The organism is Acinetobacter sp. YH01011 (assembly GCF_013420785.1).
GTDB lineage: Bacteria > Pseudomonadota > Gammaproteobacteria > Pseudomonadales > Moraxellaceae > Acinetobacter > Acinetobacter towneri.
Map to the genome: position 1 here is coordinate 1 of NZ_VOYG01000017.1, position 57671 is coordinate 57671.

Genomic DNA, 57671 nt, shown 5'->3' on the forward strand with positions numbered 1-57671 from the left:
CTTATTGCCATTTTCTGATGAATTTCATCTACGACAACGTAAAAGAATTGAAACATTGATAGGATTATTGAAAGAAAAATATCACTTAGTTACGAGTAAACATCGTTCGATTGCTGGTTTTTTAGCAGGCGTATTTTCTTCACTATGTGCGTATCAACTTTGCCAAAAGAATAAGCCTAAAATTCATGTGATTAAATCTTTGGCTTATCCGTAACTGGGGTTAGTTAACACTTGTATAAAAACGAGTAGTTTTAAGTGCAAAAAAAGCCACCCCCGAAGGGTGGCTCTTTTGAAAAAAAATTGAATTAGAAGCGGTAACCGATTTTTAAACCGTATGCCCATGCATCGTTGTCTTCAAACTCTGCAACATAATCAGAACCGCCTGCTTGAGCACCTGTTTGGGCTTTAGCATCACCCAACATGAAGTATTTTACACCACCTGCAATAAAGTAGTTTGGTGCAGGTGAGTATTGAACCCCTAGACCCACGTTCCAATAACCTTCAGTAGGACCAAGAGTTGATACAGGGTTACCTGCGCCAGAATCCCAACCTACAGATACGTTGCCAGCCCATTGGTCATTTAATTTGCGACCAACACCTACAGTTGCAGAAATTTGGTCATCTTCATATTCAACTAGATTAAAGCCATTAGGACGTTGAACTAGAGGACCTACAGCCTCACTTACAAGACCAAATTTATGTGGACGGATAGAGAACTTAGACCACTCTACCCAACGTAAGTTTGCAAATGCCACAGTATTTGCCATGATTCCAGTTTGGAAATCTAAATTTACAGACTGTGGTGTGGTAATTGTAGTTTTACCTTCTGAAGTTGCGATAGCACCTGCTGCTGCCGCACCATTCGGCAGTAATGCTAATGCTTCAAGAGTTGGTAATGTTTCGCGCACATTAACGTCGTGATCAATTTCTGAACGATATGTCAAAGATGCTTTTAAGGCAATTTCAGGAATTTGGTATGAAACCCCAGCTAACCAGCCCATTGCACTATCTTCAGGGATTGATGCATCATAACCATTGAATAGGCTATATGCTTGACCACGAAGTGCTACATTACCTTTAATGGTTTGGTAAACGGCACCACCATAAATATTCCAATTTTCAGTAGGTTGGAAACCAGCAATAAAAGAAAGGTTTTGTGTATCAACTTCTACGCTAGTATTTCCTGTTCCTAATAGGTCATTTACGTTAGCCAAACCAGCATCAACTGCTTGAGTCACCGCATTTTGAACATTTTGAGTGATTGCAGCTGTAACGCCATTTTCAATCGTTGTCATCGCAGCAGTATTACTACGAATTACTGACTCTGCAATTGCTTGGGTAGGGGCTGCACCACTTGCAACAAGTCCAGCAGCTTGGGCTGAAACAGTACTATCTATGCCTGCTTGTAGATTTTGAGCTAATGCTCCAGGAAGATTTGCTGCAACTTGTGTATCAATGGTGGTTTGACGAATCCCAGCCAAAGCTTCAGGTGCTAGAATTGTATTGGTCGCATCTGAAACGAAAACATTGTTACCAGTATAAGCAGCATCAGCACCATATGGTTGATCGTATAAAATACCAAATGAGAAGTTTTTTGTTGGTTGAAGTTTTAGGGCTGCGCTAGGGAAATAATAATCGCCTGCCATATCTCCAATACTACGACGAGTATCACTTGTGCCTGCTTCTTTACCAGAAACATTTGGATCTAATACAGAAATACCTGCTTCAAAATAGTTACCCGGTTGTAAGAACGCAGCAATAGATTGACCAGAACGATCTAGAGCTGCAGCAAAAGCACCTGTCATTGGTACAGTTGCTAAAATCATTGCTGTGCTTAGTGCTTTTAATTTCATTATACATTTCCCTTGGGCTATAAAGTCTTTTATGACAGTTTTTGTTGATGCTTTAAGCTTTCATCTAGGATGATTTCGGCTTGTATTCACCGAGACCATTTGTTACTCCATGTGACAAAAATATCACAATTAAAATAAGAGTAAATGCTCTAGAAAAAACTATTCAGTATAAAAATTAAACCAAATAGAGTATTTGTTCTAATAAAGAGGTGTTTTTTATCTATTAGTATTTGATAAATAAGAAATAAAATTAATAAATTCGCATTTGGTAGGGTGTTTTTGATTGGTTAAAAAAAATACTATTTTTATTCTAAAACCCATTGTTGCTCTGCATATTTAGCAACAATGGGACAGATCAACGTGTGGTTTTTCCAAGCTTTGCCAATAAAATAACAGGAATAAGACCGACCAATACAATTAGCAAGGCAGCCACAGCACCATCTTCATAGGTTCCTCTAGAAGCTTCTGCATACAATTGGGTAGCGAGTGTTTCCATATTTAGAGGACGGAGCAATAAAGTTGCTGGCAGCTCTTTCATGCAGTCTACAAAAATTAATAAAGCTGCAGAAATAATGGCAGGACGCAATAATGGCAAGTGCACACGCCATAAAATCGCAAAGCTGTTTTGTCCTAAATTACGTGCAGCATCATCAAAAACACCATGAATACGGTTATAGCCTGACTCAATGCCACCTACTGAAATAGCTAAAAAACGCACAGCATAAGCATAAATAAGGGTAAAACTAGTACCGAGAAATAATAAACCTGTGTGTATCCCTAATTTAAACTCTAAAAAATCTGCAACGGCATGATCAATTTTGCCCAAAGCCAACATGAGACCAATGGCTAAAACAGTTCCTGGAATGGCATAACCTAAACTGGCAATACGGCTAAACCAGTTGTGTTTGCTAAAACGTGCCGCACTGACAATAAAGAAACCAATCAAAATAGTTACCACAGTTGCAAGACTGGCAAGGATTAGTGTGTTGATTGAGGCTTGTAATAGGAAATCTGAAAAGCCTGCATATTGAATGCGTTTATAGGATTCGACCAATAAATGACTGGTTGGAATTAAAAAGCCAATACAAACAGGAATTAAGCCCACGCCTAGTAACACAAGCGCTTTAAGCCCTTTGACCGATTGTGCAGGCATTAAACGGCTGCGTTGAGCCGAGTTCATATAGCGCTGTTTACGTCGTCCTAAACGCTCTACTAACACCAATAAGGTAATAATCATCAACATGAAAATGGCAATTTGTGCAGCACTGGCTAAATCGGACTGATTGGTCCAGGTTGAATAAATCGACAAAGTTAAGGTTTTAATGCCTAAAAATTCTGTTGCACCAATATCATTAATGGTTTCCATTAAAACCAGACTAGTACCCACAGCAATTGCAGGACGTGCCAGTGGAATTGCAACACGTAAAAACACTTGATCGGGTTTTAATCCTAATGTACGTGCAACCTCAATTAAACTGGCCGATTGCATCAGAAACATTGCACGGGTGCTTAAATACACATACGGATACAGTACAAAGCTAAGCAAGAAGATGCCGCCCCAAACTGTACGAATATTAGGAAACCAAAACTGTTGTAATTCTAAATTAAACCCATCCCGCAGGATACTTTGCACAGGGCCAATGGGGTGCAAAATGTCGATATAACTATACGCAATAATATAAGTTGGTACGGCTAAAGGCAGCAGTAAGGCCCAATCTAAAAATGCACGACCTCGGAATTGATATGCTGTTACAATCCATGCGCTGCCTGTACCAATCAGGATGGTGAGAATACCCACACCCAACAATAAAATCCCTGTTTCTGCCAACGTGTGTGGAATTACATAACGCAGCAGATGCCCCCAAATTTCGCTATCACCTTGTAATGCTGTCCAAATTAAAGCGAGCACAGGTAAACAGGCGAGTAGCGTCAATAACCCACTGAGCGAAAATAAAAAATTAAATTTATTTTTAAGCATTGCGATAGAGGTACTAAATAAGGGGGAGGGAGCAGCAGAGCATCTTACAGTGCAAAGCGCTGCACTGTAAGACAAAAGCAGGAAATTTTAGCGGTTAAACTGGACTTTATCGACCAATAAGTTGGCGGCTTTACGGTGACGTGCAATATCGCTTAAGCGAATCGAGTCGATATTGAGTTTACCGAAGCTGGCAATAATAGGGTCAATTTTTACCCCAGGTTTGACTGGGTATTCAAAGCCGTTTTGTGCGTAGATGGCTTGTGCATGATCTGAAGCTAGAAACTCAAGCAGTTGCACGGCTTCTTTGCGGTTTGGTGCATGTTTTGAAACCACTGCACCCGATACGTTGACATGCGTTCCACCATTTTTAAAACGCGGAAGTACCACGTTAATGGCATTGCCCCAACGTTGTTGTTCGGCATCGCCTGTACGCATCGTGCCGACATAGTAGGTATTGGCTACGCCAATATCACAAATTTTTCCTAAAATATCACGTGCCACATCACGGTCACCACCGCTGGCTGGACGGGCTAAATTGGCTTTTACGCCACGCAACCAAGTTTCGGCTTGTTTTTCGCCATGATGGGCAATATACGCTGCAATTAAAGCAGTGTTATATGGATGGTTGCCTGAACGAATACAGATTTTATTTTTCCATTTTGGATTGGCTAAATCTTCATAAGTAATCGCATTAAGCGGTGTACGGTCTTTAGAGGCGTAGACTGCACGTGCACGCATCGACAAGGCATACCAATGACCATTGGCAGCACGTAAATTGGCAGGAATTGCACTATTTAAGGTTTTAGAACTCACGCGCTGAGTTAGACCACTTTCAACCAAATCAACCAAATTCCCAAAATCTACAGTCAGCATCACGTCGGCAGGCGAGCGACGGCCTTCTGCTTTCACACGTTCTAATAAACCATCTTTAATAAAAACCGTATTCACTTTTACCCCAGTTTTTTGGGTAAATTCAGTCAATAAAGTTTGAATGAGCACAGGTTCACGTGTGGTGTATAAATTGACTTCCGCTGCTTGTGCGACACTTGCACCAAATGCAAGTAGACCTGTAACAAGCAATGATAGTTTCGACAATGGTTTCATACAGTATTCCTAATTAAAAAATTTAAATTGAAATCTAAACCTGAATCGCGGTCTGAGAAGAAGGCGGTGTGGTGGCTGATTGCTCATCAGAAGCCAAGTAATAACAGCTGTTTAAATCGACAGAAACATAGACCTGATCAGTAGGTTGAATATCTTGAAGGTGGTTCACTTGTGCTAAAAGCGTGAGATCATGATCGCGTAGTTTTAGATGCAGTTGTTGTGCATGACCCATAAAACTGGATGACACAACGCTTGCGGGCAACGCATTTTCACTTGGTGTTTGGCTGACACGCAAGTGATGCGGACGGAAGCAGCAGACCAGTGAATCTTGAGCGGTGGTATGTTCTGGCAAATCAATCTTGCCAAATACGGTATGAATTTCTTGGTGATCGATTTGCGCTGGGATTTCATTCAATGTGGAAAAATAGCGTGCAGCAAATAACGTTTTAGGCTGTAAATAAAGTTGTTTCGGTGAACCAATTTGAATAATTTGCCCTTGATGCATCAAAATAATTTGATCGGCAATTTGCAATGCTTCTTCTGGGTCATGTGTCACGATAACCGTAGTCGTTGCAGTTTGTTTGAGGAGTTGAATGGTATTTTGACGAATTTGATCACGCAGACGATGATCCAAATTTGAAAAAGGTTCATCCATCAACAAAACTTGCGGTTCTGGTGCTAAGGCACGTGCTAAGGCAACGCGTTGTTGTTCGCCGCCCGAAAGTGTATATGGATAGCTGTCTTGATGATGCAACATGGAAACATGCGCTAAAGCTTGTTTGGCAATGGTTTCCCGCTGCGCTTTGGGAAATTTCTTTAAGCCAAACATAACATTGTCTAACACACTTAAATGTGGGAAAAGTGCATAATCCTGAAACACTAAACCAATATTGCGTGCTTCCGCAGGAATCTGTGCTTGCTCACTCCACAAGGTATTTTGTTCCAGTTGGATTGTGCCGCTGCTTGGTGTTTCCAAGCCTGCAATCAGACGTAGCATTGTGGTTTTGCCGCAGCCTGAATGACCTAATAAACACACAATTTGTCCACTCATCGCTGACCATGTTGCTTGTTGCACTGCAAAACGCGAACCAAACTTTTTACTGAGCTGTTGGATCGTCAAGACATTGGCAGGTTGAGCAGCGTACGCATTCATAGTTTATTCACACGACAAATTTTGTGCTCAAATGATAACTAAGAACTCTTCTCATGTAGAGTCTTTTTATCATTTAGAATGTAAATGATGTAGTTTTTGCTACAAAAAGTTGAAATATCAACTGAAAACAATAGGTTGGAATTTAAATTATTTTAAGTGCAGCACTTTATTTATGGGCTATTAAAAGGGGGGGGCTTAAAAGCAAAAAGTTACTGCCGAAGCAATAACTTTTCAATTTTTAGAAATCTGTACTATGCGTACTATGCAAATTAAGGTTTTTTCGTATTAAGCACTCTAAATAAAATGTACATCAAGACCACCCATACAGGAATCATAATGACTGATTCTTTAAAGCCTTGAGTCCACATAATATAAAGTACCACTGCAATAAACGCTAAAACCAAATAGTTGCTAAATGGTGACCATAGCGCAGGGAACTTAGTTGGAATCGCTAATTTTTTCAGTGTGCTGGTAAATTTAAGGTGAGTCAAACTGATCATCGCCCAGTTTAAAACCAATGCACCCACAACAATATACATGAGGTGGCTTAAAGCTTCTTCAGGTACAAAGTAGTTCAACAATACACAGCCGAAAATTAATACCGCAGAGAATAATACTGCTGGAATTGGCACACCTTGTTTATTCACTTTTAGGAAAATTTTTGGTGCGTTACCTTGTTTGGCTAAACCAAACAGCATACGGCTGTTGGCATACATCCCACTGTTATACACAGAAAGTGCCGCAGTCAAAATCACGAAATTCAGTAAGTGCGCTGCCCATTCAATGCCCATTTGACTAAAAATCATTACGAATGGACTTTTATCTAAACCACCTAAATCTAACTGATTCCAAGGCACTAAAGACAATAGAATGGTGAGTGAACCGATATAGAAAATTAGAATACGGAACACCACTTGGTTAATGGCTTTAGGAATGGTTTTTTCAGGATCTTGCGCTTCTGCGGCAGCCATACCAATCAACTCAATGCCGCCAAAGGCAAACATGAGGAATGCAAGCATGAAGAACAGACCTTCAAAGCCATTCGGGAAGAACCCCCCATGCGCCCAAAGGTTGCTGAATGATGCGGTTGAATTGGCATCTGCAGAAAGTAAGAGATATAAACCAAACACAATCATCGAAACCACAGCAGCGACTTTAATGATTGCTAGCCAGAATTCTGACTCACCATAGAACTTTACATTGCCCAAGTTAATAATGGTAATCACAATGAAAAAGAACAGTGCCGAAGTCCAAGCAGGAATATGCGGCCACCAGTAGTTAATATATTTGGCAACTGCGGTGAGTTCTGCCATTGCCACCAAAATATACAAAATCCAGTAGTTCCAACCTGCTAAAAAGCCAGGGAATTTACCTGCATATTTATAGGCAAAGTGACTGAATGATCCTGCAACGGGCTCATGAACAATCATTTCCCCCAATTGGCGCATAATTAAAAATGCAATAAGACCACCAATGGCGTAACCCAAAATAATAGAAGGGCCAGCAGATTGGATGACCTGCGCGGAACCTAAGAATAAGCCTGTACCAATTGCGCCACCCATGGCAATCAATTGAATATGGCGGTTCTTTAAGCCACGCTGAAGTTGTGAAGACTCGTTGTTCAAAGTATTCAGCCCGACAAGGAAAAAGTGACAAGATTGTAATAGATCAAATTTCATTAGCCTAGTAGCTAGGCAATAATGAAATAAATTTATAATAAATATTAAAATATTTTATGGTTTTTATTTGTATAAAAGATAAGTGAATCAATATATTAATTTTATTTTTGCCTTATAAATCAAGATGACTGGTTAGGGTGAAATTTACCAAATGTTGTTTTTTTATACTTAAGTCAAGACCGCGATACCTTTTGAATAAAAACCGTTATGATGCAAAAGGGTCTTTTTATATGGCCATAACAATCAAAAAACAAGGGAATAAAATTCATGCGTTTTGCACCACAAGTTAAAATTCCAGCAACATATATGCGTGGCGGTACCAGTAAAGGTGTATTTTTTAAACTTGATGATTTACCTGCAGCAGCGCAGCTGCCAGGCAAAATTCGAGATCAAATTTTATTGCGTGTGATTGGCAGTCCAGACCCTTATGCCAAGCAAATTGATGGAATGGGCGGTGCAAGCTCAAGTACCAGTAAAACCGTAATTTTAGCCAAAAGCACTCAACCCGATCACGATGTCGATTATTTGTTTGGGCAAGTTTCGATTGATCAGCCATTTGTCGATTGGAGTGGCAACTGCGGTAACTTAACAGCTGCAGTCGGTGCATTTGCGATCAGCAATGGCTTGGTCGATGCCAGTAAAATTCCAGAAAATGGCATTTGTACTGTACGTATCTGGCAAAAAAATATTGAAAAAACCATTATTGCGCATGTGCCTATGGCGCATGGTCAGGTGCAGGAAACGGGTGATTTTGAGTTGGATGGCGTGACTTTTCCTGCCGCAGAAGTACAAATTGAATTCTTAGACCCTGCCGATGATGGCGAAGAAGGTGGGGCAATGTTCCCAACTGGAAATGTGGTGGATACTTTGCATGTGCCAGATATAGGAACATTCCAAGCGACCTTTATTAATGCGGGTATTCCAACAATTTTCCTAAATGCAGAAGAAATTGGTTATATAGGCACAGAACTGCAAGATGCAATCAATGGTGATGCACAAGCTTTGGCACGTTTTGAAACCATTCGCGCTTATGGTGCTAAACAAATGGGTTTGATTCAGGAAATTGCTGAAGCTGAAAAACGCCAACATACGCCAAAAATTGCCTTTGTTTCTGCGCCAAAAAGTTATGTATCTTCAAGTGGTAAACAAATTCAGGCTGAAGATACCGATTTATTGGTACGTGCATTGTCGATGGGTAAATTACACCATGCCATGATGGGTACAGCAGCAGTCGCGATTGGTACAGCTGCAGCCATTCCGGGAACATTGGTCAACTTGGCTGCGGGCGGGGGAGAGCGTGAAGCAGTGCGCTTTGGACATCCATCAGGTACGCTTCGTGTGGGTGCGCAAGCCGTGCAGGAAAATGGACAATGGCAAGTCAAAAAAGCTGTGATGAGCCGTAGTGCACGTGTATTAATGGAAGGTTGGGTGCGTGTACCTGCGGAAACATTAGAATAAGTTTTGTTTGCAGTGCAAGGCGCAGTGAAGGATAGGATAGACGAAGTGTCATAGACTCTAGTTAACTAAATACAGCCTCTATTTCGATAGGGGCTTTCTTATGGCTGAAATGTTATATCAGTTCAGTTAAGGCTTAAAAAACTTTGAATTACAGGTACAATGCTGCAACACAGGCAGCTTACTGCTTATTAGACATGAACCAACCACTCGAGGCGAATGTGTCATCACTTCACGATTTACAGGCGCATGCATTAACCGCAGCCCAACAACGTATTCAGCAAGACTTGCTTACCGCTTTAGAGGCTTTTGCATTGCCAGAACCGTTAAAGTCTGCCGTGCATCATGCCGTCATGTTGGGTGGAAAACGTGTTCGCCCTGCCTTGTGTTATGCCACCGCAGCATTAAGACCGAATCAAAACTCTGCTGCGGTACGCCGTGCTGCAGTTGCGATTGAGCTGATTCATTGCTATTCATTGGCACATGATGACTTGCCGTGTATGGACAATGACTTGTTGCGTCGTGGGCAACCGACGTGCCATGCAGCGTATGGTGAAGATACAGCATTGTTGGCAGGCGACATTTTACAGTCGATGGCATTTGAAATTTTAGGCAGTCGTTTGTTTGATCAGGCTGTTGCAGTAGATCAAGGCATTGTGCTCAAACAGATGCAAATTTTAGCCACCGCTTCTTCAAAAATGGTCTGTGGTCAGGTTTTAGACTTGCAGTCTGAAGGTAAACAGGTAGATCAGGCGACTTTGGAAAATATCCACCGTAATAAAACAGGGGCGTTAATTTCTGCAGCGGTGATGATGGCCGCTGTGACCGTGTTTGATGGACGAGATAAAGCGATTCCGCAATTGCGTGAATATGCGCAGGCGATTGGTTTAGCCTTTCAGGTACAAGACGATATTTTAGATATTATTTCGGATACTGAAGTACTAGGTAAAACTGCAGGGAAAGATGAACAAGTTGAAAAATCGACCTATCCTGCACTCATGGGCTTGGAAAAAGCACAAGCTTATGCACAAGAATTGCACGATCAAGCCTTTGCTGCGTTGGCATATTTTAAAACTGATACCGTCTTAGAGTTACAGCAAATTTCCGAGTTTTTATTGTCACGTAAAAGCTAAATTATTCTAGATGGAGGGCTTGTGGCTCTCAATACTCAAAAGCGAGCAGATGCTCGCTTTTTTGTGCTTTATGAAAGTGTTAGCTGTTTTAAGCGACACACTTTAATGCAGATTCTATACGGCTTTATTCTTGCAGCGTTGCATCAGGTGGCAAAATTACTTTGCCTTGTTTTAAGCTGTCTAAAGCCTCACGGTTAAAATCTACCAATAAAGAATTGTTTTGTGGATCAATCGCATAACGGCTAATTAATTTTTGATCGCCTTGTAAGGTTTCAAGGCGGTATTCATCTGCAATATTCATAATGCCGTCTAAATTAATGGTGGCAGATGCTTTGTCTTGGCGAAATAATTCGTAAATATCACGCAGGTCAAAAATTGCATTTTGTGCGTCAGGATGTTTTTCAAAATAATTTTGCAAATGACGAATAAATAATTGCGCAAACATAAAGTAATTTGGTTTGTGGGTATAGTCTAAGCTCATGTGTTTACTCCTTATTATTCAAATTTTTAATGCTTACTAGGAATAGCACACTCTGAGTGAAAAATTAAAGAAACTCAGGGCTTAAGTTGCAAAAACTACACAAACTTTTGTACGGCTTAAACTAAGCTGAAACCTGAAGTTGCGATGATCTCTCTATAAATTTAAAAACTTTGCAACGAACCGCTCAATTGGTGTTTTGGAAAAAATAATCACAACTGACTTATCTATTTGTTAAAGCGATTAAGAGCCCTACGGAGTAGTGGAATTCTAAAATATCAAGTATTTGAATAAAAAATCATCCGAAAGACTAAGACTTATGAACTAGCAAGTGAAATCATAAATCAGGTACAATTGGCGTGATTAATTTTGTGTTTGGTGTATTTGAAGGCCAATACATACATTCTTTGTTAATAAATAGGCCTGCCAGGAGTTATCCCCGCATGAGTGCCATTACTCCATACGAATGGGCAATTATTGCCTTCGTGATCGGCGTTACATTTTTATGCGTCTTTATGCTGACCGTTCCTTTACTCCTTGGGGGTAAATCATGGGGGCGTGCGAAGCAAGAGCAGTTTGAGTCGGGTGTTGTAGGTGCTGGTGGAGCACGTATCCGCTTATCTGCAAAGTTCTATTTGGTTGCAATTTTCTTCGTTGTTTTCGACTTAGAAGCACTTTATCTATACGCATGGGCAGCTTCTGTTCGTGAAGTAGGTTGGGTGGGCTTTGCAACGGCTGCTGTATTTATTTTAGTTTTACTCGTTGGCTTAATTTATGAATTATCAACTGGTGCGCTGAACTGGGCTCCATCTGATAAGCGTAAAGCAGCAGGGATTAAACCTAAAATTGGTTCGCCAAATATGGATCTTGCAGAAATCACACGCTTTAACTCAATTGAAGAATTGGTAACGGACCCTACCGGTCAAATTCCAGCTCAATCCTCTGGTCGTGTAAAAAAATCTGCGACTACCTCATCTGACAAGGAGTAACTCGGGATGAAATATACCTTAACCCGTGCGAATCCCGATGCTGATCAATATCCACTTCAAGAGCGTCAAATCGTAACCGATCCGCTTGAAGAAGAAGTGAATAAAAATGTGTTCATGACTCGTTTAGAAGACTTGGCACATACAGCAGTAAACTGGGGACGTAAGAACTCAGTTTGGCCGTTTAACTTTGGTACATCGTGCTGCTACGTAGAGTATGCAACTACCTTAACAGGTGTGCATGACTTGTCACGTTTTGGTGCAGAAGTTATTCGTGCTTCACCGCGTCAGGCAGACTTGATGATTGTTGCAGGTACGTGTTTTGTGAAAATGGCACCTGTAATTCAGCGTTTGTACGAGCAAATGCTTGAGCCTAAGTGGGTAATCTCAATGGGCGCATGTGCAAACTCAGGTGGTATGTACGACATTTATTCAGTTGTGCAAGGTGTGGATAAAATCATTCCTGTGGATGTGTACATTCCGGGTTGCCCACCACGTCCTGAAGCATTAATCCAAGCATTGATGTTATTACAAGACCAAATTCAATTAGAGCGTCGTCCGTTGTCAGCGGTGATTGGTGATGATCTTAAGCCAGTGTATAAGCCGAAGATGATGCCAGAACGTGACCGTAAGAATGCACAGCGTATTGCGGTGAAAAACTTACGCTCTATGGATGAAATTAAATAATTTAAACGTACAAATATTGATGCACCCGACGGGTGTAGTTGTCGTTTAGGTTGACTGAATTTGTATTAAATAGGAAGCCAAGCCAATGGCTGAAACTGACATTGCTATGCCAGAATCAACAGCAGTTGATTCACGCCCAGCATTTGCAATTGTAGAAGAGCTCAAAACCAAATTTGGTGAGAACTTCTATGTGCAAACGACTTTTGAAGATTTTCCAACAGTCTGGGTTGAGCGCGCACGTGTACAAGAAGTTTTAATGTTCTTGCGTACAGTGTCACGTCCATACGTGATGTTGTTCGACTTGTCTGCGGTAGATGAGCGTTTGCGTACTCACCGCGATGGTCTACCTGCGTCTGACTTTACTGTGTTCTATCACTTGTTATCGCTTGAGCGTAACACGGACATTCGTATTAAAGTTGCGTTGAATGAAAGCGATCTCAACATTCCAACAGCAACCAACATTTGGCCAAATGCCAACTGGTACGAGCGTGAAGCTTACGATATGTTTGGTATCAACTTCGAAGGGCATCCAATGCTTCGTCGTATCTTGTTGCCAACATACTGGGAAGGTCACCCGTTACGCAAAGAGTATTCTGCACGCGCAACGGAATATACACCGTATATGCAGAACCAAGCCAAACAAGACTTCGAGCAAGAACACCTTCGCTTTGTGCCTGAAGATTGGGGCTTAAAGCGCGGTAATAAAGACGAAGACTTCATGTTCCTGAACTTGGGTCCTAACCACCCATCTGCGCACGGTGCGTTCCGTGTAATTTTGCAGTTGGATGGTGAAGAAGTGAAAGACTGTGTGCCAGATATCGGCTATCACCACCGTGGTGTGGAAAAGATGGCTGAGCGTCAAACTTGGCATTCATTCATTCCTTATACAGACCGTGTGGACTACTTGGGTGGTTGTGCGCAAAACATGCCGTATGTCATGGGTGTGGAACAACTGGCAGGCATTACTGTGCCAGACCGCGCACAATGTATCCGTGTCATGATGTCGGAATTGTTCCGTATCAATAACCACTTATTGTTCATTGGTACTGCAATTCAGGATGCGGGCGGTATGACCCCTGTATTCTATATGTTCGCAGACCGTCAAAAAATCTACGATGCGATTGAAGCTATTACCGGTTACCGTATGCACCCAGCATGGTTCCGTATCGGTGGTACCGCACACGACTTACCAAACAATTGGCAACACCTGATTCGTGAAATCTTAGAGTGGATGCCAAAACGTATGAACGAATACTACACTGCGGCATTACGCAACTCGGTATTCATGGGTCGTACGCAAGGCGTAGCGCAGTATGATGCGAAATCTGCCTTGGCTTGGGGTGTGACAGGTACTGGTTTACGTGCAACAGGTATCGACTTTGACGTGCGTAAATACCGTCCATACAGTGGTTATGAAAACTATGACTTCGAAGTACCTGTAGAGTACGAAGGCGATGCTTACGCACGTGTACTGGTTCACTTCCGTGAAATCGAAGAGTCATTGAAAATCATCAAACAATGTCTAGATAACATGCCATCTGGTCCATATAAAGCAGACCATCCATTGGCTGTTCCACCACCAAAAGACAAGACATTACAAGATATTGAAACCCTGATTACGCACTTCTTAAGCGTGTCTTGGGGTCCTGTAATGCCTGCTGGTGAAGCATCTGTAATGGCAGAAGTGGTGAAAGGTGCATCGAACTACTACTTGACTTCAGATAAGTCAACGATGAGTTACCGTACCCGTATTCGTACACCAACTTTCACGCATTTACAGCAAATGCCTTCTGTGATTAACGGCAGTCTGGTATCTGACTTAATCATTTATTTAGCGACCATTGACGTCGTAATGGCAGACGTGGATCGCTAAGGGGTAAACGCATTATGATGATTTTGACTGATAAAAAGCCACGTGTGAATGTTGAAGGGATTTTGACTGCGGAAGAAATCCATGAAATTGAACATCACATTGGTCATTATCCGTACCCACGTGCAGCATCTTTAGATGCCTTGAAGTGTGTACAGCGCCGTAATGGCTGGGTAGATGATGCGCAGTTAAATGCGATTGCACAGCTTCTAACCATCAGCGTTGCTGATTTAGAAGGTGTCGCAACATTCTATAACCGTATTTATCGCCAGCCTGTAGGTCGTCACGTGATTTTATTGTGTGACTCGATTGCATGCTTTTTGATGGGTGCAGAAACACTTGCAGAAGCATTCCAGCGTGAATTAGGCATTCAGTTTGGTCAAACGACTGCAGATGGTCGTTTCACGTTATTGCCAATTTGCTGTTTAGGAAATTGCGATAAGGGTCCAACCTTGATGATTGATGAAGATACTCACGGTTTAGTTGAGGTGACATCGGTGCAACAGTTATTGGAGAAGTATGTATGAATACCGAACCAAGACCAATTTATGGTGACGGTAACCCAGAAACGCATCCATTAACTTGGCGTTTAAGCAAGCAAGAGCACGTGCGTAATGCAGATGATTACGAAGCACTAGAAGGCTATGCAGGCTTTAAGAAAGCGATTTCTATGCCGCCTAAAGATGTGCTTGAAGTCATTAAAGCTGCGACAGTGAAAGGTCGTGGTGGTGCAGGCTTCCCAGCAGGGATCAAATGGTCACTGATGGCGCCAAACGACAATTCAGGTCCACGTTACCTGATTTGTAATGCCGATGAGATGGAACCGGGTACTTTCAAAGACCGTTTGTTGATGGAAAAACTTCCACACCAACTGATTGAAGGTATGCTGATTGCTGCGTACACGCTTGAAGCTACCCACGGCTATATCTTTATTCGTGGCGAATACATCGAAGCTGCACAGTACTTAAATGAAGCGATTGAGCAAATTCGTGCCAAAGGTTATTTGGGCGAAAACATTTTAGGTACCAACTGGGGCTTTGAGCTATACGTGCATACAGGCGCAGGTCGTTATATCTGTGGTGAAGAAACCGCATTGATTAACTCGCTTGAAGGTCGCCGTGCTAACCCACGTACTAAACCACCATTCCCGCAAGTTGCAGGGGCATGGGGTCGTCCAACGATTGTCAACAACGTAGAAACCTATAACAACTTACCTGCAATCATGTTGCGTGGTGCAGAGTGGTATATCGGTTTATCTGCAGGTAAATCGAAAGACCCTGGCACAAAAATTTACGGTGCTTCTGGTAAGGTGAAATTCCCAGGTCTATGGGAGCTTCCATTTGGTACGACTGCACGTGAAGTAATTGAAGACTATGCGGGTGGCATGCGTGATGGCTTGAAGCTAAAAGCATGGTTACCGGGTGGTGCATCTACCGACTTCTTGGCAGCAGAACACATTGACTTGCCTATGGATGCAGAAAGCATCATGAAGGCAGGTTCACGTTTAGGCACGTGTTTGCTTATGGTGGTCGATGAAACCCAATGTATGGTTTCTGCAACCCGTAACTTAGAAGAATTCTTTGCGCGCGAATCATGTGGTTTCTGTACCCCATGTCGTGATGGTTTACCGTGGGCTGTAAAAGCACTCAAAGCAATTGAAAATGGCGAAGGGAAAGAAGAAGACATTCAACATCTTCAAGAACTCACCAAAAAATTGTGGATTGGTAAGACCTTCTGTGCTCACGCACCAGGTGCGATGGAGCCATTAATGGGCGCACTCAAATATTTCCGTGGCGAGTTTGAAGCAAAAGTGGCAAATAGCCGTCCTGCTGCTCAAGCTAGCAACGTAGAACAAGCTTAAGGAATTCGACTATGGCTACAATTCATGTCGATGGAAAATCGTACGAAGTCAATGGCTCGGAAAACTTGCTGCAAGCATGTTTGAGCCTTGGGATCGACATTCCGTACTTTTGTTGGCATCCATCCTTAGGTTCTGTCGGTTCTTGCCGTCAATGTGCCGTGACCCAATATGCGAACCCTGAAGATACTCGTGGTCGCTTGGTGATGTCATGTATGACACCTGCTGCTGACAATACCTATATCTCGATTGAAGACAAGGAAGCAACTGAGTTCCGTGCTTCAATTGTAGAGTTCTTGATGACCAACCACCCACACGACTGTCCAGTCTGTGAAGAAGGTGGTCACTGTCATTTACAAGATATGACTGTAATGACACAGCACGATCGTCGTCGTTACCGCTTTACTAAACGTACTCACTATAACCAAGAGCTTGGTTCGTTCATCGCGCATGAAATGAACCGTTGTATCGCGTGTTATCGTTGCGTGCGTTACTACAAAGACTATGCAGGCGGTACAGACTTTGGTGTCTATGCCAACGCATCACGTGTTTACTTTGGTCGTCCTGAATCGGGTACTTTGGAATCTGAATTCTCAGGTAACTTGACTGAAGTCTGTCCAACAGGTGTATTCACCGACAAAACTCACTCTGCGCGTTATAACCGTAAGTGGGACATGCAGTATGCGCCTAGCGTATGCCAAGGCTGTTCTTCAGGTTGTAACATCTCTCCGGGTGAGCGTTATGGCGAATTGCGTCGTGTAGAAAACCGCTTTAACGGTGAAGTCAACCAATACTTCCTATGCGATAAAGGTCGATTCGGTACAGGTTATGTGAACCGTGAAGATCGTCCACGTCAGCCTCAGTTCCGTAACGGTGCGAGCGTAGAAACCGTTTCTGTAGATGCTGCACTTGATACGATTATTGCCAAAGTTCAAGGCAAAAAAGTTTTGGGTATTGGTTCACCGCGTGCATCGCTTGAATCAAACTTTGCTTTGCGTGAGTTGGTTGGCCAAGACAACTACTCAACAGGTTTATCGCAAAAAGAGCAAAACTTGGTTGAACTTGCAGCTTCAATCATGCAAACCGAAGGGATTTACAACCCGGGTATGCGTGAAATTGAAGACTACGATGCTGTGTTAATTTTGGGTGAAGATTTAACCCAAACTGCACCACGTATGGCGTTGTCTGTTCGTCAAGCGGCGAAAAACAAAGCCAAAGAAATGGCGGCAGAGCGTCGTACGCCAGATTGGTTGGCTGAACCTGTGCAACGTATTGCGCAAGATGCAAAATCACCAATTTACATTTTGGCTGCAACGCAAACTCGTTTAGCTGATGTCGCAACAGGTGAAGTGGTTGCTTCTCCAAATGATATCGCACGTTTAGGTTTTGCCATTGCTGCTGCGGTTGCAGGTGACGTGATCACAGGTTTAGATGACGATGCGAAAGCATTTGCACAAACCATTGCTGACACGTTAAAAGCTGCGAAAAAACCATTGGTGATTTCAGGTACAAGCTTACTAGACGCTGCCATTATGGAAGCGGCTGCACAAGTGGCACAAAACTTGGGTGAAAACGCAGGTTTAAGCTTAACTGTGCCAGAAGTGAACTCAATGGGCTTGGCTATATTTGGTGGGCAAAGCTTAGAGCAAGCATTTGCACAAGATTATGATGCTGTGATTGTGGTTGAAAATGACTTATATCGTCGTTTACCTGCAGTACAAGTCGATGCAGCTTTAGCGAAAGCACAAGATGTCATCGTGCTAGATCATGCTGAAACCGCAACTGTGCAAAAAGCCAATATCGTACTTTCTGCAGCAAGCTTCGCGGAAGGTGATGGTACGGTGGTGAGTCAGGAAGGTCGTGCACAACGCTTCTTCCAAGTTTATGACCCAAGCTACTACAAACCTGAATTGGCGATTAAAGAATCTTGGCGCTGGTTACACGCACTTGAAACAGGCTTAAAAGGCAAAGCAATTGCTTGGACTGTTTTAGATGACGTGATTGAATCTGTAGTGAAGAATGTTCCAGCACTTGAAGCAATTCAAGATGTTGCACCAGATGCAGGTTTCCGTGTACATGGCTTAAAAGTTGCGCGTGAACCACGTCGTTACTCAGGTCGTACCGCTATGCGTGCACCGTTATCCATTCACGAACCAAAACAACCTGTCGATGTAGATTCAGCATTAACATTCTCTATGGAAGGTTATGTGGGTAATCAAACGCCAGCGGCACTTGTACCATTTGCTTGGTCTGCAGGTTGGAACTCGCCACAAGCTTGGAACAAATTCCAAGACAACGTGGGTGGTCACTTAAAAGGTGGTGACGCAGGTATTCGTTTATTCGACCGTTTGGCGAAACGTCCTGCACGTAGCTATGTTGCACCTGCACCAGTACTTGCAAATCCAGACAGCTTCCGTTTAATTCCAATGCATCACATTTTTGCATCGGGGGAATTTACGGTGAAAACTCCTGCAATGGAATCACGTATTCCTGAAGCAGTATTTGCTGTAGGTACGCAGGATGCGCAGCGTTTGAATCTACAAGATGGTCAAACAATTACTGTACAAGCAGGCGAAACATCTATCGTGTTGCCAGTACAAGTGATTGAATATTTACCTACAGGTTATATTGGCTACCCAATTGGTCTTGCACCAACGGTATCTCTTGCAGAGCCTGTTTCAGTCGCGGTAGGAGTGTAATTCATGCAACAAGAATTAATCCGTCAGACGCCGCTGTGGGCTGAGAACTGGCCAATTGCCTATTCAGTCATTCAAGCGATTGTCATCTTACTGGTTGTGGTATTGATTGCTGCACTCATGTCTTTTATTGAGCGTCGTTTACTGGGCTTATGGCAAGACCGTTATGGTCCTAACCGTGTAGGTCCAGGCGGTATGTTCCAGATTGTTGCCGACATGCTGAAAATCATGTTCAAAGAAGACTGGACACCAAAATTTGCCGACAAACTTACGTTCCGTATGGCACCAGCAGTTGCAATGGCAACTGCGGTACTGTCGTTCATGGTTATTCCTGTATCACCTTATTTAGGTGTGGCAGACATGAGCATTGGCCTGTTGTTCTTTATGGCAATGGCAGGTATCGCAGTGTATGCGGTGTTATTTGGTGGTTGGTCATCAAACAACAAATACGCATTGCTTGGTGGTTTACGTTCAGCCGCTCAAACCATTTCTTATGAAGTGTTCTTGGGTATTTCACTCATGGGTGTGGTTGCTATTGCAGGCTCATTCAACATGCGTGAAATTGTTGAAGCGCAACGTGATGTTTGGTTTGTGATTCCACAATTCTTAGGTTTCTTGATTTTCGTGGTTGCAGGCGTTGCGGTAACTCACCGTCACCCATTTGACCAACCAGAAGCAGAACAAGAATTGGCTGAAGGTTATCACGTCGAATATGGCGGTATGAAGTGGGGGATGTTCTTCGTTGCAGAATATGTCAACGTGGTACTGATCTCTGCGCTTATCGTGACTCTATTCTTCGGTGGATGGCTAGCGCCGTTTAACCTTGAAATTCCATTCATTCCAGCAGCTTTCTGGTTCATTATCAAAACAGCATTCTTTGTGATGATGTTTGTCTTGGCTCGTGGTTCTTTAATGCGTCCACGTTATGACCAAGTGATGAATTTTGGTTGGAAAATTTGCTTGCCATTGGCGCTTGTTAACCTTTTGGTAACTGGTGCTGTGATTCTTATGAATCATTCGGCCTAAGACAGCAGGGAGAACAATATGTTTAAGTTTCTAGCTGGGTTTGGGTCAATTGTACGTTCACTGTGGATGGTTTTCTCACACGTGACACGTAAACGTGACACCATTTTGTATCCGGAAGTGCCAGCCGAAGAAATTGTACCTCCACGCTTCCGTGGTCGTATTGTGTTAACACGCGATCCAGATGGCGAAGAGCGTTGTGTAGCATGTAACCTCTGTGCAGTTGCCTGTCCAGTTGGTTGTATTTCACTGCAAAAAGCAGAACAGGAAGATGGTCGTTGGTACCCAGAGTTTTTCCGTATCAACTTCTCACGCTGTATTTTCTGCGGTATGTGTGAAGAAGCATGCCCAACGACTGCAATTCAGTTAACACCTGACTTCGAGTTAGGTGAATATGTGCGTCAAGACTTGGTGTATGAGAAAGAACACTTACTCATTTCAGGTCCTGGTAAATATCCTGACTACAACTTCTACCGTGTAACGGGTATGGCTGTTACAGGTAAAGACAAAGGTCAAGCGCAACGTGAAAGCGCACCTATTGATGTACGGAGTCTATTACCATGATGTGGCCGTTTTACTTGATGGCACTCGTGGCCATTGTTTCTACGGTTCGTGTAGTGACTAACGCGAACCCAGTACATGCTTTATTAAGCTTGATCGTGTCATTACTTGCGGTTGCAGGCATGTTCATGATCGTGGGTGCACCATTTGCTGGTGCCTTGGAAATCATTGTTTATGCGGGTGCGATCATGGTCTTGTTCGTATTCGTGGTGATGATGCTCAACCTTGGTCAGCAAACTGTTGAGCAAGAGCGTAAATGGTTGACTTCATCAACTTGGGCATACCCAGCTTTGATGAGCTTCCTAATTGGTTTGGTTTTAGTGTGGTCATTAAGCTCAGACTACACTGCACCAAGCGCGCTTATGGGCACCGAAATGGTGGGTCCAAAAGCAGTGGGTCAAGCACTCTTTACTCAGTACTTATTGTTGGTTGAAGTTGCCGCAATGTTATTACTTGCAGCTTTGGTTGCAGGCTTCCACATCGGTAAACGTGAACCAAGTGCAGAAGAGGAAAAAGAATAATGGGCAACATCCCTTTAGAACATGGTTTGATTGTCGCGACCATTCTTTTTGCACTCGGTTTTTACGGTGTGATGGTGCGACGCAACCTACTATTTATTTTAATGGGCCTTGAAATCATGATGAACGCTGCGGCATTGGCGTTTGTCTTGGCTGGTAGTGCATGGGTACAACCAGATGGTCAGATCATGTTTATCCTGATCTTGACACTTGCTGCGGCAGAGGCGTGTATCGGTCTTGCGATCGTCCTTCAGTTCTATCATCGCTTCCATCATTTGGATGTGGATGCTGCTAGTGAGATGCGCGGATGAGTTATTTATATCTAACAGTATTGTTTCCGCTCATTGGTTTTATCCTTTTAGCGGCAGGGCGTAACAACTTACCTGAAAAAGTTGCTGCGATTATTGGCGTAGGTTCAGTGGGTCTGTCTGCATTATTTGCGCTAATTGCAGGCATGGACTTTGTGAACAACGGTTCGGTTGCAACGACTCAACATTTATGGACTTGGTTCAATGTGGGTGGTTTTGCACCTGCGTTTAGCTTGCACTTAGACGGTTTATCTTTGCTCATGCTGGGCATGATTACAGGCGTGGGTTTCTTAATTCACATCTTTGCATCATGGTATATGCGTGGTGAAGAAGACTTTGCACGTTTCTTCTCTTACTTCAACTTGTTCGTTGCGAGCATGTTGTTGTTGGTACTTGGCGATAACTTGGCGTTATTGTTCCTAGGTTGGGAAGGTGTAGGTTTGTGCTCTTACTTGCTGATTGGTTATTACTACCAAAACCCTGCAAACGGTTTTGCAGCAATCAAAGCATTTACCGTAACACGTGTGGGTGACGTTTTCCTACTGATCGCGTTGTTCTTGTTGTATCAACAATTTGGTACGTTGAACACACAATACATCGTAGAAAATGCAGCCAATGTAATGACTCAAAGCTCGTCGATCACCATTTGGACAGCGTTAATGTTGTTCTTGGGTGCTGCGGGTAAATCTGCACAAATTCCGTTGCAAACTTGGTTAGCCGATGCGATGGCAGGTCCTACACCTGTATCTGCATTAATCCACGCTGCAACCATGGTAACTGCGGGTGTTTACTTATGCTGCCGTATGTTCAGCGTATTTGAACTTGCACCTGAAGTGATGTTATTCATTTCAATTACAGGTGCTGTGACCTTGCTAGTTGCTGGTTTTGCAGCATTGGTTCAAACCGACATCAAACGTATTTTGGCTTACTCAACTATGAGTCAGCTGGGTTATATGTTTATGGCAGTTGGTGCAGAAGCATACCAAGCGGGTCTATTCCACATGTTAACTCACGCATTCTTCAAGGCATTATTATTCTTGTCTTCTGGTGCGGTGATTTTGGCTTACCATCACGAACAAAACATTTTCAAAATGGGTGGCTTGTTCTACAAGAACAAATTCCTATTTGCATGTTTCGCAATTGGTGGCGGTGCATTGGCAGCGATTCCATTCTTGACCATTGGTTTCTTCTCAAAAGACGCTATTTTGGCAGCAGTTTGGACGCAAAGTCATATCGCAGGTATTCCGCTATATAACACCTTATATTGGGTGGGTGTAGCAGGTGCATTCTTAACGTCAATTTATACATTCCGCTTAATTTGGGTTGTATTCTTTGGTAAAGAAAACACACCGTATCACGAGATCAAAGGCGCAACTTACTGGTTCCCATTGGCAGTGCTTGCAGTACTTTCAACTGGTTTAGCGATTGTATTAAAAGCGCCAGTGATGAGCATTCTTGATGCTGCAAAAATCCCAGCATTTGTGATTCCTGAAGCATTAGAAGCAGGTGCACATGGTGCAGAGTATGTTGCAATTGGCGTGGCTTTGGCTGGTTTAGCTGTAGGCGTGGTGTTATTTGCCTTTGCTTACAACGCTGTAAAAGGTTTCGCGCAAACTTCATTGGGTGCGGGTCTTGCCAATATTTGCCGTAATGCACTTGGTTTCGATGCGTTGTATGACATCGTATTTGTAAAACCATACTTGCTGATTGCCAAACTATTAGGTCGTGATCCAGTGGATGGTATGTGGTTAGTACTGCCTGCACTGGTGAAAGGTGGTCATAGCTTCACAAGTTCACGTCAAACTGGTTCATTACGTGAGTACGCATCGAGTATGGCACTTGGTGTGGTGGTCTTACTAATGATCTTGATCGTGATTCAGGTCGTGGGGAAATAAGATGGATACTCCAAACAATTTAATTCTACCCGCGCTGATCCTTGTTCCGTTCATTGCAGGTTTTATTTGCTGGTTGGTCGATAAACTCGACGATAAATTACCGCGTTACATTGCTTTAGTGGGCATGCTCGTTACTTTGGGCTTAACTGTCGCATTGTGGCAAGGTGCTAGCTATAACTATGAATTAGGCGCTCAAGTTCCAACTTGGTCGGCTGAATTTATGTTGCCTTGGATTCAAACCCTAGGCATCAACATTCACTTAGCGGTGGATGGCTTATCTTTACTCATGGTGGGTTTAACCGCATTACTGGGTATTTTAGCGGTAGGCTGTTCATTTGGTGAGATTCAAAAGAACGTCGGTTTCTTCCACCTTAACCTTTTATGGTCTTTGGGTGGGGTAATTGGTGTATTCCTTGCGATTGACTTGTTCCTGTTCTTCTTCTTCTGGGAGATGATGCTTGTACCAATCTACTTCCTGATTGCGTTATGGGGTCATAAAGGTTCAAATGGTCGTTCACGTGTTTACGCTGCAACCAAATTCTTTATCTATACGCAAGTTGCTGGTTTAATCATGTTGATTGGTATCTTAGGTCTAGTGATCTACGGATACATGATGTCAGGTACAATTTCATTCAACTACAACTATTTATTGGCTGTAGCGAATACACTTGACGCACAATTACCAGCAGTCGCTTATGCCTTCATGATCTGTTTATTCATCGGTTTTGCGGTAAAACTTCCAGTTTTCCCATTACACGGTTGGTTACCAGATGCACACGCACAAGCGCCTACAGCGGGTTCTGTCGACCTTGCAGGTATTTTGATTAAAACTGCGGCATACGGTTTATTACGTTTCGTGATTCCATTCTTCCCAGCGGCTTCTGCTCAGTTTGCAGACATCGCCATTATTTTGGGTTTAATTGGTGTGTTCTACGGCGCGTGGTGTGCTTTCCAGCAAACCGATATGAAGCGTTTACTTGCCTATACCTCAATTTCGCACATGGGCTTCGTATTACTTGCAATTTATGCAGGTAATATCCTGACTTACCAAGGCTTAATGATCATGATGTTGGCACATGGCTTGTCATCTGCTGCATTGTTCATTATGTGTGGTCAAATTTACGAGCGCGTACATACACGTGACATGCGTTTAATGGGCGGTATTCGTGGTCAATTCCAATACCTTTCATTCTTCCTCATGTTCTTTGTGGCTGCGTTAGTCGGTATTCCTGGTTTAGGTAACTTTATTGGTGAATTCCTGATTTTAATGGGTTCATTTGAACAGTTCCCAGCCTTCACAATTATTGCGGCAATCAGCTTAGTTTTTGCAGGTGTTTACGGTTTAATCCTGATTCACAAAGCTTTGTTTGGTGTACCAAATGAAGAGCAAAAACAGCACTATGCAAATCCGTTAAAAGATTTAAATGCACGTGAAGTTGTGATTCTTTCAATTTGTGCGCTGGGTCTAGTATGGCTTGGTCTGTATCCACAAACCTTCCTTGATATTTCAAATTCAAGTATGGCGTGGTTAGCAAATAGCTACATCCCAGTTCAAGAAGTAGTTGAAGTTACGCAAGAAGTAACAGCTCAACTCGAAAATGTGGAGATCCAATAAGCCATGAACTTCACAATGTCATTTTCTGAGCTTATGCCTTTAGCTCCTGTGATGATCGTGGCTTTAACTGCGATTGTCGTGATGATCCTTACTGCAATTAAGCGTAACCATAACTTAATTGCTACAGCATCAGTGGTGGGCTTGAACCTCGCTGCGGCTTACCTTTTACTCATGATGTTTGGTGGGAACTTTGCTCCTGCCAGCGTGATGGGCATGTTTATGATTGATCCGTTCACCTTGTTATATCAACTGGTGATTCTGATCGCAGCATTGGCATGTTCTACTTTGTCTCATGCTTATATTGAGACCTATAAAGACAACCGCGAAGAACTTTACATCTTGATGTTATGTTCTGTAGCGGGTGCTATGTTGATGGTGTCAAGTTCGCACTATGCATCGTTCTTCATTAGCCTTGAGTTAATGTCAATTCCTGTTTATGGCTTATTGGCATATACCCACCAGCGTTCTAAATCTTTAGAAGCGGGTGTGAAGTACTTAGTATTGTCTGCAACTGCATCAGCAATGTTGCTTATGGGTATGGCGTACATTTATGCGTACACAGGTTCATTGTCGTTCTATGACTCTGTTCAAGCATTAATGCAAAACATCCAGCAACCTTTGGTAATTTTAGGTTTAGGCTTAATTGTCTTTGCTGTGGCATTTAAACTGTCTTTGGCGCCATTCCACAAATGGACACCAGACGTTTATGACGGTGCGCCTGCACCAATCGCAACCTTCCTTGCGACTGCAGCGAAAGTAGCAACCATTGGTTTGTTCGTGCGTTACATTTTGGGTTCAGGGGCAATCCTGATCGACTCGATTGTAACTATCATGACCATTATTGCCGTGCTTTCAATTTTGGTGGGTAACTTCCTTGCTGTACGTCAAGTGAACTTGAAACGTATTTTGGCTTACTCATCAATTGCACACTTTGGTTATTTGTTGATTGGTTTGATCAGCATGACTTATGCAAGCTTGGGTAATGTCAGCGTTTATGTGATTACCTATGTCTTGACGACTATTGGCGCGTTTGGTGCAGTGGCATTAATGTCTAGCCCATACAACAACGTAGCAGAAGCTGAAAGTTTGGCTGACTACCGTGGTTTGTTCTGGCGTCGTCCAGTATTGACTGCTGTATTAACCGTGATGATGCTTTCTCTTGCAGGTATTCCATTAACTGCAGGCTTCATTGGTAAGTTCTTGGTGGTGATGGCTGCGGTAACGACTCAGCACTGGTTCTTAGCTGCGATGATCATCGTAGGTTCAGGTATTGGTTTGTACTACTACTTGCGCGTTATGGTGGTGATGTATATGACACCGCCAGATGAACCAAAAATGGACGCTGTTGATCATTGGGGTCAAAAAGTGGGCGGTATTATGGTATTGGCTGCAGCTTTAGCGGTATTGGTGATTGGTGTTTATCCAGACCCAATTATCAAAATTGCACTTGAAGCTGAAATTTTGTCACCAATCCATTTCATGCTGTCACAGCAATAATTTGAAAGAAGTTTAACTTTCAGTCAAAAAGCCTTCATAAATTGAGGGCTTTTTGGTTTATATACACAATAAAAACAGCATATAATAAAATGATATTTGCTTTTCTTTCCTTTTAGGTGTTCTCCCGTGGCTATTCATGAAATCCGACATCCGCTTATTCGTCATAAATTAGGGCTATTACGTCGTGCTGATATCAGCACCAAAAACTTCCGTGAATTGGCACAAGAAGTCACCATGTTGCTGACTTATGAAGCGACCAAAGATTTGCCTATGGTCGAGCACGAAATTGCGGGTTGGAATGGTGCAGTCACTGTAGACCGTATTGCGGGTAAAAAAATTACGGTTGTGCCTATTTTACGTGCAGGTATTGGCATGTTAGATGGTTTCTTAAACTTGATTCCAAGTGCCAAAGTGTCTGTACTTGGCTTGGAACGTGATGAAGAAACTTTAGAAGCGCGTACGTACTACAAAAAATTAGTACCAGATGTACAAAACCGTATTGCGATGATTATTGACCCTATGCTTGCCACAGGTTCATCTTTAGTGGCAGCGATTGATTTGCTCAAAGCCAGTGGTTGTAAAGACATTCGTGTGATGGTTTTGGTTGCAGCGCCAGAAGGCATTCAACGTGTAGAAGCCGCGCATCCAGATGTGGTGATCTTTACTGCATCGGTAGATGAAGGTTTAAACCAAGATGGTTATATTGTGCCTGGCTTGGGTGATGCAGGCGATAAAATTTTTGGTTCAGTGCAAAAAGATTAAGCCGAATGTCGGTGAAAAAGAGGCATTAACTGCCTCTTTTTTATATACTCATATAAAGTGCAGCTCGTAAAAGGTTAAGCCATGAAATCTGAACAATATCAAGGGAAAATCAAACAATATAATGCCGAAAAAGGCTATGGATTTATTGCCGCACCTGAAGGTGAAGTGTTTTTCCATATCTCGGATTTTCCTGCGGCTGAAGGCGAGCCAAAGCGCAATGATCGCGTTAAATTTAATGTGGTTCAAAATGGTGATCGTTATAAAGCCATTAATATTGAACCTGTAGAAGATAAATCCAAAAAAGCAAAAAAAGCCAAAGCGGTTGCTGCGAATACGTCGATTACGTCTGCATTGTTATCAAACTTAAAGCGTTAGTTTTAAATGTTTTCATGCACAGAAAAGAGGCATTTTCGCCTCTTTTTTTGTACAATAATCAAAAATTAACGTGAAAAGAGTAATTTATGTTTTTAGAAGGGAAAATAAAAACTTATAACGAAGAACGAGGCTTTGGTTTTATTCAAATAGAAGGAGAGCCTAAAGATTTATTTTTTCATATTAAAGATTTTCCCAATAAAAATATTCCACTAAAAGTGGGAGAAAATCTAAAATTTCGTAAAGTAGAAGAAAATGGCAAGTTCAAAGCAGATAATATTGTCCGTCTAGATATTAAGGTTGCAGTCGAAAGGCATACACCTCAATCAAGGGCAATTCATACGACAAAGCAGAATCATAAAAGACAGCAGAAGTCTGAAAATAACTCATCCAATTTTGTTACTTATATTGGTATATTGATTATATTCGGCTTGGCTTATGCAGTATTTAATAAGTACCAAGCTTGGCAAAATAGTCAGCCTGAAGCTTTATCAGTACAAAAAGTAGTAGAAGTTCCTGTTGTTGAACAGAACTTTACTTGTGATGGGCGTGAGCACTGTAGTCAAATGACGTCTTACGAAGAAGCATTATTCTTTATACGAAATTGTCCAAATACTAAAATGGACGGTGATGGTGACGGCATACCGTGTGAGAGTCAGTTTAATCGCTAAAAAAAGAGTACCATCATCGGTACTCTTTTATAAACTATTTCGCGTCGCAAAACTTCATAAATGCCTTTAAGCCAGGCCCTTGGTATTTCTGACGATGCACCAACATGAATAACGGGCGCGTCAGTTGCCAGAAAGGTGTATCTAAAATCACCAATTGACCTTTTTCTAGTAAAGGTTCAATCGCCAATCGTGAAATACACGACATACCAATTCCACCTGCGACAATTTTTAAAATCGCTTCGTTATGACCCAAAGTTAAACGAATATTGGCATCAGGCAGGTCTTTTAAAATTGCATTGTCAAACACTTCACGGGTACCTGAACCTTCTTCACGTAAAATCCACTCGGCGTCTTCAAAATCTGCAATGCTTAAAGCACGGTTTAACTGCGCTAAAGGATGACTTGGTGCACAGCACACTGCAAGCTCATCATCACGCCAATGAATACATTGGAGTTGTGGCAAGTGACAAGAGCCTTCTATCAAGGCTAAATCTAGCTGAAACTGATTTACAGCTTCAATCATTTGGCGGGTATTGCCCACTTGTAATTGTAAATGCGCCTGTGGCTGAATTTGCAAAAAGTCTGCCATTAAATCAGGCATCAAATAGTCACTGATGGTGAGGGTTGCACCTAAACGCAAATCGATGCTTTGTAGTTCGCCTTTAGCAGCTTGCTCAAACGCTTCACAACGCCCCAAAATTTCTAAGGCTTGTGGCAATAAAAAACGACCCAAATCATTTAGTTGTAGACGCTTACCCAAACGGTCAAACAGTGGAGCACCCAAGCCATCTTCCAAATCTGCTAAGGCCATGCTTGCAGCACTTTGGGTGAGCTTAACGGCATCACTGGCTTTGGTTACTGTCCCTTCTTGGGCAACTGCTACAAAAACCGCCAACTGGCGTAAAGTCATGCGCATGAATCAAGCCTTAACATTTAAAAATATTCATAAATTACCCCAACATGCTAACATGAGCACAGTCTTTCATGCCACGCTCAAATCATGTCAATTGAAAAATTTACTTTAGAAAAAGTGCTTTCGGTTCATCGTTGGACCAACACCTTGTTTAGCTTCATTATGACCCGACCCGCGCATTTTAAATTTACTGCAGGGCAGTTTGCACGTATCGGGTTAAAAGTGGATGATGAATTGGTGGTACGTGCTTATTCGGTGGTGTCATCACCCTTTGATGAAACTTTAGAGTTTTTCTCAATTGTCGTGCCAGATGGTGCGTTTACTTCTAACTTGCAGTACCTTCAAGTGGGCGATGAGCTGTACTTGGAAAAAATCCCTTATGGTTTTTTGACCTTGGCGCGTTATCAATTGCCTGCCCCACACGATTTATGGTTACTGGCCACAGGTACAGGTCTTGCACCGTTTTTATCCATGCTGCAAGATTTTGAAACGTGGACAAAATATCAATATATCTATTTGGTTTATAGTGTGCGCACCGAAGCCGAATTAGCTTATGTCGATAAAATTCACGAAATTGCCGAAACTTTTGGCGAAGGGCATACAGGCTTTGAGTTTATCCCAATTATCACTCGCGACCCTCAAGCTGCTTTGCATGATCGTTTGCCTGTATTAATTGCGAATGGCGAACTGGAACAGGCTGCAGGCAGTGTACTCAACCCTGAAACTAGCCATGTGATGTTATGCGGTAACCCTGCCATGGTTGATGATACCAAAGAAGCCTTAAAAGCACGTGGTTTAACCATGAATCGCCGCGGGGAAGGTAATATTGCAGTTGAAAATTATTGGTGAGGATGTGATACAACTATTCAAATATCAACTGTTCAAATATATAGCCAGCGCAGGGCTGATGTTTATAGTCGCACAAACCGTACAGGCTGAAACGGTGGAAACTCAGGTTGCTGTGCAAGATCACGTACTCATTTATGATGGGCCACTTAGCCCTGAAGCCAACGCACGTGCAGCGGAATTACTTAAACAGTCAGATAAAATTGATACCTTAAAAATCAACAGTCGGGGTGGCGAGATCGGCTTAGGTATTGATTTGGGCAATTTGGTCTTTGACCATCAACTTAATGTAGAAGTTGCGCAGTATAGCTTTTCTTCTTGTGCCAATTATGTGTTTCCTGCGGGCAAAGTAAAATATTTAAACTTGCGTAGTCAGTTGGGTTGGCATGGTGGCAGTTTGCAAAAAATGCAATTTGAAAGTGCTGAAATGGAGCAAATGTATAATGAATATATTGGCCCAATCCGTGCAAAGGAAACCGCTTTTTTTCAGAAAATTAAAGTTCAGCAAAGCTCAACCATTGCAGGGCAGGCACCTGAATATGAAAAATATCAAGACTGTGTCGGTTGGCGCTATACATCTAAGAAAATGCGAAGTTTTGGCATAGATCAGGTGCGTTTTAAGCAGGTTTTGTGGCTGCCTAAATCGAGTTTTGAAAATAAATGTATTTTCACAATTCGCTAAAAATTGGTTGTTGAGGTGATCTTCACCATTCATATAAAAACCTCATCTACAACGCTGCAGATGAGGTTTTTGCTTGGTGCGATTCAATTTTGAAAGCAACTTTTGAACGCAATGCTTGAAAGTGACTCTTCAAAGAAATTAGTGCACAAACATATCCATATATTCGCGGATTTCCTGAATCGCGCTATCGACATCGCTACTTAGCCAAGTCGGTTCAAAAAAACCTGCATAATGCTCTAAGCGCTCTTGAGGAACCACCAAACGCACAGGACATTCTTCTTCAAGTAAGCGCCACGGTAAAATTGGCACTTCATTATCCAGAAATGCAGCAATGTTGCGAATATCAATGATCATGGCATTCACACAATCTGGAAATGGCATGACCGAAAATTCTTCGGTACGACGACGGAAATATTCCAAATCGCCCCATTTGAGCAGATAGCTGGGCTTGCTAAATTCAATAATACCAATGAGATGCCCATCACGGGTATAGTGCAAGGCACATTGATGAGTGACGTCAGTGTCAAGATCAAGCGATACACTTTGTTGACGATACGCCATAAAGTTCAAAGTACACAAAAAAACGGTACGTGATTATAGCGCATTTCCCCGTGAGAGGCAGCTTTGTCGATATTGGGCAACATAGGTGGTACTTGAGGTATATTACATCTTTTCACCATCTTGCTATGTATTGTCACACAATAAGCGTGAGGAGCTTGTTAGTATAAAAATTCATCAGATAAATACATAAGTGAGGGGAACATGCCACATGATTTCAATAAACCACCTCATGTAAACTCAGCTGAAGACATTAAGCGAAAAAAACGTATTCCAGTCTATATGCTTCTACTGGTGGGAATCTTTTTATTGGCATTGCTGATTTACATGATGGCGGATCGCAATCCGAGTCCGAGCGAAGCACCTCCTGGACATCCTAATCCAACCGTACAACAAGCAACGCCAAATAGCACGACAACGGGCACAGCTGGAGATGAAGCACGTGCAGAGGACAGTAATACTGCAACAGCAACAGATCGGTAGCTTAGCCTAAGCGTCAAAAATTCATATTTACAAATTCAGCCTTGCCTAGATGCAGGGCTTTTTTGTGGATTTTCGCAAGGTTTATTGTCCCTCCTTTGTAGAATTGTTGCGATTCTGCATCCTAAGGTTGAATAAAAAATATGCAAATTCTATGGTGAATAGAGCTTTACTCAATAATTTGAATCGATAAAAAGCAGTTTTGCGCCGTGGTGCAAACCTAAAAATGAAGCTAATCACCATGAGGATTAAACAAGATGAATGATTATTTTAATGGGAACCTACATGGCAGAGGTTTTGATGCCATGTATTATTGGGAGCAATTTCAACCCATTTTAGCTGCAGTCGCAATTTTACTTGTCGGGTGGGTGATTGCATTATTGGTTGCGGGTGGAATTAAAAAGGTTCTACAAAAATTAGGTACCGATCAAAAATTATCAAATGCAACGGGGCATCGTTCAAATATTGAAGTGATAGTGTCGCGGGTCGTGTTTTGGGTGATTTTAATTATTGCGGTCATTGGTGCGCTGAATGTGTTGAATCTGACCAGTGTCAGTGGGCCATTCAGTAATATGATTCAGCAGTTCTTACTGTTTATTCCTTCTTTACTGGCTGCTGTAGCCGTTGCTTTTATTGGGTGGATTTTGGCAAATCTGGTCAAAGTGGGGATGCAAAAACTGTTGGCACGTACCCAGTTGGATGAAAAACTCAGTGCCGATGTGGGTGTGAGTGGCTTAAGTCAAAATATCAGTGAAATTGTTTATTGGCTGATTTTATTGCTGTTCTTGCCAATTGTGCTGTCAATTTTAGGCTTAAACGGTCTGTTGTTCCCTGTGCAAAACATGGTGAATGAAGTTGTGCTGTATTTACCGAACATCTTCATTGCAGGCGTGATTGTTTTTGTCGGATACATTCTGGCAAAAATTGTTCGTGGCATTGTCGAAGGTTTATTAGGCAGCCTGAATATTCAACAGCATGCTGAAAAAGTTGGCATTTTTAAAAATTCAAATTTACCTAAATTACTCGGTTCGTTTGTTTTCGCCTTGGTGATCATCACCGCCTTGATTATTGGTTTTGAGGCACTTGGCATTGAAGCCATTTCACAGCCTGCGACTGCCATGCTGTATGAAATTATGAATGCGATCCCGCATATTATTGCGGCAGGTCTGATTCTTATTTTGGCTTATGTGGTGTCGCGTTTTGTAGCCAATATTGTGGTGGAAGTGGTTGCAGGCACAGGAGTCGATGGTATTCCTGCCAAACTCGACTTACAGCGCTTTTTAGGTACAACTAAAATTTCATGTGTGGTTGGTTATCTGATCGTATTCTTTACCATGCTATTTGCGGTATCTGAAGCGGCGAACCGTTTGGGCTTTGATCAAGTCAGCGGCTTGATTGCCATGTTTATCCAGTTTGGTGCAGATATTCTGTTGGGTGCTGTCATTTTGGTGGTGGGTTTCTGGCTAGCGAATTTGGTCGCCAAAGTGGTACAGCGCGGTGAATATAACAGCTCACGTTGGTTGGCAAACTTAGTCCGTATTTTAATTATGGGCTTGGTGGTAGCCATGGGCTTACGCGCGATGGGTATTGCAGACTCTATTGTGAACTTGGCCTTTGGTTTAACTCTTGGTTCTGTTGCAGTGGCTTTCGCACTTGCCTTTGGTTTAGGTGGTCGTCAACCTGCAGAACGTGTGTTAACTGATTTGATTGATAAAGCTAAACGTGAGGCAAATCAACCGAATCCTTTGCACAAGACAGAAACGGCAACGTCAGCATCAAGTGTGATGACACCTATTGTATCTGAGCAGCCGCAAGCGTCTGTAAGTGATGTGACTACAACACCTGAAGCGGCAACTGATCATGCAGTGCCAGATACCTTAAAGGTTGATCCTGAACATCCACCAGTCAACAACCCATTTGGTTCGACAGGTGAGGCTGAACCAGATGTTGATGAACATCCAAAAAATGACCCGAAATAACCTGTTCAAATTTTGATTTGAATCGCTAAGATGATCGACCAATCACCGTATTGGTCGATTTCTTTTCGGTATTCATTAAAAAAGAGGAAAGACTAATGTCCAAATCAGCACCCGATAAGTTTTTTGCCCCAATCGTGATTGCTGGCATCACCATCGGCTTTTTTGTTGCAGCCTATAAATTTGTTTTTGCCAAGCCAGAAGCCACCGCAAAACCAACTGAAAATGTTGAGAAAAATCATCCAAAAGAGGATAGACCAAGCTCTTAAATTATGTTAAAAATTAATCAACTTTGGCAGGAATGAGCCAAAGACTGATTTGGATAAATCAGATCAATAACTTGGAAAGCTTGATGAGGGTTTAAGGGAAAAATAAAAAACTTGGGTTTTAACCAAGCTGAAATATTTGAGTCTTAAAATTCGCGCAAGGATGACAATAATGAGAGAAATCAATATGCTAAACAAATTACGTATCAGTTTAAAAGTTCAAGTGGCAAATTCGTTACCTATGCATCAACAAAATGCTGTGCTTAAAATGCAGCAAACTGAATCACGTTTGGCAAATACGCCAAAATTGGTATTATTTCGTACCGATTATTTAGAATAAAATAACAGGATTCACGTATTGCTAAGTCTTTATAGTACGTGACGGTGTTAAAGAAAAAGCCAGTTTAGAAAAAACTGGCTTTTGTCATTTTGCAATTTGATCGGCAAGATCAATATTATTCTGTTTAGACTAGAATCATTTTTATCACATTCATTTGTTTGCATGTTTCATCTAAAAGCAAACTTAAACATACTCCGATGCTGCATGTGCAGATGACCACGCCCATTGGAAATTATAGCCGCCCAAATGTCCCGTTACATCTAAAACTTCCCCAACAAAATACAAGCCTTTTTGTTTTTTACTTTCCATAGTTTTAGAGGAAACTTCTTGGGTATCGACTCCGCCTAAAGTGACTTCGGCAGTACGATAACCTTCTGTGCCTGATGGTTTGACTTCAAAGGCATTTAAACGTGCTGCAATCTGTTCTAGCTTTTCATCACTGATATTGCCAATTGCCGTTTCAGAGAGTGCAGGCCAAATCAGTTGCTGTAATTCAGCCACTACACTTTTTGGCAGATGCTCGCTGAGTAAGGTGCGCAGTAAAACTTTAGGACTGCTTTGCTTTTTATTTTTAAAAAAGTCATAGAGTTCTAAGTAAGGTAAAAAGTTAATTTTAAAACTTTGTCCGACATCCCAATAATTAGAAAGCTGTAAGGCACTCGGCCCACTCAAACCGCGATGGGTGAATAGCAATGCTTCGGTAAAACTAGTCAATGAATTTGATAAAGTCGCATCCACCGCATTACCGCTTAAACGTGTAGTGACTTCTTTAAAGCTGTCTGAGAAGGTAAAAGGCACTAAACCTGCACGGGTCGGGTAAACACGATGACCAAACTGTTTAGCAATTTCATAGCCAATTCCAGAGCCACCTAAAGTTGGAATAGATAAACCACCTGTGGCTACAACCACAGCGCTTGCTTGGAAATACCCTAAAGTCGTTGCAATTTGGAAACCTTGATCATCTAGGGCATTCACAGCTTTGACTTCACAATTAGTTTGAATATTGACCAGATTGGTTTTTTCACATTCGGCCAAGAGCATGGCTAAAATTTCTTTAGCGCCGTTTAAGGTGAATAATTGTCCGTGTTTACGTTCTTCATATTCAATGCCGTATTCGCAGACCAAACCAATAAAATCCCAGTTGGTATAACGGGTGAGAGCAGAAATGACAAAATGTGGATTATGTGAAATATAATGGTTTGGCTCGACTTCTAAGTTGGTAAAGTTACATTTACCACCACCCGACATCAGAATTTTTTTGCCCACTTTATTGGCTTTTTCTAGCACCAATACTTTACGACCACGTTGTGCTGCCATGTAAGCAGTCATCAGCCCCGATGCGCCCGCACCTAAAACAACAACATCAACCTGATGAACCATGAGTATTACTCGGTAGACGAAAAGCGAGCAATTATAAAAGATTTGTGGGGGTTTTAATATGCTTTAAGCTTTCCTTGCAACCCACCTGTATGAATGGCCAGGATTCGAGTGTGGGCAGGGAAATGATTGTGCTGGATTAAATCAAGAATTCCCATCATCATTTTACCTGTATAAATGTGTTCGAGTGGAATTTGATATTTTTGCTCAAAATTTTGAATAAATTTCAATAATTCAGCTGTAGTTTTGGCATAGCCGCCACCACAATAAGCATCGGTTAAAGACCAATTGCTTTTATCAGTCCATTGTTGAATGTCCTGTTTGAGAAAATCACCTTTCAAGGCTGAAAAGCCTAAAATGTGCTGGTGATCTGAACTGCTTTCAATGATGCCTGCAAGAGTTCCACCTGTACCCACGGCACAACAAATTACGTCATAATTTTCTAAATCATCAGGGGAGAGGATTTCCTGTGTCCCTTGAATGGCAAGGGAATTGCTTCCACCCTCTGGAATAATAAAGGCTTGAGGATATTGCTGTTGAAGTTGTTGTAAATATTCTACTTCATGGCGCAGACGATATTCGGCTCGGCTGACAAAATGCAGTTGCATGCCAAAATCTTGCGCTGTTTGTAGGGTAGGATTTAAGTCTTGGGTCGCAAGTTCCTGACCACGAATGATGCCGATACTTTGAAAACCAAAATGCTGTGCTGCAAAAGCTGTTGCTGCAATATGATTGGAAAATGCACCGCCAAAAGTGAGGACTTGAGAAAAACCTTGCTGTTGTGCTGCCAAGAGGTTGTATTTGAGTTTAAAAAACTTGTTGCCCGAAATCTGGGGATGAATCTGATCAAGGCGTTTGATGGTCAGTTGAACAGGCTGGGGAAGTTCTAATGTTTGATAAGGGGTAGGAAAAGCAATGTGATCAAACATTTTTTGCGAACGAGAAATGAATTTGACCACATTGTAAATGTATTTGATTGAGAATGTCAGTGTTGGTTTATGAGTCGGTATCCACCGACGTGATCACCGACATACCAGGGCTTAGATTTTCGATCCCTTTTTAATTCGGATCAATGGTGATACGTACCGCTATACGTTGAACGACTTTGGTAAAATTTCCTGTGGGATTGTCAGGTTTAAGTACACTGAACTCTGAACCCGCAGCGGGGGAAATCTGTTCCACATGGCCTGGTTCATTGAGCAATGTCCAAACAATAGGTATCGCTATTCCACGATAGACGATGGCTAACATCAAGATATTGATATCTCGTTTTCCCCATTTCCAGTTGGTTCTATCCAAAGTTAATTGGACTTTATCGAATAAAAATATATTGAAAATTAACTGAGAAATTTGACGATAATCGAAATACTGATCTGCAAAGAAGCGTTGTATACATCGATAAAAATGATTGTGGTAAGCACGTGATGGGTAAGGCTTTAAATGCAGAAGAAAGATTACATGTCTGTTTTACAATTAATGCCAGCATAATCAGTGTAAAACATTTTACATGTGACTTGTTCAACTTTAGATATTTGTTTAAGATGAGATGTAACTCATTGAAATGTGTCATCATATTCATCGTCAGAAAACAAGTATTATGCCATTATTTCAATGAGTTATCTTTTTTTGTCGTGTACAAAGATCGTTTTATCAAAGTAAGTTGAATAACCATAGGGCAGCAATTTACCCTATGGCTTTTTTAAATTTAATGAAAAACTGCTTCCAAAGCATTTAAGCCAACTTTAGGATCGAGTAAACCATTGTAAATCTCTGGAATTTCACGTTCGACACCTAAGAGCTGGTAAATGGCAATCATGGCACAACGTACGGAATATTCCACCGTGAAAACCACATCATCTTCAAGCTCTACGAATTGACCTAAGAAAGCAAAGTTGACCGCATTTTCTGGAATGACCAATGGGCGATCACCTGCTTTACGACATGCAAATAGGGCAGAAGCATAAGGCATCATTACTGTGGTAATGTCAGTATGTGCCAACACATGATCCAAGATGTCATCGAAACCAAGTTGATGAATCAACTCAATTAAAATCTCTTGACCTGTCGCTTCACTCATCGGTTTTTTAATGTAATCGCCGATATGGTCAATTTCAAAACCATAACCCCATAAGGTGAATTTACCTTCTGGTAAGTCAGCAAAATGCGGTTGAGCTGGAACGACCACAGATAGATGCCAACCAGATTCAAACCAAGTCATGAGTGCACCTGTACCCGGTTCATTTCCTGTGTAATCAATAATCCGTTTTAGCAGCACATCATCATGCATGGTGAGCGTAAAGGATTTCCATTTATGCTCATCAATGTTGCCATAGAAGGTCATTGGACGACCAAAATCAGGAGCTTTTTGAGCCAATGTTTCCCACAAACGCCAGCCATGATCTTGTCGATCACGAATCAGCTCAGGAACATCGAATTTATCGCCATAACGTGAATCAGCCGTAATCGAACCTAAAGTAAAGAGCGCAAGATCATGCTCACCCAGTTGAATTTGTTCAGTGCCTTCTGGAATGTTGACATAAAGTTGGGTTGCCTTACGTTCCTTCGTTTGGGCATCTTCGACAAAGTCTGCATCTGTGACATAACTACCGAAACGAACATCAACGCCTTGTTCCACCAACCAGCGTTGTAGAGGATGAATCATTGAATCATATTGATTGTATTTAGTTCGTTTCACACCTGCTAAGGTATGGATGCGTGGTAATTCTTGAATGAAACGTAGAAAATAACGGCGTAATTCCGCTGCGCTATGCCATTTTTGAAAGGCAAACGTGGTTCGCCACATCCGCCAAAAATTACTTTGGAAAAATGTATCATCAAAAAATTCATCAATACGGCGACTACCGATACGATCTTCTTTTAATGCCAGTAGACGTAACATTTGAGCACGGTTGAGCGTTGATAATCCCAATTTTTGAGCTTCTGCAACAATATGATTTGAGTCGATCAAACGTGCTTGAGCATTGGTTTTAATTTGTTCGTTAAATTCACGACATTCTTCGCGAACAGAAATGTCTGGATTTTCTAAAGATGGGATGCTTGAAAATAAATCCCAAGTACACAAATAAGTCTCATCAGTTAGCATACGTCCACCACGTGTGACCCATGCTTGGTTCGGATTAAGCGGATTATGTCCACCATCCATCGAACCACCAGAAACATTCAATTCTTCTAAAATATGGATATGTTCGGCTGGCACTTTAGCGTCACGAATCGCAAAAGCAGCAGCAGCCATACCAGCTATGCCTCCACCTACAATCCAAAGATGTGATTTAGAGCGGTCTAATGTTTTCAGTCTTTTATTTTGCATCTGATGTGCCTCGGTTGTAGTTCTAAAGAAAATTAAAGCCATAATTTTATTATGGGATTATATGTTTTAAAAATATATGAAAGTTCTGCTAAAAATCGATGATAAATTATTATCAGAAAAAAACTTTAATAGAAAAAATGGATGCACAATAAAATTTTACTGTTCATATGCTATGTTTTAACTGTTTGATATTGAAATTAAATTGAGTTTTTACTCTATTTTTGGTTTTTTTAATAAATATCAAATTGCTTGAAAAATCCTTAAATTTATAAACATAAATCAAAAAAATTATATCTTCTATTATGGTTTTTTAAGTAAAATAAATAATTGAAAATTATTCTAATCTTGAGGTCTATCTTGGAATCATTATTGATTTTAGGCTCTATTGCTTTGGCATTAATGTTGGGGGCAATTAGTCCTGGGCCTACCTTTATTTATGTGGCAAAAAATTCGATAGCCATTTCACGTAAGCATGGTTTATTTACGGCTTTAGGCACGGGTACGGGTGCCGCAATTTTTGGTTTATTGGCGGTGATGGGGTTGCAGGCTATTTTATTGGCAGTGCCTTCAGCATATTTTCTGCTTAAAATTTGTGGTGGTTTATATTTGTTGTTTTTGGCTTATAAAATTGTGAAGCATGCCAAAGCGCCTATTCAAACCAATCTTGCACATGGACAGCAAATGTCACTGCGCCGTGCGTTTACTACAGGTTTAATTACGCAGTTATCTAACCCTAAAATTGTAATTGTCTTGGCGAGTATTTTTACGGCTTTGTTGCCTAAAGAAATTCCGAACTATTTTTATGTGGTGCTGCCAATTCTGTGTTTTTTTATTGATGCAGGTTGGTGTTCATTGGTTGCAGTGGCTTTGTCTGCAGAAAAACCGCGTCAGGCTTATATTAAGTTTAAGGCTATTTTTGACCGTGCAGCAGGGGCGGTCATGACAGTATTGGGATTAAAGTTAATTTTTGGGATGAAGTGATTTATTTGTGTAGATACCTATGCCTTTTGGGAGAAGATTGGGATGAGGGTATTCTAATAATTAAAATGTTTGCCTTACTTTTAAAGGATCAAAAGTAACAAAAATCCTTTGTTCGTTAGAGGGCACGTCCGTGTGCCTAACGAACAGGCTACATCCATGTCACCTTTCTGTGCGTTAGTACTTAAATCAATATTCATCCTCTTCGAATTTGATAGATGGAAAGTAATGTTTAGGGTCATATCCGTCACAATATTCAAATGGAATATTTTTAATAAAATCATATTTATTTATAAAATTATTTTGGAGCCATTTTTTTCCAAAACGCGATAAAACATTGAAAAAAAGGATATAAAGCTCAGGGTTTGAAAGTTGAGCACGGTAAATTTTTATTAACTCGTATTTTTCAAAATCACTTAGGATTGTTGATTCATCTACTATTTTTATAGCATTATACATATTTCTAAAATAAGAGCTTAAATGAGTTTGATTGGTTTTCAATAAGCAGCCTCTAAAATCCTTTTCCATTAACCTTTTCTGAATTTTAATAACTAATTCTTCATTAAATCCATTATACCTTGATAGTTTATTTACTATAAATGTCGTCCAACTTCCCTCTATACCAAAGTAAAAAATAACGTATGAGATATCTAATATTTGTGATTTATTGAGTTGGAGATTTTCTTGTACAGAAATTTCTTGAATCGTTTCTAAAATTCGTTTGAACTGAATTTTGAAGGTTACAAAAGCCTTTTTCCCTTCTTTTGGTGGGTGTTGCGGATTGGTATTGGGTAAAGAAATATTTATCAAATGTTGGTTGTGATAATCAATCATTTTAAAAAAATTAGACTTTAAATTATTTTTCTGTGCTTCATCTTTTTGATTAATAATTGTATAAATCAAGAGGAATATGCTTGATGCACTTAAGAGAGTACCTATAACTCCTCCATACAAATTACCTAAAGAAGCTCCTAAATTTGGATCAATCAAGGAGGTTACTCCAATTTGAAAAGCTTTGTTGGTAAAAATAAAATAGGTAGCTAGCAAACTAATAATTATCAAGACTATTGGTAGAACTAAGCAAAAAAACTTTATCCATCTATTCATTATTTATAACTATAAAAAAACCCCACTAAAATATAGCAGGGCTTTTTATCAGTGTCTAAAAATTAAGACACTTTATCACCCGGTTTTGCGCCAGATTCAGGTGAAATCACCCAAACACCTTCGCCATTACCCGCAGCAAGTACCATACCGTTAGAAATACCAAAACGCATTTTACGAGGTGCAAGGTTAGCCACCATCACCACCAATTTGCCTTTTAAATCTTCTGGTTGATAAAATTCACGAATACCACTAAACACATTACGTGGCTCAGCTTCACCTACATTTAAAGTTAATTGAAGCAGTTTGTCTGAACCTTCAACGGTTGCAGCCTCTAAAACTTCTGCAACACGTAAATCAATTTTGACAAAGTCATCAATCGTGATAATTTCCGCTTCACCGACTTTAGGTTCTGCTTTTTTCTCTTTGGCTTTTTCTTTTTTCTTTTCCGTTTTTGGTGCTTCAGCAGGTGCGGCTAAAGAATCTTTAGATGCATCTACCATTGCAGCTACCGCTTTCGGATCAACACGTTGCATGAGTGGTTGGAACAACGCAATTTCATGACCGACTAAAACAGTTTTACGTGATTCAAAGTTAAAGCTATCTAACTGTAAGAAGGCTTGAACTTGTTCAGCCAAGGTTGGCAGTACAGGCGCAAGATAAATCGCCAATTGACGGAATAGGTTAATCCCTACAGAACATACGTCATGAACTTGCTGTTCTTCGCCTTCAATTTTGGCTAAAGCCCAAGGCTTTTTCTCATCAATATATTGGTTGGCGCGGTCAGCAAGCGCCATAATTTCACGAATTGCCGCAGAGAATTCACGCTCTTCGTATGCTTTGGCAATCGAGTCACCTGCAGCAATAAAGCTTTGTACCAACTCAGGTTCTGCACAGCTTGCACTTAATTTGTTATCAAATTTAGTGTTGATGAATTTGGCACAACGACTGGCAATATTCACCACTTTACCTACAAGATCAGAGTTTACTTTCTGCACAAAATCATCCAGATTTAAGTCAGAGTCTTCAACTTTATCAGACAGTTTTGATGCAAAGTAATAGCGTAAATATTCAGGATTTAAATGCTGTAAATACGTTTCTGCTTTAATAAATGTGCCGCGAGATTTCGACATTTTTTGACCATTTACAGTCAAGAAACCATTTACAAATAAACCTGTAGGCGTGCGATAACCTGCACCATCTAACATTGCAGGCCAGAATAATGCGTGGAAATATACGATGTCTTTACCAATGAAGTGATAGACTTCTTTGTCTGAATCTTTTTTCCAATAATCGTCAAAATTTAGGTCAGGGCGTTTGGTTTTTACGTAGTTTTCAAAACTCGACATATAACCAATTGGCGCATCAACCCAGACATAGAAATATTTATTTGGTGCATCTGGAATTTCAAAACCAAAATATGGTGCATCACGTGAAATATCCCAGTCATTCAAGCCATTTTCAAACCATTCATCTAATTTGTTGGCAATTGAAACTGGCAAACGACCTTCATCGCGCGTCCATTTTTGCAAATATTCGCCAAAATTAGGCAATTTAAAGAAGTAATGATCTGATGATTTTTCTACTGGCGTTGCACCGCTCAAAGTCGATTTTGGATTAATCAGCTCAGTCGCATTATAGGTTGTGCCGCAAACTTCGCAAGAATCGCCGTATTGATCTTCCGCTTTACATTTTGGGCAAGTGCCTTTAATAAAACGATCTGATAAGAACATGCCTTTTTCAGGGTCAAATAATTGCGTGACGGGACGAACAGCAATATTGCCTGCATCACGGTTTTTGACATAAATTTCGCTGGCACGTGCGCGGTTGGTGTCGCTATGCGTTGAATCATAATGATCAAAATGCACACCAAAACCGTCAAAATCGCGAATGTGTTCTTGTTGCACATTGGCAATTTGCTGTTCAGGGCTAATCCCGTTGGCTTCGGCACGCAGCATGATTGCTGTACCATGCGCATCATCCGCACAGACATAAGTCACGTCATGTCCCATTGCACGCATGGCGCGAACCCAGATATCTGCCTGGATATAACCGAGTAAGTGACCCATATGGATCGGACCATTGGCGTATGGTAGGGCGTTAGTGACTAAAATTTGACGCACGGATATAACTCTCTCAAATAGGGACGATGCAATTCGGGCAATTTTACCTTAGATAGCACATAGATGCACAAGGGATTCCAGGAATTCTTTTCAAATCCGCTTAGAAGGCTAAATACAATATCGAAACAAGCTCTTGGTCTGCATTTGAAGATAAATCATGTCAAAAACCAAGCAATATACTCAGAATTAAGTATTTCAGTGATAGCACGACTTAACCTTATACTGAATTATCGTTACACTATCAAAATCGCGGTATTTCCAAACTTTGGAGTAAATCTATGTCTTGGCTTTCTTCACTTAAATCAGTTTTTTCACCTTCGCATACGGTGAATGAGGAAGCTATTCAGCACGTGCTACAAAGTTATATATTGCCTGAATCTGAACATGCTTTAAAAGATCGTATTTCTCAAGTGAATGTGCAAGGTGATATTCTGCAAATCACCATCAATACTTATCCTGAAGAAAAACAACATTTACAACAAATTCATGATGAACTGGCAGATGCTTTAGAAAAATGCGGCATTAAAGAACTGAATATGCATGTGATTCAGCAGAAATCTGGACAGAAAAAAGAAAGTTGTGGGCATCAACATGCTGAAGATGAAAGCTGCGCAACATCGACCACACAGACTGCAACATCTCATTTACCACCGGTGGTCGATGCTGCGGGCCAAAGTTCAATGCAAGAAGCCGATCCGAATAATCCACCGATTCAAAAAGCTGCGCCACACCAACGTGATGTGCCGAAACATCCGCGTATTCAAAACGTAATTTTGGTATCTTCAGGCAAAGGCGGGGTTGGAAAATCTACCACTACAGTAAATTTGGCTTTAGCTTTGCAAAAGCTCGGCTTAAAAGTTGGCGTATTGGATGCCGATATTTATGGTCCAAGTATTCCGACCATGCTCGGCAATGCAGGCAGAACCCCAATGATTGAAGCCGAGCAGTTTGTACCGTTGGATGCTTTTGGGATGCCTGTGTTATCCATCGGACATTTAACAGGTGACCACAATACACCTGTAGCGTGGCGTGGACCAAAAGCCACAGGTGCATTAATGCAGCTCTTTAATCAAACTTTATGGCCAGATTTAGATGTGTTGATGATTGATATGCCACCAGGAACGGGGGATATTCAATTGACACTTGCACAGCGTATTCCTGTAACGGGAGCGGTGATTGTGACTACACCACAAAATGTTGCCTTAATGGATGCTGTCAAAGGCATCGAACTATTTAATCGTGTGCAAATCCCTGTCATGGGCGTAATTGAGAATATGTCGACGCATATCTGCTCAAACTGCGGCTACGAAGAACAAATTTTTGGTCAAGGTGGTGGCGATAAACTGGCAGAACAATATGCCATTCCGTTACTTGGGCGTTTACCATTGAATGTCAGTATTCGTGAAAATGTCGATGCAGGTACGCCGTCAGTGATTGCAGGCGATGATGCTGCCGATAGTTACATTGCGATTGCTCAGCAAATTGCAAAAAAACTGCCTAAAGCTGAAAAAGATCAGAATCGTATTTTCTAGTGAGGGATCTCAGCTTGGAATGATTGCAGTTGCACTCATTAAGTTATCATTCTTTAAATTTTGACTGATTCATCTTTAAAAGCTAAGTCACAATATTTTGAAAATTTGGCTCACTTCGGTGAGCTATTTTTTTTGATTAAAAAATACACAAGCATCTGATTTAATGGTGTTTAATCTTTAAATACCTTAAAAATGTTAAGATAAAATGACTTATAAGTTACCATTTAATTAAAAAATATTTTTTATATAAGTGATTGAATAAAATAATAAATTTAAAATGTTAAACTGATCAAGAATTTGTCTTACAAAATACTTTTTGCCAATTGCAATGAACTATTTTAATCTGCGCTCATTCAGTAGTGAGGTCAATGCATGATTTCATGGTTTTTTATCGGTTTGGTGATCACAATTTTATTGACACCAGGGCCAACCAATACCTTGCTTGCATCATCAGGTATTCAGGTTGGTATCCGCAAATCTTTCCGATTAATTCCAGCAGAAGCATTGGGTTATTTGATTTCTATTACACTTTGGGGCGCCTTAATTGGTACGGTGTCTACTCATCTCCCGTTGTTGCCCACCATTCTAAAATTATTCAGTGCAAGCTATATTATTTTCTTGGCGATTAAATTATGGCGCACGGCTAAAGTCGAGCAAAGCTTTAATCAACCTACGATCCGTGCGAGTGAGCTATTTTTAGCGACTTTACTGAATCCTAAAGCATTGTTGTTCGCCTCTGCAATTTTCCCAACGATTGCATGGGTAAAAGCAGACTATTATGTGGCACACATGTTGGCATTTTTATGTTTAATCGTGCCGATTGCTTTTTTCTGGACATTTATTGGTTCGGTGCTCGCTAAAAATAAAATTAGCTGGCTCAATCAGTGCAATCTACAAAAAACAGCTTCTATTGTGTTGCTGAGCTTTTCAATTCCTTTAAGTTATTCGGCTTTGTTGAGTCTATAAAGCCAACGTTGTATCTAAAAGTTGTATCTACTGGAAATAGGGGCTGTTGACATTTCATAAATGGCTTGCGCTGTAGGCTAAAACTGAGCAGATCAGGCATGAAACGCAGGGAATAGTGGGTCTATTGCCAAGTTTCATAACGCAATCTGAGAAAGTTTTAGCCACATGAGCGAGAACAAAGCATTGCTTTGTTTGCTGCGCAAGGGGACAAGCATATTTTTTGCTGCTATTGCGTTATGTGCCAGTCATTTAGAATGACTAAATTTCCTGTCCCATGCCTTATATCAGCTAAAAAACCTTGCGAGATATATCTCTCATGTCGCAAACATAGACGAATTGTCAACAGCCCCTAATCATTGCACTTAAAAAAGCGATGTGAGGGAAACGGCTGGTTTTCATTAACTTAGATTTCAGTTAAAGTACAGCACAGTTAAACATTCATATTTTGGATAGAAAATAAATGGCAATTAAGTCTGATCGTTGGATTCGCGAAATGAGCGAAAAACACGGCATGATTGAACCGTATGCAGAAAACCAAGTTCGCTTTGACGAAAATGGCGAGAAACTCATTTCTTATGGTGTTTCTAGTTATGGTTATGATGTACGTTGTGCACGTGAATTTAAAGTCTTTACCAATGTTCACTCCGCAATTGTCGATCCAAAAAACTTTGATGAAAAAAGTTTTATCGATATTGAGTCAGATGTGTGCATCATTCCGCCAAACTCGTTTGCATTGGCGCGTACCGTTGAATATTTCCGTATTCCGCGCAATGTATTGACAGTGTGTTTAGGTAAATCGACCTATGCACGTTGCGGTATTATTGTGAATGTGACGCCACTGGAACCAGAGTGGGAAGGTCATGTAACTTTAGAGTTTTCCAATACCACGAACTTACCTGCACGTATTTATGCAGGCGAAGGTGTGGCACAAATGTTGTTCTTTGAATCAGATGAAGTTTGTGAAACCTCGTACAAAGACCGTGGTGGTAAATATCAAGGGCAGACAGGCGTGACCTTGCCTAAAGCATAAGTGATTAACCCATCACAATTTTTCTGTTGAACAAGCGAGCCAATGTGCTCGCTTTTTTTCATTCATCGGAAAGCTGTGCTGTTTAGCCAGTTTGTTTTGCATTTGCATAAATATTCAGCATAATTAAATATGAGAATGGTTTGGCATAATCACGTTTTTAAGGATAAAAACACTCAAATAAATAGCCAAGCTATAGATAAATAAAAGAAAGATGCGGAGCATCAGATAAAAGGAAGGTCGAGATGACTGAACACGCAATTACTTTCCCTTTTCGTAAGCGTTGCTTAGCCACTGCGATAGGCTTATTTTTGACGAACCCGAGTTATGCTTTACAAGCACTCTCCGATGACTCTTTGTCAAATACCACAGGCGAAGGGGTTGCTTTAGTCCTTGATGACTTCAAAATGGTGTTTCAGCAACCGAATGATCTATCTACAGGGTCGAGCTATGCACGTGGGTTAGAAAACCCTAGTCAATATGATACGGGCTTTATTCGTATTATCCCGACGGGGGAGAATTATGTGCAGTTGGCAGAAAGTGCATACCATACGGTTTATAACAATACTTATAATCAAAGTGTTTTAAAAGGTAAGGCTGAGCATAAATATAACGAAACTTACCGTTCAACTTATGAACAAACCTATACAAATCAATATTCAACTTTGTATCAAGAATATACTAAAAATATTGAAGCTGATGTTGACGCGAAAAAAGAAACATTTACATTTGATGTTCGTGAAGGTTTTTTTAATAATGAGACACTCAAGTATTATTACAATCAACGTCTTGCAGACTATAGGGATGGGACTTCGGGGATTGGAAAGAGTTTAAAAAAAGATGGAACTACTGCATATACCACACGACCAGTTAGCGAGGATCCAACTGGCGTTTTAAAGTATGAAAAGAAAGCAAAAGAATATGCTATTACAAACACTTATGAAATGCTTGATCTTTTATATGGGAGTCGGTCGGCAGAAGCTAATAATGATTTATTGAATTCTGATTTTTATAAAGGGCTTAGCAACTTCACTCGAGCAGACCAAGTTGGCTCACAAGTAGACACATTAATACAGGCTGAAATAACCAAAGAAACAGCATCGGCTGATATTCGGGCTAAATATAATGCGAGTCAACTTGCAGAAGATACAGCCAAGTCTGCTGTGGCAGAAATTTATGCTCAAATTATACAATCGGCTGAACAGGCAGCGGCAATTGCTGCATCGGGTTCTCCTGTGCAATCATTAAGAACCAAAGCAGATGTCTTTATTTATGGTTTAGCCTTATCTAAAAGTGATAACTCATTAAGCAGTCGTTATAGCAATCAAGGCTTTAACTGGGGTTCAGCAGATAACCCATGGTTATTCCGTGCAGGCACAGAAAAAGTTAAACAATTTAAAAATGTAGAAAAAGATGTTGGTTATTTAGCACTAGAGGCACCACTCGCAACTACTACGCCAACTGAAAGTGATAATAATATTAAACTGGGCTTTTGGACTGATATTTTTTCACGTCAGTTGAACTCAAGTGCAGAGGTGGATCCAAGCACTGGGGCGCCAAAATCTGGTTTAGATAAAGAGCACCGTTTACGTACTCAGTTTGTTGCCAATGGTTTAAGTCTAAATGGTTCACAGACCCGAATATTTCAGACTTTAGACTCGGATAACCCAAATCATCATCAAACCTTGGGTATGGCAAGTGTATTGCGTTTAAATACCAATGATAATCCTGCGAATTTAAGTTTCACAGATTCAAACTTAGATAGTAAAGGAATCCGCATTAGTACAGCAGCGAAATCAGATACTTTGGATGGAACGGCGGTCACACCAGCAATAGATGGTTCATTGGCACCAGTTTTTCATGATACAGAGGGTTTGTATTTATACAGTCCGAATATCAATTTAGTTTTAGGGAATATGTATCAGCCTTTTGTGGTTGGTTCTGAGGGCAATAATATTGTGCTAGAAGTAACACGTATTCCGAATGTTCCTGAAATTTACAATAAAATTTATCAAAATTATGAAGATGGAAAGGGTGGGTATTTAGGTTCTACAGCATTTACAGGTTCTACCTGTAATGTGGTGAGTTGTGGCACACCGCTAAAAGCCAATGTCAATGACAGTGCTGCGATGTATCAAGGACGTAATGCGACGCATAGTAGTATTGCAATTGGTACTGTAGAACGCTTGCCAAATAATATGTTGCGTGCCAAAGATCATACGGATGCCACAGGTGTTGTATTTAAGGGTGTAGATGGTACTGCTAAGAATCTAGGTTCAGTTGCAATAGATGGTGTGCTGATTCAGCACCTTAAATTTAAAACAACAGGTCTATAAAAGGAGAATCATCATGTTGAAAAAACTGTCTTGTATTGCATTGATGTGTAGTCCTTTGACCCATGCCAATTTAATTGCACTGGAAAATCATGAATTAACGCAGGCTACTGGTCAAGGTGGAGCAGACCTCAGTTGGACGTTATCGTTAAACCATGAATATGCCGAAAATTTAGAACTCAGCAATATTTCTAAATTTAATGGTGGGACTAAACCTACAGAAGTTTATTATCGCTATAGTAAAAATTGTGCTGACAATAATGTGCTTTGTCGTTTAGCCATTGCACCCAATAACCATGAAGATAATAACGGCAATAAAAAATGGCTGGTATTTAAACAAATTCAGGGCACCATACAAATAGATAAATTTTCTTTAGATGGCACGACTATTATTAATCATAAAAATGACCCACAAACGGCAATGCAGCTTAAGTTTTATGATGATAAGCCATTAAAAATAAGAAATTTGGGTTTTGCAACCATGGCGATCGAAACAGGTACAGGGCAGGGAGCAAATGAAGGTTATGCAAATTCAGAGGTATATACCAAATTTCAAGGAAGAAATTATCAACAAGATGGTAGTTATAACTTAGTTCAGCAAGATGTACCTTTGTTTGATCAGGGCGCTGAAAAAGGATTTATGGGCTTAAATATTCACGGCAATATGCACATGTCTGGCAATGTGAAAATATTTAGCTACAACTGTACAGGTTCAGCAGCAAGTCGTTGTTGAATATAGGATTAAGTACAGTATAGGGAAATAACAATGAAAAAAATAATGCAGTTGAATTTATTAACATTGAGCGTACTTTGTGCGCAACAAGTGTATGCTTTAGAGCTGATTGCAGACCAGCATTTGTCTGATGTAAGTGGGCAAGATGGTATTGTAATCACCCATGAAATGTCTAAAGCCACGATTAATCAAGTCAATTGGTATGATCCTGATTTAGTGGCTGGAACTCAACAGGGTTTAGGCTTACATAATGTAGAAATTAAAGGACAGAATAACCAGCCTATTATCAGTAAGCTTGCTTTAGATGTGGGGAAAACTGATGTTGGCGCAGGTGTGCGTATCGATGCGAGTATTGATGCTTTTCAATCGACTGCAGATTTAAACTTGGTCAAAAAAAACTGTGTCGGAAATAGTTGTACTAAAGAAACACAAAGCTTGGGTCAGTTCGGCTTAGAAACTAAATCACCTTTAAAAGTTTTATTAGAAACCAAAGCAGGTTTATTCAATCAAAATGAAACGGCACATTTAAACTTCCAGTTACAGAATGCCAAAATTAGTCATGGTTTAGGTAAGCATGAATTATCTATGCATGATTTTAACTTTAATTTTGCGACTGACGGCTATATGTACATTGATGCCGATGAGGGATTGGTCTTTACCACTAAAAATGGCACCACCGACCATTTTGTGAATCTTGGACGAGTGAAAGACCTGAGTGATGTTGCTAGTAGCCGACAAAATGCAACTAACCCTGGGGTCAATATTGACTTGCGTTATGATGATAAAAATTTAATTCGCTTTGGTGCATCAGGTGCGGTAAGCAATGCGAAATTGTTTTTTAATGGGCATCAAAAAAATGTTGCCAATTTTGACGTTTCGAATAAGGTCAATGGTGTAATTGAAACTAAAAATACCGCAGTTACAGGCTACGATACTGTGGTGGGGCAAGGTGGTTTGCATTTGGGCTTATCTGCTGATTTTACCAATCAAAATACGGCAGGCTTGGCTGCAGGGCAATTACCAACAACCTTAGAAATTGGGCACACAGGAAAAGGCAGTTATGCGGTTGAGTTTTCGAATTTAAGACCGCTAACCACACGTGATGCACAAGGTAATTTACACAATAAAAATGCCTCTATCGATTTTGGCGATATTTATATTAATACCGTACAAGCGAAAAACCTCAATTTTTTAGTCAATGAAAATATTAAAAATACCATTGGTGCAACCAGTCCTATTTTAAACCAGTTGCTATCGAGTAAGCTTGAAGGTGACCAGTTCTCACTGATCGCTGTTCGTGGTATGGACTTTCAGTCTATTGCAGCCAAAGCTAGAATTATTTCTGACAACTCTTTAAATGAATTGACAGGAGATGGTGGTTCTTGGGGTATTGGGATTCCAATTTATAATTTAAATGCCAATGTGGCCTTGTCGGGTAAACAATATCTGTCACCTTATGATGGAACGAACAAAACTGGAATTGGTTATAACGCTATTGTTTCTACCGAAGGTTATGGCATTGATTCAAAAACAGGCTTACCAAGTACCACTTCTATTATCTTAATTGACGGGCAAGACAGCCTGCATGCTGGTGAAGCTGTCAACTATTATGCTGGTTTAAGAAATATTGATGCATTAATTCAGTCCGACGGTGTGATTGGTTATGAAGATGAAGGGATTTATATTCGTGCAGATCATTTATTAGTTGCAGCAAAAGCAGAGTTAGCGATTGGACAATTACCAGGTTCGAAATACAACTGCGTCACAGGATCAACTAAATGCGGTAGCTTTATACCTTATGATAATTTCTCTAAGAAAGATGATGTGTTGACCACAATCGCTTTTAAATTAGATGGCAATGGTGAGTTGTTGGTGATTCCTGGAATGGATCCTACCGATACTAATCCGAACTCAAACTTTTTGTCTTTTGATGCGAACTTTAAGTTTAGAAGTCTAGATAGCACAGAACAGGCTGATCCGAAGAATTTAGGTAGTTATTTTAGTTTGATTAATGAAGATCAAGTGAATAATGAAACTGTTCAAACGTCTTCTATTAACTTGAATCGTATGGAAGGTCATTTAGGTGTCAAAGGAAAAGTCGTCGTTAGTGCAGATACGGTCACTTTAGACAATCAAGTGAAATTTAATTATAAAAATGATATTGCTCAACCCTTTAAAACAAACTTTGCAATGTCTACCAATGGCAATATGCAGAAAATCGCATCTGTCGCACTTACAGGTGGAACCATGCGCAGCACATTGGGCATTACGCCACGCTAAAGGATAGAAATAAAATGAAAAAAAAATTTTTAGTTGCATCTATTTTAAGTACAGCCTTTTCATTCAGTTCTGCTCAAGCGATGCAGGCTTTAAATGATGATCAGTTATCTCATGTACAAGGTCAGGCACTTTTGAACCTGATGACTGCGACAGATCAATCACAAGGGTTGAACTTTTATAAGCTGAGTGTTGATGCACTCATGGAGCTTAATGCCAACATTAAAACGCTACAATTAGGTTGTGGCGGTGTAAATAATGCGATTGGTGGTAAAGCGGGATGTGATATTGATATTTCTAATATTTCGTTAAGTGGTTTGAATGAATCCTATGATTCAACAGGTAGTCCCAAGTTTAATGGTGAACGTGCGGGTACCAGTGCACAAATTACCAATCCATTTATTGAATTTGCGATTAGTGGAAATAGTGCGTCAACACGTGAAGTGGTTGGTTTTCGCTTAGGTGCAGAAGAAATTTTAGGTCTACTGACTTTGGGTACAGATAACGTGCAAAACCCAAATGACGGGATTAAAAGTTTCAGTGGTTATATGAAAATGGCACAAACGCAAGGGCATTCATTTACTAAAGAAGCTAAATTTGGTAATGCCTCTGACCAAAAAATTAGTGGGATACTGACTGCGTTGGGGCAGGATCGTGTCTATACAAGTAAACCTGGCGCAGAAGGACATACTGGGATTACCGTTCCATCGATGCGAGCTGATTTTACGATGCCTGAAACAGTAGTGACTGGTCAGCGTATGGAGTCCGCTATAGTTACGGGTATCCGTTCAACATTAGCTTCTATTCCGCTAGCGGCAACAGAGTCTGGGACATATACTGGTGATGTAAATGGAACACCTGACTTTTCAAAAGACCAGTTATATGTCACATTTCCTCCTTTATTGTTTGGTTCTGTTGGTGATCACTCATTCTTTAAAATGAGTAAGGGTTCTACATTAGAAAATTTGAATATGGATATTACTTTTGTCCAAGCCCTAAATATGATTCACAATATTCCTCTGACAGGAACAGGTGGATATTTATCTTTACAAAGCAAGCCAGTGCAGTGGATGGGTGCAGATGAAAAAGATATTGCACAACAAGGTTGGTGGATGTCGTTTAAGGAACCAGTGCAATTAGGTTATTTGGCAACTGCGGATTTGGTAGATGTTTCTGCAGTACTACCACAGGTCGCAAAAGCATTAACTTCTGAGTTAATGCAAGATAAGCATAATGTAGATGTAAGTTTGTTAGAAGCATTAGGTTCATTGGCTGGTACACCAATCGAGCGTAAAATGAATATCGATGTTGGTAGTTACACAGGATATTACACGGGTCAACCGGCCAGATTAACACTTAATAATCAGGTTTTACAAAACCAAAATGTTACCCCTAACTGTTATGGCGGTATGAAATTCTGTTAATCCCAAATGAAAAAAATCCCGCAACTTGTGCGGGATTTTTTTACTCAGTCTTCAATCTTATTTGGCAATTTTGATGAGTAATTCTTCTTTCGTTAGGTTGCTAGATTCAGCATCACGACGACCTTTATATTCAAAAGTACCTGCATCTAAACCTTTCTCACCAATCACAATACGGTGCGGAATACCTGTAAGCTCAAGATCAGAGAATTTCACCCCAGGACGTTCATTACGATCATCCAGTAATACATCATAACCTGCAGCTTGAAGTTCAGCATAAAGTGCTTCTGCTGCTTCTAATGTACGTGGTGATTTATGTGCGTTCATTGGCACAATCGCAATTTCAAATGGTGCGATGGCTGCAGGCCAAATAATCCCTTTATCATCAAAGTTCTGTTCAATGGCAGAGGCAACCACACGGGTAACACCAATCCCATAGCATCCCATGGTAACAGTAAACGGTTTGCCATCTTCACCTAATACTTTACAGCCCAACGCTTCTGAGTATTTAGTACCAAGCTGGAAGATATGACCGACTTCAATACCGCGTTTAATTTGTAACGTTCCCTTGCCATCTGGAGATGGATCGCCCTCAACGACGTTACGTAAATCATAAACTTCAGTATATTGTGCATCGCGCTCCCAGTTTACACCTGTTGCGTGTTGATCAACTTGGTTTGCACCTGCAACGAAGTCAGACAATACCGATGCAGCACGGTCTACAATCACAGTTATGCCTTTTTCGACCAAACCTTGTGGACCAACAAAGCCAGCAGTTAAACCTAACGCTGCAATTTGTGCATCGGTTGCAAAAGTAAGTGGTGCAGCAATCTGTGGATGCTTTTCTGCTTTAATTTCGTTGAGTTCATGGTCACCGCGCAGGAATAATGCAATCACAGGCACTTGACCTGTTTCATCTGCAATACCTTGAACCAAGAGCGCTTTGACTGATTGGTTGCTATTTGTACCTAAAAATGCAGAAACTTCCGCAATGGTTTTTTGATTTGGTGTATCTACAATGTTGAGTTCTTGCGTTGCAGCAGCACGTTCACCCACCAAAATAGCTTCAGCCATTTCAATATTGGCTGCATAATCAGATTCGGTAGAGAAGGCGATATCATCTTCACCGCTTGAAGCCAGAACGTGGAATTCATGTGAACCAGAACCACCAATAGAACCTGTATCAGCTTGTACTGGGCGGAAGTCTAAACCTAGGCGCGAGAAAATACGGCAGTAGGTGTCGTACATTACATCGTAGGTTTCTTGTAAAGAAGCTTGATCGGTATGGAAAGAATAAGCATCTTTCATCATAAATTCACGTGAACGCATTACCCCAAAACGTGGGCGAATTTCGTCACGGAATTTAGTTTGAATTTGATAGAAGTTGATTGGCAATTGCTTATAGCTTTTTAATTCATTACGCGCCAAATCGGTAATGACTTCTTCATGTGTTGGGCCAAGTACAAAAGGATTGTCGTGGCGATCTTTAAAGCGTAGTAATTCAGGACCGTATTGCACATAACGCCCTGATTCTTCCCAAAGTGAGGCAGGCTGAGTGACAGGCATAAAAGTTTCTAAAGCACCTGCGCGATTCATTTCTTCACGAACAATGGCTTCAACTTTATTTAGCACACGCACACCCATTGGCAGCCAAGTATATAAACCTGAAGCCAATTTACGAATCATACCCGCACGTAACATCAGCTGGTGAGAAATCACCTCGGCATCGTTTGGGGTTTCTCTTAACGTAGCAAATAAAAAGCGACTCGCGCGCATGGAAACTGTCCTAAAAAGTGAAGCGTTAAATGGAGTTTTTTCAAAGCCAGATTATACAATAAAAATCGGGCTAAACTTGCGTTAAAATTTAGCCCGAGCGATTGTGTGATTTTACGTGAGATTTTAAGAAATGAGTTTACGTGTTTGGCGTAACATAAAATTCTTAAAATCGTCTAAATAAGTGAAAATGACAGGTACGACCACCAAGGTGAGTAGGGTGGATGTAATTACACCGCCAATGACTGCGTGTGCCATAGGCGCACTTTGTTCGCCGCCTTCACCCAAGCCAAGTGCGAGTGGCACCATCCCCATCACCATTGCACTGGTGGTCATTAAAATAGGGCGTAAACGGGTTTTCCCTGCAGCTATAATTGCATCATAACGTGAATCGCCCTGATCCATGGCTTTTTTAATAAAATCAATTAGTAAAATCGCATTTTTGGTGACCAATCCCATCAGCATAATAATACCGATAATAGAAAACAGGTTCATGGTCGAGTTAAAAATAAACAGTGCCAAGAATACTCCAATCAACGATAAAGGTAGGGAAGCCATAATTGCTGCGGGGTGAATGAAACTGTTGAATTGCGAACCTAAAACAATATAAATAAACACAATAGACAGGGTAATTGCAGTCAGTGCATAACCTGCAGATTCAGCCATGTCAGCATTGGCGCCTTGAGTGTCGAAGCTATAACCTGCGGGTAATTTAAAGTTATCCTGAATTTTTTGAATGTCGGCACCAATGTCACCTGCAGGACGTCCAGCAGTGTTAGCTACGACCAAAACTTCACGGGCTAAATCACGACGGTTGATTTGTGCCGCACCTAAACTTTCCTCAAACTTCGCCACACTTGCCAAAGGCACTAATATATTTTGTCCATTGGTATCGGTTTTTTGTGAAGTTAAATACATATTTTGCACATCGCTCGGTAAGCTACGATGGTTTTCTGTAAGTCGAACATTGACATCGTAGGTTTCACCACGTTCATCTTGCCAAGTGGTGACATCATCCCCCGCAATGAGTGGGCGGATAATATTGGCAATTTGATTCACCGATAGCCCCAAATCACTAGCAAGGACACGGTTAATATAAACACCTAATGTAGGTTTAGGAGCTTTTAGCGAGCTTTCTAAATCGACAATACCATCCACCTGAGCAATTTCTGTCATAAAGCGGTCAGAGATTTTTTGTAATTCTGCTAAATCTGGACCTTTAATGGACACCATCACAGGTTTTTGCCCCCCTGAAACTGTTTCGTCGGCAGAGGCGACAGAGGTAATGGTGATGCCTGCAATACTTTGTAGACGCTGGCGAAATTCGTTATTGAGTTCGGTCAGCGTTTGTTGACGTTCATTACGCGGGCTGACAGTTACACGCAAGTTAACATGATTTTTTCCGCGATCTGTCACGCTGTTAATGGCTCCGTAAGTCGCGCGAACTTCAGGGTGTTGACGGATGATTTGATCTACTTGTTTTAATTTTGCTTGTGAATATTCAAGTGAGGCATCCACAGGTGTTTCAAATTTAATCCGAATCTCACCTTTGTCAGGTACAGGTACAAACTCTGTGCCAATCAGTTTGGATAATCCGAGTGCAGCAAATAATGAACCCACGGCAATCAATAAGGTAATAACGCGAAATCGTAGTGCTAATTTTAAAAGTTTTTCATAATGATGGCTTAAATTGTCGAGTTTGTTAGAAATCCAGTTTAAGAAGCGTTTTAACCGTCCAGGTTTTTTATTCGGATTTGCTTTTTCTGCCCAGTGTGCAGAAAGCATTGGATCCAGCGTAAAACTGACAAACATGGAAATCAGTACGGCAGTACTGACGGTGACACCAAATTGATAGAAAAAGCGTCCGATAATTCCGCCCATAAATGCTACAGGTAAAAATACCGCCACAATGGTTAGGGTGGTTGCTAAAACTGCCAAGCCAATTTCTTTAGTACCATCCAAAGCAGCCCTGACATGGTCTTTGCCCATATCGGCATGACGCACAATATTTTCACGAACCACAATTGCATCATCAATCAATAAGCCAATACTGAGCGAGAGTGCCAGTAAGGTCATCATGTTGATGGTAAAGCCAAATGCCCAAATAAAGGTGAGTGTGCCGAGTAGGGCGATTGGCAGGGTCAATCCTGTAATAGCGGTAGAACGGAATGAACCAAGAAACAACAGTACAATCAGGACTGCCAGAATCGCACCTTCAATAATGGTACGTGCTACATCACGGATACTGCCACGAATCCCTTTAGAAGAATCCACCACGACTTTTGCAGTCATGCCAGCAGGCAGTTGGGTTTGAATACGTTCTAAGGTTTTATAAGTGTTATCTACCACTTCAATGACATTAGAGTCTGAACTACGCAAGATATCGACAGCAACCGCAGTTTGCCCATTTAAAAATGCACTGGTTTCCAGCTCTGCTTGACTGTCTTGAATTGTGGCAACTTGTTTTAAAAAGATTGGCGCACCAT

The 57671-nt window shown here is 41.1% G+C and carries 47 protein-coding genes and 3 pseudogenes (1 of these 50 running past the window's edge); 33 read left to right on the forward strand and 17 right to left on the reverse strand.

The window, feature by feature from the left end:
* A pseudogene (locus FTT78_RS11480) lies at window positions 1–214 on the forward strand (IS982 family transposase); the annotation flags it as partial.
* 91 nt (window positions 215–305) lie between these two features.
* Here FTT78_RS11480 and FTT78_RS11485 read toward each other — a convergent pair.
* From FTT78_RS11485 to FTT78_RS11505, 5 genes are all read right to left on the reverse strand, one after another.
* A complete protein-coding gene (locus tag FTT78_RS11485; RefSeq protein ID WP_004975430.1) occupies window positions 306–1853 on the reverse strand; it encodes an outer membrane protein transport protein in 1548 nt (515 codons plus the stop codon).
* A gap of 355 nt (window positions 1854–2208) precedes the next feature.
* Window positions 2209–3831: an iron ABC transporter permease gene (locus FTT78_RS11490; protein ID WP_180044318.1), complete on the reverse strand. Its 1623-nt coding sequence runs from the start codon at window positions 3829–3831 to the stop codon at window positions 2209–2211.
* Window positions 3832–3918: 87 nt separating this feature from the next.
* Complete coding sequence (locus FTT78_RS11495) at window positions 3919–4935, reverse strand: extracellular solute-binding protein (RefSeq protein ID WP_178318218.1); 1017 nt, start codon at window positions 4933–4935, stop codon at window positions 3919–3921.
* A gap of 34 nt (window positions 4936–4969) precedes the next feature.
* The gene (locus FTT78_RS11500) at window positions 4970–6088 is read right to left on the reverse strand and encodes an ABC transporter ATP-binding protein (RefSeq protein ID WP_178866906.1); all 1119 of its coding nucleotides are present in this window, start codon (window positions 6086–6088) and stop codon (window positions 4970–4972) included.
* Between the two features lie 269 nt (window positions 6089–6357).
* The gene (locus FTT78_RS11505) at window positions 6358–7713 is read right to left on the reverse strand and encodes an amino acid permease (RefSeq protein ID WP_180044344.1); all 1356 of its coding nucleotides are present in this window, start codon (window positions 7711–7713) and stop codon (window positions 6358–6360) included.
* Between the two features lie 321 nt (window positions 7714–8034).
* On the opposite strand from FTT78_RS11505, the gene prpF reads away from it, so the two are divergent.
* Together prpF and FTT78_RS11515 are read left to right on the forward strand one after the other, a co-directional pair.
* Complete coding sequence (gene prpF / locus FTT78_RS11510; protein ID WP_180044320.1) at window positions 8035–9225, forward strand: 2-methylaconitate cis-trans isomerase PrpF; 1191 nt, start codon at window positions 8035–8037, stop codon at window positions 9223–9225.
* 194 nt (window positions 9226–9419) lie between these two features.
* Complete coding sequence (locus tag FTT78_RS11515; RefSeq protein ID WP_178866902.1) at window positions 9420–10355, forward strand: polyprenyl synthetase family protein; 936 nt, start codon at window positions 9420–9422, stop codon at window positions 10353–10355.
* A gap of 124 nt (window positions 10356–10479) precedes the next feature.
* Here the strand turns inward: FTT78_RS11515 and FTT78_RS11520 are convergent, their stop codons facing one another.
* Window positions 10480–10836 (reverse strand): hypothetical protein, encoded by a 357-nt coding sequence (locus FTT78_RS11520; RefSeq protein WP_004975444.1) that lies wholly within the window; start codon window positions 10834–10836, stop codon window positions 10480–10482.
* Window positions 10837–11276: 440 nt separating this feature from the next.
* Here FTT78_RS11520 and ndhC point away from each other — a divergent pair, with 440 nt between their 5' ends.
* The 16 genes from ndhC (at window position 11277) to FTT78_RS11600 (ending at window position 28152) form a co-directional block, all read left to right on the forward strand.
* Window positions 11277–11822: an NADH-quinone oxidoreductase subunit A gene (gene ndhC / locus FTT78_RS11525; RefSeq protein WP_004975445.1), complete on the forward strand. Its 546-nt coding sequence runs from the start codon at window positions 11277–11279 to the stop codon at window positions 11820–11822.
* 6 nt (window positions 11823–11828) lie between these two features.
* Window positions 11829–12506: an NADH-quinone oxidoreductase subunit B family protein gene (locus FTT78_RS11530; protein ID WP_004975447.1), complete on the forward strand. Its 678-nt coding sequence runs from the start codon at window positions 11829–11831 to the stop codon at window positions 12504–12506.
* Between the two features lie 85 nt (window positions 12507–12591).
* Window positions 12592–14379, forward strand: coding sequence for an NADH-quinone oxidoreductase subunit C/D (gene nuoC, locus FTT78_RS11535; protein WP_004975450.1), 1788 nt, complete (start codon window positions 12592–12594; stop codon window positions 14377–14379).
* A gap of 14 nt (window positions 14380–14393) precedes the next feature.
* On the forward strand, window positions 14394–14903 hold the full coding sequence (nuoE, locus tag FTT78_RS11540) for an NADH-quinone oxidoreductase subunit NuoE (protein ID WP_004975451.1): 510 nt from the start codon (window positions 14394–14396) through the stop codon (window positions 14901–14903).
* A complete protein-coding gene (nuoF, locus tag FTT78_RS11545) occupies window positions 14900–16237 on the forward strand; it encodes an NADH-quinone oxidoreductase subunit NuoF (protein ID WP_004975453.1) in 1338 nt (445 codons plus the stop codon). The genes nuoE and nuoF overlap by 4 nt, the downstream gene beginning before the upstream one ends.
* Window positions 16238–16248: 11 nt before the next feature.
* A complete protein-coding gene (gene nuoG, locus FTT78_RS11550) occupies window positions 16249–18933 on the forward strand; it encodes an NADH-quinone oxidoreductase subunit NuoG (RefSeq protein WP_131261530.1) in 2685 nt (894 codons plus the stop codon).
* Window positions 18934–18936: 3 nt separating this feature from the next.
* Window positions 18937–19956 carry an NADH-quinone oxidoreductase subunit NuoH gene (nuoH, locus tag FTT78_RS11555; protein WP_004975457.1) on the forward strand — a complete coding sequence of 340 codons (1020 nt, stop codon included), beginning with the start codon at window positions 18937–18939 and terminating at the stop codon, window positions 19954–19956.
* A gap of 18 nt (window positions 19957–19974) precedes the next feature.
* Window positions 19975–20517, forward strand: a complete 543-nt coding sequence (gene nuoI, locus FTT78_RS11560) for an NADH-quinone oxidoreductase subunit NuoI (RefSeq protein WP_004975460.1) — start codon at window positions 19975–19977, stop codon at window positions 20515–20517.
* Window positions 20517–21035, forward strand: a complete 519-nt coding sequence (gene nuoJ, locus FTT78_RS11565) for an NADH-quinone oxidoreductase subunit J (protein WP_171062597.1) — start codon at window positions 20517–20519, stop codon at window positions 21033–21035. The genes nuoI and nuoJ overlap by 1 nt, the downstream gene beginning before the upstream one ends.
* Window positions 21035–21343 (forward strand): NADH-quinone oxidoreductase subunit NuoK, encoded by a 309-nt coding sequence (nuoK, locus tag FTT78_RS11570; protein ID WP_004975463.1) that lies wholly within the window; start codon window positions 21035–21037, stop codon window positions 21341–21343. The genes nuoJ and nuoK overlap by 1 nt, the downstream gene beginning before the upstream one ends.
* Window positions 21340–23235 (forward strand): NADH-quinone oxidoreductase subunit L, encoded by a 1896-nt coding sequence (gene nuoL, locus FTT78_RS11575; RefSeq protein WP_131261529.1) that lies wholly within the window; start codon window positions 21340–21342, stop codon window positions 23233–23235. The genes nuoK and nuoL overlap by 4 nt, the downstream gene beginning before the upstream one ends.
* 1 nt (window position 23236) lies before the next feature.
* Entirely contained in the window at window positions 23237–24850 is a 1614-nt protein-coding gene (nuoM, locus tag FTT78_RS11580) for an NADH-quinone oxidoreductase subunit M (RefSeq protein ID WP_004975471.1), read from the forward strand.
* Window positions 24851–24853: 3 nt separating this feature from the next.
* The gene (nuoN, locus tag FTT78_RS11585; protein ID WP_180044322.1) at window positions 24854–26347 is read left to right on the forward strand and encodes an NADH-quinone oxidoreductase subunit NuoN; all 1494 of its coding nucleotides are present in this window, start codon (window positions 24854–24856) and stop codon (window positions 26345–26347) included.
* A gap of 126 nt (window positions 26348–26473) precedes the next feature.
* Complete coding sequence (upp, locus tag FTT78_RS11590) at window positions 26474–27109, forward strand: uracil phosphoribosyltransferase (RefSeq protein ID WP_004975475.1); 636 nt, start codon at window positions 26474–26476, stop codon at window positions 27107–27109.
* Window positions 27110–27190: 81 nt separating this feature from the next.
* The gene (locus FTT78_RS11595; protein ID WP_004975478.1) at window positions 27191–27484 is read left to right on the forward strand and encodes a cold-shock protein; all 294 of its coding nucleotides are present in this window, start codon (window positions 27191–27193) and stop codon (window positions 27482–27484) included.
* A gap of 86 nt (window positions 27485–27570) precedes the next feature.
* On the forward strand, window positions 27571–28152 hold the full coding sequence (locus tag FTT78_RS11600; RefSeq protein WP_096901807.1) for a cold shock domain-containing protein: 582 nt from the start codon (window positions 27571–27573) through the stop codon (window positions 28150–28152).
* Between the two features lie 34 nt (window positions 28153–28186).
* Here FTT78_RS11600 and gigC read toward each other — a convergent pair whose 3' ends face one another.
* Entirely contained in the window at window positions 28187–29068 is an 882-nt protein-coding gene (gigC, locus tag FTT78_RS11605) for a LysR family transcriptional regulator GigC (protein ID WP_004975482.1), read from the reverse strand.
* Window positions 29069–29152: 84 nt separating this feature from the next.
* Here gigC and FTT78_RS11610 point away from each other — a divergent pair, with 84 nt between their 5' ends.
* Entirely contained in the window at window positions 29153–29914 is a 762-nt protein-coding gene (locus tag FTT78_RS11610) for a ferredoxin--NADP reductase (protein ID WP_180044323.1), read from the forward strand.
* 4 nt (window positions 29915–29918) lie between these two features.
* Window positions 29919–30593, forward strand: coding sequence for a hypothetical protein (locus FTT78_RS11615; protein WP_180044325.1), 675 nt, complete (start codon window positions 29919–29921; stop codon window positions 30591–30593).
* A 138-nt stretch (window positions 30594–30731) separates the two neighbouring features.
* On the opposite strand, the gene FTT78_RS11620 is transcribed toward FTT78_RS11615, so the two are convergent.
* Complete coding sequence (locus FTT78_RS11620; protein ID WP_004975486.1) at window positions 30732–31154, reverse strand: hypothetical protein; 423 nt, start codon at window positions 31152–31154, stop codon at window positions 30732–30734.
* A 201-nt stretch (window positions 31155–31355) separates the two neighbouring features.
* Here FTT78_RS11620 and FTT78_RS11625 point away from each other — a divergent pair, with 201 nt between their 5' ends.
* From FTT78_RS11625 to FTT78_RS11640, 4 genes are all read left to right on the forward strand, one after another.
* The gene (locus FTT78_RS11625; protein ID WP_004975487.1) at window positions 31356–31634 is read left to right on the forward strand and encodes a hypothetical protein; all 279 of its coding nucleotides are present in this window, start codon (window positions 31356–31358) and stop codon (window positions 31632–31634) included.
* A gap of 254 nt (window positions 31635–31888) precedes the next feature.
* Entirely contained in the window at window positions 31889–33610 is a 1722-nt protein-coding gene (locus FTT78_RS11630; protein WP_180005977.1) for a mechanosensitive ion channel, read from the forward strand.
* Window positions 33611–33705: 95 nt separating this feature from the next.
* Window positions 33706–33876 carry a hypothetical protein gene (locus FTT78_RS11635; protein ID WP_004975491.1) on the forward strand — a complete coding sequence of 57 codons (171 nt, stop codon included), beginning with the start codon at window positions 33706–33708 and terminating at the stop codon, window positions 33874–33876.
* A 169-nt stretch (window positions 33877–34045) separates the two neighbouring features.
* Entirely contained in the window at window positions 34046–34213 is a 168-nt protein-coding gene (locus tag FTT78_RS11640) for a hypothetical protein (protein ID WP_004975492.1), read from the forward strand.
* A gap of 183 nt (window positions 34214–34396) precedes the next feature.
* Here the strand turns inward: FTT78_RS11640 and FTT78_RS11645 are convergent, their stop codons facing one another.
* From FTT78_RS11645 to FTT78_RS11660, 5 genes and pseudogenes are all read right to left on the reverse strand, one after another.
* The gene (locus tag FTT78_RS11645; protein WP_180008777.1) at window positions 34397–35593 is read right to left on the reverse strand and encodes an NAD(P)/FAD-dependent oxidoreductase; all 1197 of its coding nucleotides are present in this window, start codon (window positions 35591–35593) and stop codon (window positions 34397–34399) included.
* Between the two features lie 53 nt (window positions 35594–35646).
* Window positions 35647–36519, reverse strand: a complete 873-nt coding sequence (locus tag FTT78_RS11650) for a 1-aminocyclopropane-1-carboxylate deaminase/D-cysteine desulfhydrase (protein WP_167846176.1) — start codon at window positions 36517–36519, stop codon at window positions 35647–35649.
* Between the two features lie 67 nt (window positions 36520–36586).
* Window positions 36587–36778, reverse strand: a pseudogene (locus FTT78_RS11655) (HlyD family secretion protein); the annotation flags it as partial.
* Window positions 36773–37160: pseudogene (locus FTT78_RS13410) on the reverse strand (IS4 family transposase); the annotation flags it as partial. The pseudogenes FTT78_RS13410 and FTT78_RS11655, both read right to left, overlap by 6 nt.
* A gap of 135 nt (window positions 37161–37295) precedes the next feature.
* Window positions 37296–38918, reverse strand: coding sequence for an oleate hydratase (locus FTT78_RS11660; protein ID WP_096901820.1), 1623 nt, complete (start codon window positions 38916–38918; stop codon window positions 37296–37298).
* A gap of 357 nt (window positions 38919–39275) precedes the next feature.
* On the opposite strand from FTT78_RS11660, the gene FTT78_RS11665 reads away from it, so the two are divergent.
* Window positions 39276–39899 (forward strand): LysE family translocator, encoded by a 624-nt coding sequence (locus FTT78_RS11665; RefSeq protein WP_180044327.1) that lies wholly within the window; start codon window positions 39276–39278, stop codon window positions 39897–39899.
* A gap of 186 nt (window positions 39900–40085) precedes the next feature.
* Here FTT78_RS11665 and FTT78_RS11670 read toward each other — a convergent pair whose 3' ends face one another.
* Both FTT78_RS11670 and metG read right to left on the reverse strand, forming a co-directional pair.
* Window positions 40086–40886 (reverse strand): putative phage abortive infection protein, encoded by an 801-nt coding sequence (locus tag FTT78_RS11670; RefSeq protein WP_228278934.1) that lies wholly within the window; start codon window positions 40884–40886, stop codon window positions 40086–40088.
* A 179-nt stretch (window positions 40887–41065) separates the two neighbouring features.
* A complete protein-coding gene (gene metG / locus FTT78_RS11675) occupies window positions 41066–43123 on the reverse strand; it encodes a methionine--tRNA ligase (RefSeq protein ID WP_180044329.1) in 2058 nt (685 codons plus the stop codon).
* Between the two features lie 278 nt (window positions 43124–43401).
* Here metG and apbC point away from each other — a divergent pair, with 278 nt between their 5' ends.
* The 7 genes from apbC (at window position 43402) to FTT78_RS11710 (ending at window position 53415) form a co-directional block, all read left to right on the forward strand.
* Entirely contained in the window at window positions 43402–44655 is a 1254-nt protein-coding gene (gene apbC, locus FTT78_RS11680) for an iron-sulfur cluster carrier protein ApbC (RefSeq protein ID WP_180044331.1), read from the forward strand.
* Window positions 44656–45027: 372 nt separating this feature from the next.
* On the forward strand, window positions 45028–45621 hold the full coding sequence (locus tag FTT78_RS11685; protein ID WP_070152620.1) for a LysE family translocator: 594 nt from the start codon (window positions 45028–45030) through the stop codon (window positions 45619–45621).
* A gap of 460 nt (window positions 45622–46081) precedes the next feature.
* On the forward strand, window positions 46082–46651 hold the full coding sequence (gene dcd / locus FTT78_RS11690) for a dCTP deaminase (protein WP_004975507.1): 570 nt from the start codon (window positions 46082–46084) through the stop codon (window positions 46649–46651).
* A gap of 242 nt (window positions 46652–46893) precedes the next feature.
* Window positions 46894–48984 (forward strand): hypothetical protein, encoded by a 2091-nt coding sequence (locus tag FTT78_RS11695; protein WP_180044332.1) that lies wholly within the window; start codon window positions 46894–46896, stop codon window positions 48982–48984.
* A 13-nt stretch (window positions 48985–48997) separates the two neighbouring features.
* On the forward strand, window positions 48998–49714 hold the full coding sequence (locus FTT78_RS11700; protein WP_004975509.1) for a hypothetical protein: 717 nt from the start codon (window positions 48998–49000) through the stop codon (window positions 49712–49714).
* A 33-nt stretch (window positions 49715–49747) separates the two neighbouring features.
* Entirely contained in the window at window positions 49748–51994 is a 2247-nt protein-coding gene (locus FTT78_RS11705; RefSeq protein WP_180044334.1) for a DUF6160 family protein, read from the forward strand.
* Between the two features lie 14 nt (window positions 51995–52008).
* On the forward strand, window positions 52009–53415 hold the full coding sequence (locus tag FTT78_RS11710; protein WP_179996979.1) for a hypothetical protein: 1407 nt from the start codon (window positions 52009–52011) through the stop codon (window positions 53413–53415).
* A gap of 57 nt (window positions 53416–53472) precedes the next feature.
* On the opposite strand, the gene FTT78_RS11715 is transcribed toward FTT78_RS11710, so the two are convergent.
* Together FTT78_RS11715 and FTT78_RS11720 are read right to left on the reverse strand one after the other, a co-directional pair.
* Complete coding sequence (locus FTT78_RS11715; protein WP_180044336.1) at window positions 53473–55188, reverse strand: proline--tRNA ligase; 1716 nt, start codon at window positions 55186–55188, stop codon at window positions 53473–53475.
* Between the two features lie 123 nt (window positions 55189–55311).
* Window positions 55312–57671: the 3' portion of an efflux RND transporter permease subunit gene (locus FTT78_RS11720; protein ID WP_180044338.1), read on the reverse strand. The gene runs 745 nt beyond the window's last position; only the last 2360 of its 3105 coding nucleotides appear in the window; its start codon lies beyond the right edge, outside the window; it ends in the stop codon at window positions 55312–55314.

Coding starts and splice junctions, on each gene's coding strand:
- FTT78_RS11660 (WP_096901820.1), bottom strand. CDS start 38,918: ATGCAAAATAAAAGACTGAAAACATTAGACCGCTCTAAATCACATCTT.
- FTT78_RS11595 (WP_004975478.1), top strand. CDS start 27,191: ATGAAATCTGAACAATATCAAGGGAAAATCAAACAATATAATGCCGAA.
- FTT78_RS11650 (WP_167846176.1), bottom strand. CDS start 36,519: ATGTTTGATCACATTGCTTTTCCTACCCCTTATCAAACATTAGAACTT.
- apbC (WP_180044331.1), top strand. CDS start 43,402: ATGTCTTGGCTTTCTTCACTTAAATCAGTTTTTTCACCTTCGCATACG.
- FTT78_RS11600 (WP_096901807.1), top strand. CDS start 27,571: ATGTTTTTAGAAGGGAAAATAAAAACTTATAACGAAGAACGAGGCTTT.
- FTT78_RS11490 (WP_180044318.1), bottom strand. CDS start 3,831: ATGCTTAAAAATAAATTTAATTTTTTATTTTCGCTCAGTGGGTTATTG.
- FTT78_RS11645 (WP_180008777.1), bottom strand. CDS start 35,593: ATGGTTCATCAGGTTGATGTTGTTGTTTTAGGTGCGGGCGCATCGGGG.
- nuoI (WP_004975460.1), top strand. CDS start 19,975: ATGTTTAAGTTTCTAGCTGGGTTTGGGTCAATTGTACGTTCACTGTGG.
- FTT78_RS11610 (WP_180044323.1), top strand. CDS start 29,153: ATGTCAATTGAAAAATTTACTTTAGAAAAAGTGCTTTCGGTTCATCGT.
- FTT78_RS11705 (WP_180044334.1), top strand. CDS start 49,748: ATGAAAAAAATAATGCAGTTGAATTTATTAACATTGAGCGTACTTTGT.
- nuoG (WP_131261530.1), top strand. CDS start 16,249: ATGGCTACAATTCATGTCGATGGAAAATCGTACGAAGTCAATGGCTCG.
- ndhC (WP_004975445.1), top strand. CDS start 11,277: ATGAGTGCCATTACTCCATACGAATGGGCAATTATTGCCTTCGTGATC.
- nuoN (WP_180044322.1), top strand. CDS start 24,854: ATGAACTTCACAATGTCATTTTCTGAGCTTATGCCTTTAGCTCCTGTG.
- nuoK (WP_004975463.1), top strand. CDS start 21,035: ATGGGCAACATCCCTTTAGAACATGGTTTGATTGTCGCGACCATTCTT.
- nuoM (WP_004975471.1), top strand. CDS start 23,237: ATGGATACTCCAAACAATTTAATTCTACCCGCGCTGATCCTTGTTCCG.
- FTT78_RS11710 (WP_179996979.1), top strand. CDS start 52,009: ATGAAAAAAAAATTTTTAGTTGCATCTATTTTAAGTACAGCCTTTTCA.
- dcd (WP_004975507.1), top strand. CDS start 46,082: ATGGCAATTAAGTCTGATCGTTGGATTCGCGAAATGAGCGAAAAACAC.
- FTT78_RS11530 (WP_004975447.1), top strand. CDS start 11,829: ATGAAATATACCTTAACCCGTGCGAATCCCGATGCTGATCAATATCCA.
- FTT78_RS11625 (WP_004975487.1), top strand. CDS start 31,356: ATGCCACATGATTTCAATAAACCACCTCATGTAAACTCAGCTGAAGAC.
- FTT78_RS11515 (WP_178866902.1), top strand. CDS start 9,420: ATGAACCAACCACTCGAGGCGAATGTGTCATCACTTCACGATTTACAG.
- nuoL (WP_131261529.1), top strand. CDS start 21,340: ATGAGTTATTTATATCTAACAGTATTGTTTCCGCTCATTGGTTTTATC.
- FTT78_RS11520 (WP_004975444.1), bottom strand. CDS start 10,836: ATGAGCTTAGACTATACCCACAAACCAAATTACTTTATGTTTGCGCAA.
- FTT78_RS11500 (WP_178866906.1), bottom strand. CDS start 6,088: ATGAATGCGTACGCTGCTCAACCTGCCAATGTCTTGACGATCCAACAG.
- FTT78_RS11620 (WP_004975486.1), bottom strand. CDS start 31,154: ATGGCGTATCGTCAACAAAGTGTATCGCTTGATCTTGACACTGACGTC.
- FTT78_RS11695 (WP_180044332.1), top strand. CDS start 46,894: ATGACTGAACACGCAATTACTTTCCCTTTTCGTAAGCGTTGCTTAGCC.
- FTT78_RS11635 (WP_004975491.1), top strand. CDS start 33,706: ATGTCCAAATCAGCACCCGATAAGTTTTTTGCCCCAATCGTGATTGCT.
- FTT78_RS11630 (WP_180005977.1), top strand. CDS start 31,889: ATGAATGATTATTTTAATGGGAACCTACATGGCAGAGGTTTTGATGCC.
- FTT78_RS11685 (WP_070152620.1), top strand. CDS start 45,028: ATGATTTCATGGTTTTTTATCGGTTTGGTGATCACAATTTTATTGACA.
- FTT78_RS11485 (WP_004975430.1), bottom strand. CDS start 1,853: ATGAAATTAAAAGCACTAAGCACAGCAATGATTTTAGCAACTGTACCA.
- FTT78_RS11700 (WP_004975509.1), top strand. CDS start 48,998: ATGTTGAAAAAACTGTCTTGTATTGCATTGATGTGTAGTCCTTTGACC.
- nuoH (WP_004975457.1), top strand. CDS start 18,937: ATGCAACAAGAATTAATCCGTCAGACGCCGCTGTGGGCTGAGAACTGG.
- nuoJ (WP_171062597.1), top strand. CDS start 20,517: ATGTGGCCGTTTTACTTGATGGCACTCGTGGCCATTGTTTCTACGGTT.
- nuoE (WP_004975451.1), top strand. CDS start 14,394: ATGATGATTTTGACTGATAAAAAGCCACGTGTGAATGTTGAAGGGATT.
- nuoF (WP_004975453.1), top strand. CDS start 14,900: ATGAATACCGAACCAAGACCAATTTATGGTGACGGTAACCCAGAAACG.
- FTT78_RS11715 (WP_180044336.1), bottom strand. CDS start 55,188: ATGCGCGCGAGTCGCTTTTTATTTGCTACGTTAAGAGAAACCCCAAAC.
- FTT78_RS11495 (WP_178318218.1), bottom strand. CDS start 4,935: ATGAAACCATTGTCGAAACTATCATTGCTTGTTACAGGTCTACTTGCA.
- prpF (WP_180044320.1), top strand. CDS start 8,035: ATGCGTTTTGCACCACAAGTTAAAATTCCAGCAACATATATGCGTGGC.
- nuoC (WP_004975450.1), top strand. CDS start 12,592: ATGGCTGAAACTGACATTGCTATGCCAGAATCAACAGCAGTTGATTCA.
- gigC (WP_004975482.1), bottom strand. CDS start 29,068: ATGCGCATGACTTTACGCCAGTTGGCGGTTTTTGTAGCAGTTGCCCAA.
- FTT78_RS11640 (WP_004975492.1), top strand. CDS start 34,046: ATGAGAGAAATCAATATGCTAAACAAATTACGTATCAGTTTAAAAGTT.